General features: G+C 64.3%; 59 protein-coding genes (1 of these 59 cut by a window edge). 35 read left to right on the top strand and 24 right to left on the bottom strand.

All coding sequences use genetic code 11. The features are described from left to right. From PSV33_RS15460 to PSV33_RS15450, 3 genes are all read left to right on the top strand, one after another. Positions 1-691, top strand: the end of a protein-coding gene (locus PSV33_RS15460; RefSeq protein WP_300563143.1) for a restriction endonuclease subunit S. The gene continues 995 nt to the left of window position 1, outside the view; the window shows 691 of its 1,686 coding nt (coding positions 996-1,686); the start codon falls outside the window, past its left edge; the stop codon is at positions 689-691. Between the two features lie 5 nt (positions 692-696). Then, a complete protein-coding gene (locus tag PSV33_RS15455) occupies positions 697-1,575 on the top strand; it encodes a hypothetical protein (RefSeq protein ID WP_300563141.1) in 879 nt (292 codons plus the stop codon). 261 nt (positions 1,576-1,836) lie between these two features. Continuing rightward, positions 1,837-2,607: a class II aldolase/adducin family protein gene (locus PSV33_RS15450; RefSeq protein ID WP_300563139.1), complete on the top strand. Its 771-nt coding sequence runs from the start codon at positions 1,837-1,839 to the stop codon at positions 2,605-2,607. A gap of 43 nt (positions 2,608-2,650) precedes the next feature. Here the strand turns inward: PSV33_RS15450 and PSV33_RS15445 are convergent, their stop codons facing one another. The 3 genes from PSV33_RS15445 to PSV33_RS15435 are packed head-to-tail and all read right to left on the bottom strand — an operon-like array spanning position 2,651 to position 3,995. Then, positions 2,651-3,493, bottom strand: a complete 843-nt coding sequence (locus tag PSV33_RS15445) for a transglutaminase family protein (RefSeq protein WP_300563137.1) — start codon at positions 3,491-3,493, stop codon at positions 2,651-2,653. Further along, on the bottom strand, positions 3,474-3,782 hold the full coding sequence (locus PSV33_RS15440; protein ID WP_300563135.1) for a hypothetical protein: 309 nt from the start codon (positions 3,780-3,782) through the stop codon (positions 3,474-3,476). The genes PSV33_RS15445 and PSV33_RS15440 overlap by 20 nt, the downstream gene beginning before the upstream one ends. Positions 3,783-3,809: 27 nt before the next feature. Further along, a complete protein-coding gene (locus tag PSV33_RS15435; RefSeq protein ID WP_300515204.1) occupies positions 3,810-3,995 on the bottom strand; it encodes a DUF1328 domain-containing protein in 186 nt (61 codons plus the stop codon). Positions 3,996-4,388: 393 nt separating this feature from the next. Between PSV33_RS15435 and gstA the strand changes: the two genes are divergently transcribed. The 3 genes from gstA to PSV33_RS15420 all read left to right on the top strand — a co-directional run bounded on the left by gstA (position 4,389) and on the right by PSV33_RS15420 (position 7,047). Beyond that, positions 4,389-4,997: a glutathione transferase GstA gene (gene gstA / locus PSV33_RS15430; protein WP_300563133.1), complete on the top strand. Its 609-nt coding sequence runs from the start codon at positions 4,389-4,391 to the stop codon at positions 4,995-4,997. Between the two features lie 256 nt (positions 4,998-5,253). Continuing rightward, entirely contained in the window at positions 5,254-6,357 is a 1,104-nt protein-coding gene (locus PSV33_RS15425) for an alkene reductase (protein WP_300563131.1), read from the top strand. A gap of 30 nt (positions 6,358-6,387) precedes the next feature. Beyond that, positions 6,388-7,047: a hypothetical protein gene (locus PSV33_RS15420; RefSeq protein ID WP_300563129.1), complete on the top strand. Its 660-nt coding sequence runs from the start codon at positions 6,388-6,390 to the stop codon at positions 7,045-7,047. A 92-nt stretch (positions 7,048-7,139) separates the two neighbouring features. Here PSV33_RS15420 and PSV33_RS15415 read toward each other — a convergent pair whose 3' ends face one another. Beyond that, the gene (locus tag PSV33_RS15415) at positions 7,140-7,721 is read right to left on the bottom strand and encodes a hemerythrin domain-containing protein (RefSeq protein WP_300563127.1); all 582 of its coding nucleotides are present in this window, start codon (positions 7,719-7,721) and stop codon (positions 7,140-7,142) included. A 44-nt stretch (positions 7,722-7,765) separates the two neighbouring features. Beyond that, the gene (locus tag PSV33_RS15410; protein ID WP_300563125.1) at positions 7,766-9,997 is read right to left on the bottom strand and encodes a cation-translocating P-type ATPase; all 2,232 of its coding nucleotides are present in this window, start codon (positions 9,995-9,997) and stop codon (positions 7,766-7,768) included. Between the two features lie 155 nt (positions 9,998-10,152). Between PSV33_RS15410 and PSV33_RS15405 the strand changes: the two genes are divergently transcribed. The 4 genes from PSV33_RS15405 to PSV33_RS15390 all read left to right on the top strand — a co-directional run bounded on the left by PSV33_RS15405 (position 10,153) and on the right by PSV33_RS15390 (position 12,786). Next, positions 10,153-10,347, top strand: a complete 195-nt coding sequence (locus PSV33_RS15405; RefSeq protein WP_300563123.1) for a cation transporter — start codon at positions 10,153-10,155, stop codon at positions 10,345-10,347. Beyond that, positions 10,344-10,784 (top strand): Cu(I)-responsive transcriptional regulator, encoded by a 441-nt coding sequence (cueR, locus tag PSV33_RS15400; protein WP_300563121.1) that lies wholly within the window; start codon positions 10,344-10,346, stop codon positions 10,782-10,784. Before PSV33_RS15405 ends, cueR begins: the two co-directional genes overlap by 4 nt. A gap of 99 nt (positions 10,785-10,883) precedes the next feature. After that, positions 10,884-11,450, top strand: a complete 567-nt coding sequence (locus PSV33_RS15395; RefSeq protein WP_300563120.1) for a Spy/CpxP family protein refolding chaperone — start codon at positions 10,884-10,886, stop codon at positions 11,448-11,450. 265 nt (positions 11,451-11,715) lie between these two features. Beyond that, positions 11,716-12,786, top strand: coding sequence for an NAD(P)H-dependent oxidoreductase (locus tag PSV33_RS15390; RefSeq protein WP_300563118.1), 1,071 nt, complete (start codon positions 11,716-11,718; stop codon positions 12,784-12,786). A gap of 157 nt (positions 12,787-12,943) precedes the next feature. Here PSV33_RS15390 and PSV33_RS15385 read toward each other — a convergent pair whose 3' ends face one another. Further along, entirely contained in the window at positions 12,944-13,312 is a 369-nt protein-coding gene (locus tag PSV33_RS15385; protein WP_300563116.1) for a glutaredoxin domain-containing protein, read from the bottom strand. Between the two features lie 175 nt (positions 13,313-13,487). Then, entirely contained in the window at positions 13,488-13,964 is a 477-nt protein-coding gene (locus PSV33_RS15380) for a hypothetical protein (RefSeq protein ID WP_300563115.1), read from the bottom strand. A 305-nt stretch (positions 13,965-14,269) separates the two neighbouring features. On the opposite strand from PSV33_RS15380, the gene PSV33_RS15375 reads away from it, so the two are divergent. The 5 genes from PSV33_RS15375 (at position 14,270) to PSV33_RS15355 (ending at position 20,688) form a co-directional block, all read left to right on the top strand. Next, entirely contained in the window at positions 14,270-15,145 is an 876-nt protein-coding gene (locus PSV33_RS15375) for an endonuclease/exonuclease/phosphatase family protein (RefSeq protein ID WP_300563114.1), read from the top strand. Between the two features lie 150 nt (positions 15,146-15,295). Next, the gene (clsB, locus tag PSV33_RS15370) at positions 15,296-16,570 is read left to right on the top strand and encodes a cardiolipin synthase ClsB (RefSeq protein ID WP_300563113.1); all 1,275 of its coding nucleotides are present in this window, start codon (positions 15,296-15,298) and stop codon (positions 16,568-16,570) included. Continuing rightward, positions 16,567-17,574 carry a lysylphosphatidylglycerol synthase domain-containing protein gene (locus PSV33_RS15365; protein WP_300563112.1) on the top strand — a complete coding sequence of 336 codons (1,008 nt, stop codon included), beginning with the start codon at positions 16,567-16,569 and terminating at the stop codon, positions 17,572-17,574. The genes clsB and PSV33_RS15365 overlap by 4 nt, the downstream gene beginning before the upstream one ends. Before the next feature lie 169 nt (positions 17,575-17,743). Further along, entirely contained in the window at positions 17,744-19,162 is a 1,419-nt protein-coding gene (locus PSV33_RS15360) for a putative DNA modification/repair radical SAM protein (RefSeq protein ID WP_300563229.1), read from the top strand. After that, positions 19,153-20,688, top strand: coding sequence for a UdgX family uracil-DNA binding protein (locus tag PSV33_RS15355; protein WP_300563110.1), 1,536 nt, complete (start codon positions 19,153-19,155; stop codon positions 20,686-20,688). The genes PSV33_RS15360 and PSV33_RS15355 overlap by 10 nt, the downstream gene beginning before the upstream one ends. Here PSV33_RS15355 and PSV33_RS15350 read toward each other — a convergent pair. Then, positions 20,685-20,999: a hypothetical protein gene (locus PSV33_RS15350; RefSeq protein WP_300563108.1), complete on the bottom strand. Its 315-nt coding sequence runs from the start codon at positions 20,997-20,999 to the stop codon at positions 20,685-20,687. The two genes, PSV33_RS15355 and PSV33_RS15350, sit on opposite strands and share 4 nt — an antisense overlap. A gap of 9 nt (positions 21,000-21,008) precedes the next feature. After that, positions 21,009-21,350 carry a hypothetical protein gene (locus tag PSV33_RS15345; protein WP_300563107.1) on the bottom strand — a complete coding sequence of 114 codons (342 nt, stop codon included), beginning with the start codon at positions 21,348-21,350 and terminating at the stop codon, positions 21,009-21,011. A 183-nt stretch (positions 21,351-21,533) separates the two neighbouring features. On the opposite strand from PSV33_RS15345, the gene PSV33_RS15340 reads away from it, so the two are divergent. From PSV33_RS15340 to minE, 5 genes are all read left to right on the top strand, one after another. Further along, the gene (locus PSV33_RS15340) at positions 21,534-21,974 is read left to right on the top strand and encodes a MerR family DNA-binding transcriptional regulator (protein WP_300563106.1); all 441 of its coding nucleotides are present in this window, start codon (positions 21,534-21,536) and stop codon (positions 21,972-21,974) included. Further along, the gene (locus PSV33_RS15335) at positions 21,971-22,402 is read left to right on the top strand and encodes a PaaI family thioesterase (protein WP_300563104.1); all 432 of its coding nucleotides are present in this window, start codon (positions 21,971-21,973) and stop codon (positions 22,400-22,402) included. The genes PSV33_RS15340 and PSV33_RS15335 overlap by 4 nt, the downstream gene beginning before the upstream one ends. Before the next feature lie 259 nt (positions 22,403-22,661). Beyond that, entirely contained in the window at positions 22,662-23,423 is a 762-nt protein-coding gene (gene minC, locus PSV33_RS15330) for a septum site-determining protein MinC (RefSeq protein ID WP_300563102.1), read from the top strand. A 161-nt stretch (positions 23,424-23,584) separates the two neighbouring features. After that, complete coding sequence (gene minD / locus PSV33_RS15325) at positions 23,585-24,400, top strand: septum site-determining protein MinD (RefSeq protein WP_300563100.1); 816 nt, start codon at positions 23,585-23,587, stop codon at positions 24,398-24,400. Positions 24,401-24,406: 6 nt separating this feature from the next. After that, positions 24,407-24,670, top strand: coding sequence for a cell division topological specificity factor MinE (minE, locus tag PSV33_RS15320; protein WP_300563098.1), 264 nt, complete (start codon positions 24,407-24,409; stop codon positions 24,668-24,670). A 114-nt stretch (positions 24,671-24,784) separates the two neighbouring features. Here the strand turns inward: minE and PSV33_RS15315 are convergent, their stop codons facing one another. Continuing rightward, positions 24,785-25,741 carry an alpha/beta hydrolase gene (locus PSV33_RS15315; RefSeq protein ID WP_300563096.1) on the bottom strand — a complete coding sequence of 319 codons (957 nt, stop codon included), beginning with the start codon at positions 25,739-25,741 and terminating at the stop codon, positions 24,785-24,787. Positions 25,742-26,047: 306 nt separating this feature from the next. On the opposite strand from PSV33_RS15315, the gene PSV33_RS15310 reads away from it, so the two are divergent. After that, entirely contained in the window at positions 26,048-26,410 is a 363-nt protein-coding gene (locus tag PSV33_RS15310; RefSeq protein ID WP_300563094.1) for a DUF4148 domain-containing protein, read from the top strand. An 87-nt stretch (positions 26,411-26,497) separates the two neighbouring features. Here the strand turns inward: PSV33_RS15310 and PSV33_RS15305 are convergent, their stop codons facing one another. Next, positions 26,498-26,956 carry an SH3 domain-containing protein gene (locus tag PSV33_RS15305; RefSeq protein WP_300563093.1) on the bottom strand — a complete coding sequence of 153 codons (459 nt, stop codon included), beginning with the start codon at positions 26,954-26,956 and terminating at the stop codon, positions 26,498-26,500. A 268-nt stretch (positions 26,957-27,224) separates the two neighbouring features. Here PSV33_RS15305 and PSV33_RS15300 point away from each other — a divergent pair, with 268 nt between their 5' ends. Together PSV33_RS15300 and PSV33_RS15295 are read left to right on the top strand one after the other, a co-directional pair. Further along, entirely contained in the window at positions 27,225-28,922 is a 1,698-nt protein-coding gene (locus PSV33_RS15300) for an AarF/UbiB family protein (RefSeq protein ID WP_300563092.1), read from the top strand. A 165-nt stretch (positions 28,923-29,087) separates the two neighbouring features. Next, on the top strand, positions 29,088-29,930 hold the full coding sequence (locus tag PSV33_RS15295; protein WP_300563091.1) for an alpha/beta fold hydrolase: 843 nt from the start codon (positions 29,088-29,090) through the stop codon (positions 29,928-29,930). A gap of 110 nt (positions 29,931-30,040) precedes the next feature. On the opposite strand, the gene PSV33_RS15290 is transcribed toward PSV33_RS15295, so the two are convergent. The 3 genes from PSV33_RS15290 to PSV33_RS15280 form a co-directional block, all read right to left on the bottom strand. Next, positions 30,041-30,619: an NnrU family protein gene (locus tag PSV33_RS15290; protein ID WP_300563090.1), complete on the bottom strand. Its 579-nt coding sequence runs from the start codon at positions 30,617-30,619 to the stop codon at positions 30,041-30,043. Positions 30,620-30,847: 228 nt separating this feature from the next. Next, positions 30,848-32,074, bottom strand: a complete 1,227-nt coding sequence (locus tag PSV33_RS15285) for a Fic family protein (RefSeq protein WP_300563089.1) — start codon at positions 32,072-32,074, stop codon at positions 30,848-30,850. 128 nt (positions 32,075-32,202) lie between these two features. Then, a complete protein-coding gene (locus PSV33_RS15280; RefSeq protein WP_300563087.1) occupies positions 32,203-32,406 on the bottom strand; it encodes a hypothetical protein in 204 nt (67 codons plus the stop codon). A gap of 304 nt (positions 32,407-32,710) precedes the next feature. On the opposite strand from PSV33_RS15280, the gene PSV33_RS15275 reads away from it, so the two are divergent. Beyond that, positions 32,711-33,103, top strand: a complete 393-nt coding sequence (locus PSV33_RS15275; protein ID WP_300563086.1) for a response regulator transcription factor — start codon at positions 32,711-32,713, stop codon at positions 33,101-33,103. 180 nt (positions 33,104-33,283) lie between these two features. Here the strand turns inward: PSV33_RS15275 and PSV33_RS15270 are convergent, their stop codons facing one another. Then, positions 33,284-33,697 carry a VOC family protein gene (locus PSV33_RS15270; RefSeq protein ID WP_300563085.1) on the bottom strand — a complete coding sequence of 138 codons (414 nt, stop codon included), beginning with the start codon at positions 33,695-33,697 and terminating at the stop codon, positions 33,284-33,286. A gap of 200 nt (positions 33,698-33,897) precedes the next feature. On the opposite strand from PSV33_RS15270, the gene PSV33_RS15265 reads away from it, so the two are divergent. Beyond that, positions 33,898-34,260, top strand: coding sequence for a hypothetical protein (locus PSV33_RS15265; RefSeq protein ID WP_300563084.1), 363 nt, complete (start codon positions 33,898-33,900; stop codon positions 34,258-34,260). A 452-nt stretch (positions 34,261-34,712) separates the two neighbouring features. Further along, positions 34,713-35,522, top strand: a complete 810-nt coding sequence (locus PSV33_RS15260) for an HNH endonuclease (protein ID WP_300563083.1) — start codon at positions 34,713-34,715, stop codon at positions 35,520-35,522. A 51-nt stretch (positions 35,523-35,573) separates the two neighbouring features. On the opposite strand, the gene PSV33_RS15255 is transcribed toward PSV33_RS15260, so the two are convergent. The 6 genes from PSV33_RS15255 to dnaA all read right to left on the bottom strand — a co-directional run bounded on the left by PSV33_RS15255 (position 35,574) and on the right by dnaA (position 43,286). Continuing rightward, on the bottom strand, positions 35,574-36,686 hold the full coding sequence (locus PSV33_RS15255; RefSeq protein ID WP_300563082.1) for a 3-deoxy-7-phosphoheptulonate synthase: 1,113 nt from the start codon (positions 36,684-36,686) through the stop codon (positions 35,574-35,576). An 84-nt stretch (positions 36,687-36,770) separates the two neighbouring features. Further along, entirely contained in the window at positions 36,771-37,382 is a 612-nt protein-coding gene (locus PSV33_RS15250; protein ID WP_300563080.1) for a 3'-5' exonuclease, read from the bottom strand. A gap of 68 nt (positions 37,383-37,450) precedes the next feature. After that, the gene (locus PSV33_RS15245) at positions 37,451-37,750 is read right to left on the bottom strand and encodes a nucleotidyltransferase domain-containing protein (protein WP_300563079.1); all 300 of its coding nucleotides are present in this window, start codon (positions 37,748-37,750) and stop codon (positions 37,451-37,453) included. Positions 37,751-37,774: 24 nt separating this feature from the next. Next, positions 37,775-40,348 (bottom strand): DNA topoisomerase (ATP-hydrolyzing) subunit B, encoded by a 2,574-nt coding sequence (gene gyrB, locus PSV33_RS15240; protein ID WP_300563228.1) that lies wholly within the window; start codon positions 40,346-40,348, stop codon positions 37,775-37,777. Between the two features lie 167 nt (positions 40,349-40,515). Next, positions 40,516-41,622: a DNA polymerase III subunit beta gene (gene dnaN, locus PSV33_RS15235; protein ID WP_096670883.1), complete on the bottom strand. Its 1,107-nt coding sequence runs from the start codon at positions 41,620-41,622 to the stop codon at positions 40,516-40,518. Positions 41,623-41,891: 269 nt separating this feature from the next. Further along, positions 41,892-43,286: a chromosomal replication initiator protein DnaA gene (gene dnaA, locus PSV33_RS15230; RefSeq protein ID WP_300563227.1), complete on the bottom strand. Its 1,395-nt coding sequence runs from the start codon at positions 43,284-43,286 to the stop codon at positions 41,892-41,894. Between the two features lie 427 nt (positions 43,287-43,713). On the opposite strand from dnaA, the gene rpmH reads away from it, so the two are divergent. From rpmH to PSV33_RS15195, 7 genes are all read left to right on the top strand, one after another. Then, entirely contained in the window at positions 43,714-43,848 is a 135-nt protein-coding gene (gene rpmH, locus PSV33_RS15225) for a 50S ribosomal protein L34 (RefSeq protein WP_007862708.1), read from the top strand. A gap of 45 nt (positions 43,849-43,893) precedes the next feature. Then, a complete protein-coding gene (locus PSV33_RS15220) occupies positions 43,894-44,304 on the top strand; it encodes a ribonuclease P protein component (protein ID WP_300563226.1) in 411 nt (136 codons plus the stop codon). A 103-nt stretch (positions 44,305-44,407) separates the two neighbouring features. Further along, on the top strand, positions 44,408-44,698 hold the full coding sequence (yidD, locus tag PSV33_RS15215) for a membrane protein insertion efficiency factor YidD (RefSeq protein ID WP_300563225.1): 291 nt from the start codon (positions 44,408-44,410) through the stop codon (positions 44,696-44,698). Then, positions 44,695-46,422, top strand: coding sequence for a membrane protein insertase YidC (gene yidC / locus PSV33_RS15210; protein WP_300563078.1), 1,728 nt, complete (start codon positions 44,695-44,697; stop codon positions 46,420-46,422). Before yidD ends, yidC begins: the two co-directional genes overlap by 4 nt. Positions 46,423-46,467: 45 nt before the next feature. Continuing rightward, entirely contained in the window at positions 46,468-47,916 is a 1,449-nt protein-coding gene (mnmE, locus tag PSV33_RS15205; RefSeq protein ID WP_300563077.1) for a tRNA uridine-5-carboxymethylaminomethyl(34) synthesis GTPase MnmE, read from the top strand. Positions 47,917-48,053: 137 nt separating this feature from the next. Then, positions 48,054-48,545 carry a Crp/Fnr family transcriptional regulator gene (locus PSV33_RS15200; protein ID WP_300563076.1) on the top strand — a complete coding sequence of 164 codons (492 nt, stop codon included), beginning with the start codon at positions 48,054-48,056 and terminating at the stop codon, positions 48,543-48,545. Between the two features lie 256 nt (positions 48,546-48,801). Beyond that, positions 48,802-49,593 carry a hypothetical protein gene (locus PSV33_RS15195; RefSeq protein ID WP_300563075.1) on the top strand — a complete coding sequence of 264 codons (792 nt, stop codon included), beginning with the start codon at positions 48,802-48,804 and terminating at the stop codon, positions 49,591-49,593. 79 nt (positions 49,594-49,672) lie between these two features. Here the strand turns inward: PSV33_RS15195 and PSV33_RS15190 are convergent, their stop codons facing one another. From PSV33_RS15190 to PSV33_RS15180, 3 genes are read right to left on the bottom strand one after another with little or no spacing between them, the layout of a single operon-like run. Then, complete coding sequence (locus PSV33_RS15190) at positions 49,673-50,239, bottom strand: adenine phosphoribosyltransferase (protein WP_300563074.1); 567 nt, start codon at positions 50,237-50,239, stop codon at positions 49,673-49,675. Between the two features lie 4 nt (positions 50,240-50,243). Further along, positions 50,244-50,786, bottom strand: coding sequence for a histidine phosphatase family protein (locus tag PSV33_RS15185; RefSeq protein WP_300563073.1), 543 nt, complete (start codon positions 50,784-50,786; stop codon positions 50,244-50,246). A 14-nt stretch (positions 50,787-50,800) separates the two neighbouring features. Further along, a complete protein-coding gene (locus tag PSV33_RS15180) occupies positions 50,801-52,786 on the bottom strand; it encodes a monovalent cation:proton antiporter family protein (protein ID WP_300563071.1) in 1,986 nt (661 codons plus the stop codon). Between the two features lie 90 nt (positions 52,787-52,876). Between PSV33_RS15180 and PSV33_RS15175 the strand changes: the two genes are divergently transcribed. Then, entirely contained in the window at positions 52,877-53,869 is a 993-nt protein-coding gene (locus tag PSV33_RS15175) for a KpsF/GutQ family sugar-phosphate isomerase (RefSeq protein WP_300563070.1), read from the top strand. Next, a partial coding sequence (locus tag PSV33_RS15170) for a 3-deoxy-D-manno-octulosonate 8-phosphate phosphatase (protein ID WP_300563069.1) occupies positions 53,869-54,340 on the top strand: 472 nt, incomplete at its 3' end. The genes PSV33_RS15175 and PSV33_RS15170, both read left to right, overlap by 1 nt.

Below are 54,340 nucleotides of genomic sequence, written 5' to 3'. Positions count from 1 at the left end.
CCGCCTTGAGAAAGACCGCCTCATCCTTGAGGGCAAGGTCAAACGCGACAAACCCCTGCCACCGATTGCGGAGGGTGACAAGCCGTTTGACTTGCCGCAGGGTTGGGAGTGGACTCAGCTTGTTGAAGTAGCGCTGCGTGGCCCAACAAATGGGCTCTCACCAAAACCTCAAGAGTTACCGACTGACGTACGTTGTTTGTCCCTAAGCGCTACGACACAGGGATTTTTCAAGCCTAACTGTTTCAAATATGTTGATGTCACCTCTAAAGCCGCTGAGCAATTCTTCTTGAAAACCGAAGATTTACTTATCCAGCGGGGCAACTCGCTCGACTATGTGGGAATTGCAGCTATCTATGACTGCCGAGATGACGCATTTATTTATCCTGACCTGATGATGCGGTTGCAGCTAAGCCGGTCAGTCAATACCGCGTTCATCCACATGGCATTGATTTGTGCAGAAGGTCGAAGCTACTTTCAACGCAATGCAACAGGCACTCAAGGGACGATGCCTAAAGTCAATCAAGCGACGGTTGCAGGTGCGCCAATTCCGTTCCCCCCACTCGCCGAACAATCCCGCATCGTCGCCCGCGTAGCCTCCCTGCGCGCCCTGTGCGCCGACCTGCGCCAGCGCCTCACCACCGCCCGCAGCCAGCAGACGCTGCTGGCAGAGGCTTTGGTCGAAAACGTGTAAAGACCATGCTCGATCAGGTGGACGCATTTTTTTCACTGCTGGACCGTTTCAAGCGGTACTGGACGAAGCGCGCGCAGCCGCCGGTCGAGGGGTCCATCGCCAGCCGATTCTTGCGCCTGTTTGCGGCCCACGGGGTCCATCGCAACCAGATCCCGCGCTTCTTCGGCCATGGCTTGCGGCTGAGCGACGTGCTAGACGAGGCGGCCTTGCTACCCTGCCTGACCGAAACGCATCTGGCCGACGCTTGTAATCTCTTTGGTGTGGAGCGCCAGTGGCTGGAACGCGGTGACGGCAATGCGCACAAGCGCCATCACTTCTACTTGCAGCCCGTCGCTTTTGGAAAGTTTCTCGAGAGGGTACTGGCCAATAAAACTCCGAGCGAAGTCGAAATGAGCGCAACGTTGTTCGGCGTGTTGGACTCAAGGAACGTAGAAAGCTCGCTGATCCTGTCAGAGCCGGTCGGATTGCTGAACGAGGAAGTGATCTACCGCTATCACCTTGTGGACTGCGGCCCCCTCGGATACTGGAAGGCAAGAGTAAGCGCCGCCGCGCTCGTGGCGCAGGCCATCAACCGCGACCTCTGGGTGACCGGACGTCTTTGTGATGCCAAGCTTTTGCGTGAGCTGACTTACGGCGAGGACCTTTTGGGTACTAATGCGCGCGAGCGGTTGATGGCAAGCTCGCGTCGCCTGGAAGCCGAAGATTGGCTCCTGGAGCCCCATGCTTTGCTTGAGGGCGTCGATCCGGAAAGAGACAACTTCGGAATCACCTCAGCTTTGGAGCTTTGGTTGAAGCTCAACGCAGATGGCTCGATGAAAATTCCATATAGCGAGCCCGATACCTCGGCACGGTTTGCTGCTGCCCTTAGAAAGGCCATCAAATAGGCTTGCGGCGTAGAGCCCGCCGGCCCGGGCCGCTCCAAAATCAGAACGGGTAATGCCGAGGCGCCTGTACGGCAACGCTCAAACACTAAAAATTAAGCATCAAATCGGCCTCCAGCCCTTATCCCACGGGCGCATACAGCTCCCCTTTTTATAGCGCCATAAAGTCGGCCCGAAAACCATCAGGGGATTGTCAAACGGGTGACCCGCGCCGCCACGGGACAGGCGTATCGTGCAGCATCACCCCCATTCAGGAGACCCCTCATGCATATTCCCTCCCTCAAGGAAGTTGTCAGTGCCGAAGAATGGCAATTGCGCTGCGATCTGGCCGCCTGTTACCGGCTGGTGGCGCTGTACGGCTGGAGCGACCTGGTCTTCACGCACATCAGCGCCAAGCTGCCCGAATCGGTCAGCGGCGCCGGCGCGCACCATTTCCTGATCAACCCCTACGGTCTGATGTTTGACGAGATCACCGCGTCCAGCCTGGTCAAGGTCGACGAGCAGTGCAACAAGGTCATCGACTCGGCCTTCCCGGTGAACCCGGCCGGTTTTGTGATCCACAGCGCGGTGCATGAAGCCCGGCCGGACGCCGGTTGCGTGCTGCACACCCACACCCGCGCCGGCGTCGCCGTCAGTGCGCAGAAATGCGGTGTGTTGCCGATCAGCCAGCAGTCCACTTTTGTGCTGGGTTCGCTGGCCTACCATGCGTATGAGGGCGTGGCTTTTCGCGACGACGAAAAGCCGCGCCTGCAGGCGGACCTGGGCGCGGCCAACTTCCTCATGCTGCGCAACCACGGCCTGCTGGTGGTCGGCAAGACGATCGCCGACGCCTTTCTCTCCATGTACACGTTTGAAAACACCTGCCGCATCCAGCTCGATGCGCAGGCCGGGGGCGAGCTGATTGAGGTCAATCCCCTGATCGTCAAGGGTGTGGCCGAAGCCATGCGGGTGCAGACCGGCGGCCTGGGTGGCGCCTTTGCCTGGCCTTCACTGATCCGCAAGCTCGACCGGATCGACGAGGGTTACAAGTCCTGAACCCCTGACGCCTGAAGCGCTGACGTACTGAACAGCCAGCCGTTCAGGCGGCCATGGGCAGAGGCGATGGCAAGGTATCGGCCGCCTGGTCCGCAGGCCGGTCACCCTGGTCCACCACCAGATCCTTGCGCAGCATCTGCACGTTGCCAAAAATCGTGGCAAAGGCCACATCCTTGGCATCACGCCCGGTGCCGACGCGCACCAGGCGGTCGTTCGGTGCCATGCGGGTTGCATCAAACAGCACCCAGCGGCCATCAAGCCAGGCCTCGAACACCGCGTGAAAGTCCTGGGGCGGTTCGTCAAAATAAACATAGCCGACCACCAGCCGCGCCGGAATGTTCAGCGCGCGGCACAAGGTGATGCCCAGGTGCGCAAAGTCGCGGCAGACACCGGCGCGCTGCACAAACACTTCCTGGGCCGTGGTGGTGGAAGTGCTGAAGCCCGGCAGGTAATGGATGGAATCGTGGATCCAGCTTTCAATCGCCCGCACCCGTGACAGGCCCGGCGAAAGGTGGCCAAACAGCTGCTGCGCCGCGCGGCTCATGATGTCGGACTCGCAGTAGCGGCTGGGCATCAGGTAACGCATGACGTCGTCGGGCACCGCCGTCACCGCCGCCTCTTCCAGATGCAGGGGCACCGGCGCATGGTGCAGCTCCACCTGGGCGTGGTAGTTCACCGACAGCTGGCCGCGCGAGGCGTCCAGCCGGAAAAAGCGGTTGCCGCTGCGCTCGTCACAGAAATGGCGCACCTTGACGCTGGGCGTCACGGTCAGCCGCTCCTCCACCACACGGTGCGCGTCGTGAAAAGCCGCCTCGATGCTGAAGCAGAAATGGGAGGGACTGGCGACGTCGTAGTCCAGCAGGCAGTCAATCGTGGCGGTGTGCATCAGGGTCCTTTTTCTTGTTGTCGTCAGATGGCGGCGAGACCGGTGCGCCGGTAGCCGCTGGCGGTGCCTGCCCGTCGCGGTCTGGCGCCGGCACAAACCAGTTCTTGCAGGTCACGAAAATCACGTGGGCGGCGCGTTCCAGCAAATCCACCGCCAGGTCGCGCCGGTTGCGGGCACGCAGGCGCGTCACCAGCAGCAGCTGCGCCAGGCTGGCCCGCAGGCGGTCCACCCGCCGGACTTCCACGTCGCGGCCCCTGGCGGCAGGGTCGTTCGGAGGCACCCGTGACATGAGGCCAACATGCACTGACAGCGGCATTTACTTGAGCGCCTTCCTGGCCGCGCCCACGCCCAGTGCTGCCAGGACGATGAACACCACGGCCAGGATCAGGAACAGGCCGAACAGGATCTTGGCAATGCCTGCCGAGCCGGCCGCGATGCCGCCAAAGCCCAGCGCTCCGGCAATCAGCGAAATAAGGGCAAAAACAATGGCGAATTTCAACATGGTGTCTCTCCAGGAAGGCTGACAAGGCGCCCGGCAAGTGCCCGTGCGTCGCAGCCATGGGGGAAATGGTAGGAGCCGGGCCGCGCGCGCCGAATCAGCAGCCGGCGCACGCCGTTGTAGGACAAACCAGACAGCCCGCGCACTCCTGTTTTCATAGCTGCGGGCGCAAGTGGCAAAAGGGCTGCCGGGCTCAAGCAGGCACCAGACATGACCACCGTGCCGCAGGCCGCTCACGAAGGTGCAGCGCCCGCAGCCGCGCTTTTGTGAAAACTCCTGCGATGACCCCATTGCGCCGAGTCCCTGCACGAAAACCCGCCACCGGCTAGCATGGAAGCTCCCGTGAGCTCTTGCCTGCGCTCGCTGCGCCTCTGCCCCACCCCCTGAAGGAAACCCATGAAACTCTATTACTCCCCCGGCGCCTGTTCGCTGGCACCCCACATCGTCCTGCACGAATCCGGTCTGAGCTTCGACCATGTGCTGGCGCCCACCAAGACCCATCAGCTTGAAGACGGCACCGACTACTACACCATCAACCCGCTCGGTTATGTACCCCTGCTCGAACTCGACGACGGCACCCGCCTGACCGAAGGCCCGGCCATCGTGCAGTACATCGCTGACCAGGTGCCGGCCAAAAACCTGGCGCCGGCCAACGGCACCGTGGCGCGCGCCCAGCTGCAGTCCTGGCTCAATTTCATCAGTACCGAGCTGCACAAGGGTTTCAGCCCGCTGTTCAACCCGGCTACACCGGCCGACTACAAACCCCTGGTGATTGACCGGCTGATGTCGCGCCTGACCTGGGTGGACGACCAGCTCAAGGGCAAACAGTATCTGATGGGCGATACCTTCAGCGTGGCCGACCCCTACCTGTTCACCGTGACCAACTGGGCACCACGGGTTGGCGTGGACATCACCGCCCTGACCCACATCACCGCCTTCCGGGGCCGCATGGCGGCGCGTCCCGCGGTGCAAACGGCGATGCAACACGAAGGCCTGCTGAAATAAGCCACGGCATGGCAGGCGTGCGCCCGCGGTGGCTCGCCTCCGGAGGCAAGGGCCGGGGCCTGTGGCGCAGCCTGCTTCTCCAGGCGGGCCGAATGACCATCTCCTTGGGCCAGATCAAGAGACGCACCCCCAGGCTGCGGTAACTTGCCACCCACCCCAGGAGTTGTTATCACGAAACCAGCAGCCCGTGTTGCACACGCCAATCGATATCGGCTCACACTGAGGGCTGTTTTCAACTTTTCATTGAGAGTTTTTCATGTCCACTTTGTTCGACCCCGTCCAGGCCGGTGACCTGCACCTTGCCAACCGCATCGTCATGGCGCCGCTCACGCGCAACCGCGCGCCCGACGCCATTCCCACCCCCCTGATGGCCGAGTACTACACCCAGCGCGCCAGCGCCGGCCTGCTGGTCACCGAAGCCACCGCCATCAGCCACGAGGGCCAGGGTTACTCGGACGTTCCGGGCCTGTACGGCACCGAGCAACTCGACGGCTGGAAAAAAGTCACCGCCGCCGTGCACCAGGCCGGCGGCAAGATCGTGGTCCAGCTCTGGCACGTGGGCCGCGTCTCGCACACCGATCTGCAGCCGCATGGCGGCAAGCCGGTCGCGCCCTCGGCCATCACCGCCAAGACGAAAACCGTGCTGATCAGAGACGGCGTGCCGACGTTTGTCGAGACCTCCGAGCCGCGCGCCCTGGACGCCGGCGAGTTGCCCGGCATCGTGCACACCTACCAGGCGGCGGCGCGCAACGCGGTCGAAACCGCAGGCTTCGACGGCGTGGAGATCCACGGCGCCAACGGTTACCTGCTGGACCAGTTCCTCAAGAGCGGCTCCAACCAGCGCACCGACGACTACGGCGGCAGCATCGAAAACCGCGCCCGCCTGCTGCTGGAGGTCACCCGCGCCATTGCAGGCGCCATCGGGGGCGGCCGCACCGGCATTCGCCTGTCGCCGGTGACCCCGGCCAATGACGCGTTCGACACCGACCCGCAGCCATTGTTCGACCACGTGGTCAAGCAACTGGCCACGCTGAACCTGGCCTACATCCACATCATCGAAGGCGCCACCGGCGGCCCGCGCGACCTGCCCGAGCGTCCGTTTGACTACGCCGCACTCAAGGCGGCCTACCGCACAGCGGGTGGCAAGGGCGCGTGGATGGTCAACAACGGCTACGACCTGGCCCTGGCCGGGCAGGCGGTGCAGGACGGTGCCGACCTGGTCGCCTTCGGCAGGCCCTACATCGCCAACCCCGACCTGGTGCGCCGCCTTCGCGAAGGCGCGCCGCTCAACACCCCCGACAAAACCACCTTCTACGGCGGCGGCGCCAAGGGCTACACCGACTACCCCGCGCTGGCCTGATTCCCGCGGCTTTCCCCTAAACTCGGCGGCATGGTTTTCATGCCGCCGTTTTTTCTGTTTCGCCCACTGCTGGTCATCGCCGGCCTGCTGGCCTGTCTGTCGGCCCAGGCCGGGCGCCCGCTGACGGTGGACGACGCCAACACCGACGACGCGGGCACCGGTCACGTCGAAGGCTGGTACGCGCGCCAGCCGGGCCATGCCCACACCTGGACGGGGGCACCGGCCTACGCACCGGTCGATGGCCTGGAACTGGGCGCCTCGGTCACGCGCGACCGCAGCGCCGCCACCACCAGCCAGGCGCTGCAGGCCAAATGGCGCATCACGCCGTCGCAAGAGGCCGGTTGCAATGCAGCGGCCGTGCTGGGCGCGACGCAAACCCGCGGACAAAGTGGCACCACGCCCTACCTCAACGGCCTGCTGAGCTGCAACAGCGCCTGGGGTGCCACGCATGTCAACCTGGGTGGACAGCGGCCTTCAGGCGGGCCCGGCGTCGCGACCTGGGGGCTGGCCCATGAACGGGCGTTTGGCGCGGCCACCGTGCATGTGGAGGCTTTCGGCCAGCGGCTGGCCAAACCCACCTTCCAGGTCGGAGCACGCACCAACCTGACACACCGGCTCCAGCTCGATGCAACCGTGGGCCGCAGCAACCGCGAGACCCTTCTGAGCGTCGGACTCAAGCAGTCGTTTTAAGGCCTGGCCCGGGCGTTCTGTTTATTTCGCTACAAAATCAATAGCTGGCTGCACCCATTCCATGCCGGCCAGGGGCAGTTTTTACTTGACTGTCAGGCAGCGCCCACACCAATCGGCGCAGGCGCCGTCAGCACGATGCGCGTGAACAGCCGGTCGTAACAGGGGTCGCGCAGGCCGCCAGCGAGCGGGTCGCGATCCTGCTGGAAAGCGGCGTCCAGCTGCACCCAGTCCTCGGCCGTCAGGGCCTTCTGGGCGGCCGGCAGAATCTGGGATTCCTCGGTGCGCATGTGCTCGAGGTAAAAACCCACATAGGCCTGCGCCGCCTCGGTGAAAGCGGCGCGCCGCGTCTCGCCAATCAGCTCCCAGGCCAGCAGCAGGTGCTGCAGTTCGCGCACCTTGCCTTCGCCGTTCATGTGGTCGGATTCAAGCCGGCGTATCACCGGCATCAGCTCGGGCGCAACCCGCGCCAGCCGGGGAAACAGCAGGTCCGACTCCTTGGGGTGATGGCGCCGCTCGGGAAACTCGTCGATGTAAAACAGCATCGCGCGCACCACGTCAAAAAAGCGCTCCGGTTCGTCGCCCGGACCCCGCTCGATCATCATGACAAGGGAGCGCAGCACGGCGGCCACGGCAGCGTGCTCGTCGCGGATGATTTGCAGTGAGGAATGAGTCATGGCGGCAGCTTGTCACAGGCCCATGCGCCAATCCTTGATCCAGGTCAATCCCTGCGCAGCCGCCAGCGCTTGAGCAGCAGCGCGTTCGAGATCACACTGACGCTGGACAGCGCCATGGCTGCCCCGGCCACCACCGGGCTCAGGAAGCCCAGCGCCGCCAGCGGGATGCCGGCCACGTTGTAGGCAAAGGCCCAGAACAGGTTCTGCCGGATCTTCATCACCGTGCGGTGCGAGATGTCCAGCGCACCGGCCACCAGCGCCACGTCGCCGCGCATCAGCGTGATGCCGGCCGCGTGCATGGCCACATCGGTGCCCGTGCCCATGGCCATGCCGACGTCGGCCGCCGCCAGCGCCGGCGCGTCGTTGACGCCGTCGCCGACCATGACCACAGTGTGGCCCCCGGCCTTCAACGCGGCCACCTTCGCGGCCTTGTCGCCGGGCAGCACCTCGGCCATGACCTCGTCGGCGCTCAGCCCCAGGCGCGCACCCATGGCCAGCGCCGCGCCCTGGTTGTCACCCGAGATCATCACGATGCGGATGCCGCGCGCCCGCAGCGCCGCCAGCGCCTCCTTGGCCCCGGCCTTGGGTTCGTCGGCAAAGGCCATCAGTGCACGCGGGCTGAGACCTTGTGTGGTGCGCTCAACCAGCAGCGCCAGCGTCGCGCCGTCGCCTTGCAGTCGCTGCGCCTGAGGCGCCAGTGCACCGAGGTCCACACCCAGCTCGTCCATCCAGCGCAGGCTGCCGATCAGGTAGCTGCGCACGCCGACCTCGCCTTCGCTGCCGCGGCCCGGCACGGCACGCAGGCCGTCGGGCTGCGCGACCGTCATGCCGCGCTCCTGCGCAGCGGCCACCACCGCACGCGCCAGCGGGTGTTCGCTGCCGCTTTGGAGGCTGGCGGCCACCGCCAGCTGTTCTGCCTCGTCGGCACCAGTAGCCGCCATGAACGCGACCAAACGCGGCCGGCCGACGGTCAGCGTGCCGGTCTTGTCAAACGCGACGGTGTCCACCTTGTGCGCCAGTTCGAGCGCCTGCGCGTCCTTGATCAGAATGCCGTTCTTTGCCGCCACGCCGGTGCCTGCCATGATGGCCGCAGGTGTGGCCAGGCCCAGCGCACAGGGACAGGCAATCACCAGCACCGCCACCGCGTGAATCAGCGCCGCCTCCACCCCGGCACCCACAAAGAGCCAGCCCAGCAGGGTGGCCAGCGCAATCACCAGCACCACCGGAACAAACACCGCAGACACCTGGTCCACCAGGCGCTGGATAGGCGCCTTGGCGGCCTGCGCGTCTTCCACCAGCCGGATGATCTGCGCCAGCACACTTTCGCTGCCCACCGCACTCACCTGCAGCACCACACGCCCGTCGCCGTTGATGCTGCCGCCAGTGAGCTTGTCGCCGGGCTGCTTGGTCACCGGCAGCGGCTCGCCGGTGAGCATGGATTCGTCCACCTGCGTCTGGCCTTCCTGCAGCAGGCCGTCCATCGGAATGCGCTCGCCGGGCCGCACCACCAGGCGGTCGCCCAGCAACACCTCGGCCACCGGCAGGTCGGCCTCCTCGCCGCCGGCCTGCAGCACATGGGCGATCTCGGGCCGCAAGGCATGCAGCGCGCGTATGGCCGCCGTGGTCTGGCGCTTGGCGCGCGCCTCCAGCCACTTGCCCAGCAGCACCAGCGTCACCACCACCGCCGAGGCTTCGAAATAAAGATGCGGCATGGTGTCGGGCTCGGCGCTGAGCCACAGCCACATCGACAGGCCCCAGCCCGCGCTGGTACCAATGGCCACCAGCAGGTCCATGTTACCGGTCAGCGCCTTCAGCGCATGCCAGCCCGCCTTGTAAAAACGTGCGCCCAGAATGAACTGCACAGGCGTGGCCAGCAAGAACTGCTGCCAGGCCGGCAGCATCCAGTGTTTGCCCAGCAAGTCGCCCAGCATGGGCACCACCAGCGGTGCCGACAGCAAGAGGCCAATGGCCACCGGCGCAAAGCCGGCCCAGGGCGAGAGGTCTTCGGGCATCGCCTCTTCCATCGCAAGCGGCTCGTAACCGGCGTTGCGTACCGCACGGCGGATCTGGGCGTCCATCTGCGCCGAAGCCGCGTAGACCACACGCGCCGATTCGGTGGCCAGGTTCACGGTCGCTTCCTGCACACCCGGGACTTTTTTCAGGGCCTTTTCGACACGCGACACACAGGACGCGCAGGTCATGCCGCCGACGCCAAGGTCCAGGGTGGCGGAGGCAGAGGCAGAGGCAGCGGTAGAGGGGATGGTGGAAGTAGTCATGGGATGGATCATCAACCTTGCCATGATGGCAAGGTCAAGCCTTGATCCAGATCAACCCCACGCACCGTATGGGTTTTCAATGGCCTCTGCTTGACCTTACCATGGTGGCAAGGTTCAAACTGCAGACATCTACAACCCATCCAGAAGGAAACACCATGAACCAGAGCTTCAACGTACAGGGCATGACCTGCGGCCATTGCGAACGCGCTGTGAGCCAGGCCGTCAAGACGCTCGATCCGCAGGCCGAAGTCAGGATAGATCGCGCAGCAGGCAAGGTGGAGGTGCAGTCGGACCAGCCTCGCGAGGCCATCATTGCGGCGATATCCGAAGAAGGATATGCCACCGCATGAGCGCACCCATGAACATCGGCGAAGCCGCACGCCAGTCCGGTGTGTCGGCCAAGATGGTGCGGCACTACGAATCGCTGGGGCTGCTGCCGCATGTGCACCGCAGCGACAGCGGCTACCGTCAGTACAGCGCGGCCGAAGTCCACACGCTGCGCTTCATCAAGCGTTCGCGAGAGCTTGGGTTTTCCATGCCTGAAATCGCCGAACTGGTCAGCCTGTGGCAAAACCGCCGCCGAGCCAGCGAAAACGTGCGGCGTATTGCAAAAAAACACGCCGACGAACTGGCCCAGCGCATCGCCGCCATGCAGGCCATGCAGAAAACGCTGGGTCACCTGATCCACTGCTGCCAGGGCAACGACCGGCCCGACTGCCCCATCCTCGACGACCTCGCCGGCGCAGCTCCCGGCGCGGTTGCGCAAAAAAACTTTACGAAATCCTGACCTGCGGCTCATGGCGCCCTTACACAGGCGGCGCAAACTTCCCTTCAACCTGACGCCACTCCCGGTAACAGGCTTGTCTTCTACCGAAAGGAAGCTTTCATGACCTCCACGTTCAAACCCCTGAAATCCGTCCAGAGCCTGGTTCTTGCCGGCATCATGGCCACCGCGGCCCTGGCCGCCACGGCACAAACCGTCGCGCCTGCGGCGCCCGCCACAGCAGGCGCTCCCGCCAAAGCCGGTGGCTACCATGGCGACCGCATGGGCCGTCACGACCCGGCCAAAATGCAGGCGCGTATCGCCAAACACCAGGCCGACCTCAAGGCCAAACTCAAGCTCACGCCGACCCAGGAAGGCGCGTGGACAACCTTCACCGCGTCCATGCAGCCGCCGGTTCGCGGCGCCCGCCCCGACCGTGCGGCCATGAAGGCCGAGTTCGACAAGCTGAGCACGCCCGAACGCATCGACAAGATGCGTGCCCTGCGCGCCCAGCGCATGACCGAGATGAATGCCGCCATGGACAAACGTGGCGACGCCACCAAAACCTTTTATGCCGCGCTCACTCCCGAGCAGCAAAAAGTCTTTGACAGCCAGCGCATGGGCCGCGGCGGCAAAGGCCAGGGCGGCATGGGCCATGATGGACACCACGGCCAGCATCACAAGGGTTGAGCCTTTCCGGTTCAGGGCGGCCTGCGCCGCCTGACCGCCAGCCGACCCCGGCCTGCGCTGCGTCCCTCACGGGCGTGGCGCAGGCTTTTTTCATGGCGGTCGGCGTTTGAGATGCTATGTTTTCAGGAGCTGCTTGCGTACGCTGGTATTGGGCTGAAGGCACTTTTTAATCATCATTTCCGCCGCGACAGACGCAGTCGCCAGCGCGCGTAGGACGAGGTGCATGCTGCGTTTTTCCACCCGGCTGCTTGCCTAAACTGGCGGCATGACCCCCATCCGCAAGGGCCAGGCGCCGGCCCCTCTCACGCGCAACGTGTTTCATGAACGCTTCATGGAATCTTTCATGGACCCGGCTTTCCACGCTGAAGCCGAGGCCATCTCCCGCGTGGAGGCGATTGCCTGGGACGCTTACCAGGAAGGCCGCAAGGCGCCCCGCACCCGCAAGGCCGGCCCCGGTTACGCCGATCCGGACTACGACCTCTCCGTCGAGTGGCTGGCGACAAAAGAACGCATTGAGCACGCCCAGGCGGCGTGGGCCGACCCGCTCACCCCTTCGCGCGTGCTGCTGGTGTGCGGCTCGGCACGCAACGACGGCACCTGCCCCGGCGAAATCTCGAAAACCTTTCGCATGGTGCAATGGGCCGAAGAAACCCTCGCGCAGGCTCAGATCCAGACCGATGTGCTCGACCTCAGCCTGCTGACCTCCAGCTACCACCTGAACATCCACCCCTGCAAAGGTTGCGTGTCCACCGCCATGCCGCTGTGCCACTGGCCCTGCAGCTGTTACCCCAACCACGCGCAAGGTCAGACCAGCGACTGGATGAACGAGATCTACGAGCGCTGGACGGCGGCACATGCGGTCATCATCGTGACGCCGGTCTACTGGTACCAGTCACCCAGCCCGCTCAAACTCATGATCGACCGGCTGGTCTGTGCCGATGGCGGCAACCCCGACCCCACCACCACCCACGGCAAGAAAGCCCTTGAGGCCAAGGCGCTGGAGTTGCGGGGCTGGGACTACCCCCAGCACCTGGCCGGCCGCGCGTACGGCCTGGTCGTGCACGGCGATGTTGCAGGCATCGAGGGCGTGCGACGCGGCCTGTCGGACTGGCTCGACTGGATGGGCCTGATCGACGCCGGCAGCCAGGCACGGCTGGACCGGTTTGTCGGCTACTACGCACCTTATGCCACCAGCCACGATGCCCTGGACGCCGACGCACCCATGCAGGCCGAGGTGCGCAATGTCGCCAGCGCCGTGGCCAAGGCCGTCAAGGCCCTGCGCGCCGGAACCCTGTCGCAGCCCGACAAGGGGCTTTCACGGCCGAGGCAGAAATAGGGCCCCCGACGTAGAGCCCCCACGTTCGCTCGCTACGCGTAGCTCTCTGCCCCCCGAGGGGGCGCTGCGCCTGCGGTTGGCAAAGCCAGACCCGCGGCCCCTGCTTGAAGGGGAAACCTCACGCTTGTCGGTACCGTTGCCCCGCCCGAGGCTGACCTCAGCTGCCCAGCAGGGCCTTGAGCTCGCCGCTGGCGATCAGCTTGTCCAGGTCGGTCGCGCCGCCTATCAACGTGCCGCGCACAAACACCATGGGGAAGGTGGGCCAGCCGGTCCACATTTTCAGTGCGTTGCGCTCGCGCCAGGTGTTGAGGTAGTTGCCGTATTCGAGGTAGTGGTGCGCCACCCCGGCCGCATCCAGCGCGCGGCGCGCCTTGCGCGGAAACGGGTTCATGGCCATGCCGACCACCACCACGGCATGGGTGGCGACGGCGGACTGCACCTCCTGCACGATGGCCTGCTCATGGCGGGCAATCTTGCCCTGGATGGCCGGATGGATGCGGGACTCATCAAGTATGGCGCGGGGCATGGCGGAATCCTTTCAATGGGTAGGCGGCACGGGTTGGAGGCCGGGACCACAACCAGACGCAGCATACGGCACGGCGCAGCCAATCGCCTTTTGCGCAAACAAAAAAATGGGGCCAGTCTGCCGGGGACGTGCCCCGGGAGACCGGCCCCCGCAGGAGCGTCGCTTCAGTGCAGGCTTACTTGGCCTCTAACGCGCCCGAGCCCTGCACGTTCACCTGGCCATTGCCACGCGCACTGGCTGGCAGCGCGTTCTGGATGCTGTTGCCGGCACGGCGGGCGGTGTTGCCCACCGCGTTGCCGGCGCGCGCACCGACCCGGGCCGTCGCATTGGCGCCGCGTTCCACCGCGTTTTCAGCGCGGTTGGCCGTCCGGCTGACCGTGCCCTTGACGCCGCTGCCCGAGACCCGCGCGCCGGCACGTGTGTCGGTGTTGGCGCCCATCGAGCTGTCGCTGCGCGTGGCCGTGCCGTACGAAGAAGCGTTGGCGTTCACGCCAACGCCGGCGTTGGCACGCACGTCGCTGCTGATGTTGTTGTTGACACCGGTGCGCACACCGACGTCAGCGCCGACGCTCACCTGGGCATGGGCGGCAAAAGCCAGCGTGGCGGTCAGGGCCGCGGCGGCAGAAAGGGAACGCATGGAAAACTTGTTCATTTCAAACTCCTTGTGATGAAACAGGCAGGTCAGGACAGGTCGTGACCTTCTGAATTAGCTGCCAGCCTGCAGGCGCCCGAAAGGCCCCAGCAGACGCCGGCTCCTTGCGGGAACCGGGTAACCTGAATCTACCGGCTGCGCCGGGCCGGACCTGCCGGAAAGCCCCTCTGACGAGCGTAGGACACCAACCTTTACCGCCCCTTCACATGCCGCGGAAAGACCCGCCACACGGCAAATAAGCTTGCTGTCCTACAGGCTTTGAACGCCGCCGCGCGACAATAGCACTTTGCCCCTTCTGCCGCGCCATGCCCTCTTCTGAAACACCTCTCCAGCCCAGCGACCCCATCGCGCCCGCCGTCCCGGTGGCAAAACCCCCGCCTGACGAGGCCGATGCACTGGCGCAGACCCAGCAGGCGATCGCCACCGCCGCCCTGAGTTTTTCCATCAAGGTCCTGACGGTCAACATCCACAAGGGCTTCACCTTCTTCAACCGCAAGTTCATCCTGCATGAGCTGCGCGAAGCGGTGCGCACGGTCGGCGCCGATGTGGTGTTCCTGCAGGAAGTCACCGGCACCCACGCCGGGCATGAAAGCCGCGTCGCCAACTACCCGGCCACGCCGCACTACGAATTCCTGGCCGACTCCATCTGGCCGCAGTTTGCCTACGGCCGCAACGCCGTCTACACCAATGGCCACCACGGCAATGCCGTGCTGTCGAAGTTTCCCATTGTCCATTTCGAAAACCGTGACGTATCCATCAGCGGCCCTGAGCGCCGCGGCCTGCTGCACTGTGTGCTTGAAGTCCCCGGGCGCGACACGCATGTCCACGCCATCTGCGTGCACCTGGGCCTGGCCGAATCGCACCGGCTCAAGCAGTTGCACATGCTCTGCGACATGGTGCACAAGGACATCCCGGCCAGCGCGCCGGTGATCGCGGCCGGCGACTTCAACGACTGGCGCCGCCGCGCCCACGCGGTGCTCGAAAAGGGCGCCGCCATGCATGAAGTCTTCGTCAATGCGAACGGCAAGGCGGCGCGCACCTTCCCCGCGCGCTTTCCGGTGTTGTCGCTGGACCGCATCTACGTGCGCAACGCGATCGGCCATTCGCCCGTCGTGCTGCCGCCCAAACCCTGGTCGCACCTGTCGGACCACGCGCCCCTGGCCGCCGAGATCGAGTTCTGAACAAGAGATGGCTCCCACGCTTGTCACTGCGTGTACCTTCGGCGGTGCGCTGCCCCTTGCACGGGGAAGTGGGGCCGCTGCGCCTGCGGACTGGCCAAGCCAGATCCGCGGCCCCTGCTTGAACAGGGCAGGCTCCGCTGGGGGAAACGCATGAGCAAATGGGTGGCGGGCAACAAATTTCTGCTGCTGGAAAACGGCGAGGCTTTTTTCCCGCGGGTGTTCGAGTGCATCGCGGCGGCCGAACAGGAGGTGCTGCTGGAGACCTTCATCCTGTTTGAAGACAAGGTCGGCCTGGCCCTGCAGCAGGCCCTGCTCACCGCCGCGCGGCGCGGCGTGCAGATCGACATCACCATCGACGGCTACGGCTCCCCGGACCTCTCGCCGGCCTTCATCCTGGCGCTGACGCAGGCCGGCGTGCGGGTGCATGTGTTTGACCCCAGCCCGCGGCTGTGGGGCTTGCGCACCAACCTGTTTCGCCGCATGCACCGCAAGATCGTGGTGATCGACGGCCATCGCGCCTTTGTCGGCGGCATCAATTATTCGGCCGACCATCTGGCCGACTTCGGGCCCGAGGCCAAGCAGGACTATGCGGTTGAAATGGAAGGGCCGCTGGTCGCCGAGGTACACCAGTTCGTGCGGGCCCAGCTGCTGCTCGGCCAGCAGCCGCCAGCGCCGGGCAACCGGTTGACGCGGCTTCTCAAACGCCGGCCGGGTGCGGCCAGCAGCCCCGCCGCCCCCGCGCCGGCCGCTGCTGGCCCTTCCGATGCCCTCTTCGTGACACGCGACAACGTGGACCACCGGAGCGACATCGAGCGCCACTACCGCATCGCCATCCGCGGCGCGCGCCGCCGCATCATCATTGCCAATGCCTATTTCTTCCCGGGCTACCGCCTGCTCAGGCAGCTGCGCAAGGCGGCGCGGCGCGGGGTCGACGTGCGTCTCATCCTGCAAGGAGAGCCGGACATGCCGATTGTCAAGATCGCCGCCGGCCTGCTGTACCACCACCTGCTGGGCGCCGGCGTCAAGGTCTACGAATACCACGAGCGCCCCTTACACGGCAAGGTCGCCCTGACCGACGACGAATGGTCCACCGTCGGCTCCAGCAACCTCGACCCGCTGAGCCTGTCGCTGAACCTGGAGGCCAACGTGCTCATCAAGGACAGCGCCTTCAACCAGCATCTGGGTGAGCGTCTGGAACAGCTGATGCAAAACAGCTGCACACAGATCCGGGCCAGCGACGTGGCCGAAACCGGCCTCTGGGCCAACCTGCGCAGCTTTTTCGTTTTTCATCTGCTGCGTCGCTACCCGGCCTGGTTCGGCTGGCTGCCGGCCCATACGCCGCGTCTGACGCTGGCCGAAAAGCTGCTGGGCCAGACCGAGGTGGACACAAAAGTCAGCCATGTCAACGAAGGCCGGGTCTCATGAACCCCCCGCCCGCCTTGCCGGGCCGGCGCGGGCCCCAAAAAACCGGCATCACCGGCAAGGTCTGGTGGCCCTGGTTCAAACGCACGGCAACGCTGGTGTTTTTTGCCCTGGTGGCCTGGCTGCTGGTCGAGCAGGCACGGGCCATCGAGTGGCATGAGGTACTTGCTTCGCTGGCCGACTACCCCTTGCCCGCGCTGCTGGGTGCTGCCGCCCTTGCGGCACTCAGCCTGGCGCTGTACAGCTGCTTTGACCTGCTGGGACGCCGCTACACCGGCCACACCTTGCCCATACCCACCGTGATGCTGGTCACCTTCATCAGTTATGTGCTCAATCTCAACCTGGGCTCGCTGGTCGGCGGGGTCGCGCTGCGCTACCGGTTGTATTCAAGGCTGGGCCTGGCCGTGGGAGTCATCACCCGCGTCATGTCGCTGAGCATGCTGACCAACTGGATGGGCTACCTGCTGCTGGCGGGGGTCCTGTTCTCATTTCACACGCCGGTGCTTCCACCGGGCTGGAAAGTCGGCACCGGCGGGCTGCAGATCGCGGGCTTTGTGCTGATGGCCGTGAGCCTGGCCTACCTGCTTCTGTGCGCCTTCTCGCGCCGGCGCAGCTTCACCCTGCGCGATCAGGAGTTGGTGCTGCCTTCGCCGCGCATGGCGCTGTTGCAGCTGTGCATGGGCGCCGCCAACTGGATGATCATGGGCGGCGTGATCTTTCTGCTGCTGCAGCAGAAAATTGACTACCCCACCGTGGTCAGCGTGCTGCTGGTCGGCGCGGTGGCGGGTGTCATCACCCACGTCCCGGCCGGTCTGGGCGTGCTCGAAGCAGTGTTTGTCGCCCTGCTTTCGCACCAGATACCGCGCCACGAGCTGCTTGCCGCCCTGGTGGTCTACCGCGGCCTGTACTACCTGGCGCCGCTGGCCGTGGCCACCGCAGCCTTTCTTGTTGTGGAAGCCCGCGCCCGGTCGCCGGCTACGGCCGGGGCGCCGCTCCCGCAAGGCTGACCAGGCTCGTTTCAGCGATGGACAGCGTCCATTTTGGCCACCAGCCCTTGTCAGACGGGCGCAACGAGCTATCAATAAGATAGCGTTGATGACCTTTCCGGGGACAGGGGTTCACTGTAAATAAATACAGTTTTTGGCGGCATTGCTGTATATTAATACAGTGTCTTTCATCCCCACCCAGCGCAAGCTCGCGATCCTGGCGGACGCGGCCAAATACGACGCCTCCTGTGCGTCCAGCGGCAGCACGAGCCGCAACTCGGTGGGCGGCAAGGGCATCGGTTCGACCGAAGGTTCCGGCATCTGCCACAGCTATGCGCCCGACGGCCGCTGTATCTCGCTGCTGAAAATCCTCTTCACCAATTTCTGCACCTACGACTGCGTGTACTGCGTCAACCGCGTCAGCAGCAATGTGCCCCGCGCCCGCTTTTCGGTGGACGAGGTGGTGCAGCTCACGCTCGACTTCTACCGACGCAACTGCATCGAGGGCCTGTTCCTGTCCTCGGGCATCATCCAGAGCCCCGACTACACCATGGAGCGCGTGGTCGAGGTCGCGCGCGTGCTGCGCGAAGAGCATGACTTTCGCGGCTACATCCACCTCAAGACCATCCCCGATGCCTCGCCCGAGCTTCTCGCCCGCGCCGGGCTGTACGCCGACCGCCTGAGCATCAACGTCGAGCTGCCCACGGTGCAGGGCCTGCAGGCGCTCGCGCCCGAAAAAGACAGCGCCGCCATCAAGCGCTCCATGGCCCGCATGCGCGTGCACATCGACGAAGCGCGCGGCGCCGCCCACGACGACGCACGCACCAGCGTGATCTCGCTGCCGCGTTCACTCAAGGCCGGCCGCACCGTCGCGCCGCGTTTTGCGCCGGCCGGCCAGAGCACGCAGATGATCGTCGGCGCCGACGCCACCAGCGACAGCACCATCCTGCAGGCCAGTGCCACGCTGTACGGCGCCTACCGGCTGCGGCGCGTGTATTACTCGGCCTTCAGCCCCATCCCCGACGCTTCGCTGCGCCTGCCCCTGCACCAGCCGCCGCTGATCCGCGAACACCGGCTCTACCAGGCCGACTGGCTGATGCGGTTTTACGGCTTTGCGCATGACGAGATCGTGCCGGTCGGTACCGGTGCTGCGGGCAGCGGCATGTTGTCGCTGGACATGGACCCCAAACTCGCCTGGGCCCTGGCCCACCGCGGCCAGTTCCCGGTGGACCTCAATCGCGCCCCGCGCGAGATGCTGCTGCGCGTGCCCGGCCTCGGCGTCAAGGCGGTGACGCGCATCCTGCAGACGCGCCGCGTGCGGCGGCTGCGTGCCGATGACTTGCTGCGCCTGCATGTGCCGCTCAAAAAAGTGCTGCCTTTTGTGCTGCTGGCCGATCACCAGCCCGGCGCCAGCCTCGACGCCGCAGGCCTGGCCGCCCGGCTCGCGCCGCGCGCCGTGCAATGCGACCTGTTTGACGACCCCATCGGCGCGGCGGCGGCGCCCACGCTGTCGGCACCTTTGCCTACACGCCCGCTCGCGCCATCGGGCGCACCATCACTCTCAGGCGCCGAGGCGCCCCGCAAAGAAAGGACTCTGGCATGGGCGTGATGAATGACCCGCTGACAAACGATCTTTTCCCGCAGGCCCTGTTGCCGGTGACCCTGCAGGGCCCGGCCGACCTTGAAGGTTTCCGGCGTGCGGCGCGTGCACTGCTGGCGCAGCAGATGCTGCCCGAGCAGGTCAGCTGGCACAGCAGCGATGCCCCCGTGCAGGACCTGTTCGCCTCGCCCCTTGCCGGCGCCGTCGCAGCCACCACCGCCATCCACCAGGCCGCGTTCACCAACGCACCGCCGGTCAGCGTGCCGCCCGAATACGTCACTCTCTGCGAAACCGCCATCCTGCACAGCGACCCGAACCGCTTCGGCCTGCTCTACCGCATCCTCTGGCGCCTGGTGCATGAACCCGGCCTGCGGCATGACCCGCTGGACCCCGACATGGGCAAAGCCCGGCAACTGGCGCAGGCGGTGCGCCGCGACATGCACAAGATGAAAGCCTTTGTGCGCTTTCGCACCGTGCAGGACGAGACCTTTCGCAGCCACCCCGAGGGCGGCCCGCTGCACGTGGCGTGGTTCGAGCCGGAGCACCACATCGTCGAGGCGATTGCGCCCTTTTTTGCGCGGCGCTTCACGCAGATGCGCTGGGCCGTGCTGACGCCCGAGCGCAGCATCCAGTGGGATGGCGCTCAGTTGACTTTCGGCCCCGGCGCCAGCAAGAACGACGCACCGCCGCCTGACGCCGGCGAGAAACTCTGGCTCACCTATTACGAAAACATCTTCAACCCGGCGCGCCTGAAGATGAAGATGATGCAAAAGGAAATGCCGCGCAAGTACTGGCACAACCTGCCCGAGGCCGCACTGATCGCGCCGCTGGCGGCCGGCGCACACGCGCGCAGTGCACGCATGGTCGACGAAGTGGCCACCGGCCCGAAGCGTCGCCTGCCGGCCATCAAGGTGTTGCCCGTCACCATGGCGGCCGATGAGGACTCGCCCGTGCGTTCGCTGGCGCAATTGCGTGAAGCCACCCACCACTGCCGCGAGTGCCCGATAGGCGCCTGCGCCACCCAGTCCGTCTGCGGCGAAGGGCCGCTGCAGGCCAGGCTGATGTTTGTCGGCGAACAACCCGGCGATCAGGAGGACCTGCAAGGCCGGCCGTTTGTCGGCCCGGCCGGCCAGTTGCTGGACCGCGCCTTCGACGAGCTCGGCATCCAGCGCGAGCAGGTCTTTGTCTCCAACGCAGTGAAACATTTCAAGTACGAGCTGCGCGGCAAGCGTCGCATCCACAAGACACCAAGCCAGCGTGAAGCCGCTGCCTGCCAGCACTGGCTGGACGACGAAATCGCCATGGTGCAGCCCGGCCTGCTGGTGGCACTGGGCGCGACCGCAGCGCGGTCCCTGCTGGGCCGCGCTGTGCCCGTGATGGCCCACCGCGGCCAGATTCTCGAGCGCGATGACGGCCGCAAGGTGCTGGTCACCCTGCACCCCTCGGCCCTGCTGCGTTTGCCTGCCGAAGAACGCGAAGCGGCCTATGCCGCCTGGCTGGCCGACCTGTCGGTGCTCAGCGGCGAAACCGTTTAAGGCCGGGTACTCCCTGGCGCGGGTGTGACAGGGTTGGCGGGCCCGGTGCTGGCAGACCCCGGAATGACTGTTTCCCGGCCGTCGGTCACAGCCGGCGGCGACACCGGGCGCGTGTCCGAGTCGCGCGGGTCACCGGGGCCCGGGTTGGGCACCACCGTGTCACGCGCGTCGGGCGGGGGCACCGGATTCGGCGGCAATTGTTCGCGGTAGGCCGGGTTGCGGTTGATGCCGGGCGTGGGGGGCTGATTTTGCGCGGCCGCCAGGCCACTGCCCAGCAGCAGGGCGAGCAGCAACGAAGAGTTCTTGATCATGTCGTCCCCTCAATTGGCCGGACTGCCGCTGCGTTTGGTGTTGGCGTCCGTCCGCAGTGGTTTCTGGCTGTTCGGCTGCATGCCCGGGCTCATCTCCGGCCGCTGCTCGGAGCGCATTTCAGGAATGAGTTCGTCAGATTTCATGCGCGGTTTCAGTTCCGGCCGCATGCGCGGCTTGAGATCGGCGGGTTTGGCCGCACTGGCGCCGCGCAGGGGCGGCTTCACTCCCATTTCGGGCGGTACCTTGGTGGCGTTGTCGGGCATGGTGCTGGGTTGCGCCCGCACCAAGCCAGCACCGAGCAAGAGTGCCGTGCACAACAGCGCGGCGACTGAAGATGGCTTGATCGTCATAAGTACTCCTTGGGGTCAGATACACCAACCCACCCTTTCAATATAGGCCGCACTGCGGGCCGGAACTTGAGGGTTGTCAAGCCGCATGGATGTAGGACCCGTCTGTGAGGGTAGACGCCGAGGCGACAGCCGGCGCCGCCGGCCCAAGCTTCGCGCAGGACGAGGCTTGCTAAGCTGCCTTTCATGCAGATCTCCGAATTGGCCGCCCGGACCGGCGTTTCCGTCCATGCCCTGCGCCACTACGAAAAGCTGGGCCTGCTGCTGCCCGCGCGCCGGCCCAGCGGCTACCGCGACTACACCGAGGCCATGCGGCGCGAGGTCGTCTTTATCGCGATGTCGCGGCGCATCGGCTTTTCGCTCAAGGCGATCGCCGCACAACTGCCGGCCTACCGCAGCGGCCGGCTGACCTTTGACGACATGCTGCAAGCCATGCAGGACCGCGTGGCCGACATCGATGTACAGATGGTCAAGCTCAAGGACCAGCGCCGCGCAGTGGTCGAACACATCACGTGGATGAAAAAACGCCAGCGCGACCATCTGGCCAAAAAAGCACAGGCAAGCACCAAGTCGGCCAAGCCGCCCTGGCCGGTCATCACCCCCTCACGCAAAAGGACAGCCACATGAACACTTCCCCCGACTTCACCCCGCTAGCGCGCGCCGTGCTCGCCATGCCCATGGCGCAAACCCTGGGCTTGGTCTTCAAACACATTTCGCCGGGCGAGGTCGAGCTCGAGATGCCGGTGCTCGACAGCTTCTGCTTTCGCCCCGGCCAGCTGCAGGCCACCGCCGTGTTCGCCGCGGCCGACTTCGCCGCCGTGGCCGCCGCCGGCACGCTGCTGGCGCCGGGCTGGATCAACGCCACGGTGGACGCCACGCTGAAACTGGTCGCCCCTGCGCAGGGCGTGCTGCTGCGCGCACGCGGCCGCGTCGTCAGCGCAGGCAAGCTGCTGACGATCTGCGCCGCCGACGTTTACGCGGTCAACGCCGCAGGCGACGAGGCCTTGTGCGCTACCCTGCTGGGCAGCGCGCGCAACCTCCAGCCCAGCGCCTGACAGGCTGCTTTTGCTCCTGCATTCATAGCTGCCTGCGCTTGCCTGACATCGGCTGGCGGCCGATTGGGCCTCAAACTCGTGGTCCGGCCCGGTCGCTGCGCGATGCGCCACATGGAACCAGCCCCTGAACGCCGCATACGTTTCATTCCCTCACAACTGAGACATCCGGCACTGTTAAGATTCGTGCCTTTTCGGGCTACGCTTCCCAGACGCGACCGATTCTTCATTTATCCCGCGGCAACGCGGCGTCCACGCATCCATGACCGTTGCCCTCCCGGCCAGCTCCCCCGCCACCTTCGAAATCAAAAGCGCCAACCTGCCCCTGGTCGCGCTGCTGCTCAAGTCACCCGACCTGGACGCACTCACGCGCGATCTGGCGCTGCGCTTCGGAGACATTCCCGACTTCTTCGACAACGACCCGCTGGTGGTCGAGCTGTCGGCACTGGCGGCCGACGAGCGTGCCATCGATTTCACGACCCTGATGACATTGCTGCGCAGCTACCGCGTGGCACCGGTCGCGGTGCGCGGCGGCAACCCGGCGCAGATGGACGCAGCGCAAGCGGCCGGCCTGCTCGCCGCGCCCGATGCACGCATCACCGCCGCCCGCACGCAGGAGCCCCAGATCACCCGCGTGCAGGCAGCGCCGCCCGTCGAGGCACCGGTCACGGCCGCGCCACCGCTGGGCGCCCTGGTCATCGACAAGCCGCTGCGCTCGGGCCAGCAGGTCTATGCGCGCGGGCGCGACCTGGTGGTGCTGGCCATGGTCAACGCCGGCGCCGAAGTGATTGCCGACGGCCACATCCACGTTTACGCGCCGCTGCGCGGCAAGGCCATGGCCGGCGCGCGCGGCAATGCCGATGCCCGCATCTTCGCGCTGAGCCTGGAGCCCGAGCTGCTGTCGATTGCCGGCATCTACCGCACCAGCGAAACCCCGCTGCCCGAAGGCGTGTGGGGCCAGCCCACGCAGGTGCGGCTGGTGGCAGGACCCGACGGCGACAAGCTCGTCATGGAAAGACTGTGAGCCCCCACGTTCGTGCACTGCGTGTCGCTCTCTGCCCCCCGGGGGGGCGCTGCGCCTGCGGACTGGCAGAGCCAGATCCGCGGCCCCTGCTGAAAAAAACGGGCGCCATCCAGGCTTTCCGAACTCTCCTCTAATTCGACATCCACAAGGACATTCACCTCATGGCAAAAATCATCGTTGTCACCTCCGGCAAGGGCGGCGTGGGCAAAACCACCACCAGTGCCAGCTTTGCCACCGGCCTGGCCCTGCGCGGCCACAAGACCGCCGTCATCGACTTCGACGTGGGCCTGCGCAACCTCGACCTGATCATGGGCTGCGAGCGCCGCGTGGTGTACGACCTGATCAACGTGATCCAGGGCGAGGCCAACCTGAACCAGGCGCTGATCAAGGACAAGCAGTGCGACAACCTGTTCGTGCTGGCCGCCTCGCAAACGCGCGACAAGGAAGCGCTGAGCAAGGAAGGTGTCGAGAAGGTGCTCAATGACCTGGCCGACATGGACTTCGAATACATCGTCTGCGACTCGCCGGCCGGCATCGAGACCGGTGCGCTGATGGCCATGCATTTTGCCGACGAGGCGCTGGTGGTCACCAACCCCGAAGTGTCTTCGGTGCGCGACTCCGACCGCATCCTCGGCATATTGTCGTCCAAGACCAAACGCGGCATGGAAGGTGGCGACCCGATCAAGGAGCACCTCCTGATCACCCGCTACAACCCCAGCCGCGTGGACCAGGGCCAGATGCTCTCGCTTGAAGACATCAAGGACATCCTGCGCATCAAGCTGATCGGCGTGATTCCCGAGTCCGAGTCGGTGCTGCAGGCCTCCAACCAGGGCGTGCCCGCCGTCCACATGGAAGGCAGCGATGTCTCCGAAGCCTACAAGGACGTGATCGCGCGCTTCCTGGGCGAAGACAAGCCGCTGCGCTTCATCGACGCGCCCAAGGTCGGTTTCTTCAAACGCGTGTTCGGAGGAAAGTAAACCGCCATGGCCTCCTTCCTCTCCTTCCTGCTCGGTGAAAAGAAAAAAACCGCCAGCGTCGCCAAAGAGCGGCTGCAGATCATCCTGGCGCACGAACGCTCAGGCCGCCAGGGCCACGAGCCCGACTACCTGCCGGCACTGCAGCGAGATTTGATCGCGGTGATCTCCAAGTACATCAAGATCGACCCGAACGACATCAAGGTCAACCTCGAGCGTCAGGACAACCTGGACGTGCTCGAAGTGAAGATCGAGTTGCCCGACGGCAAGTAGCCGTTTTGTCATTGCGGCCCTGATCCGCCATCCATGGTGCATCAACCACCGGCTTGAGTTCATGCCGCATGGATGCCGGATCAAGTCCGGCATGACAGACAAAAGCGCGGCGGCCTACAAGCCCAGAAACGGCTTCACCACCGCCACCGTGCGCGCCGGGTCTTCCTCGTGCGGCACGTGGCCCAGGTCGTCAAACACCACCAACCGGCTGCCGGCGATGTCGCGCGCAAAACGCTGGCCGAACTCCAGGGGAATCAGGCGGTCCCGCCCGCCCCAGAGAATCAGCGTGGGCACGGCCAACGCCTTCAATCCGGCCACATTGCCGCTGTAGCCCTGGTCCAGGCGCCGGCCCAGCGCCTGGCGGTTGCCTGCGCGCAAGGTCATGTCCCGGTACAGGTCCACCAGTTCCGGCGTCACTTTCGACGGGTCGCCATACACATTGCGCACGCTTTTCTCCACAACGCTGCGCGGCAGCGTGTACTGCGTCAGCACCCGCAGTCCGGGTGTGCGCGCAATGCGAAAGCCCAGCGGCAGCGTAGGCGGCACGCTGGCCGACTCCGGCGGGTAACCGCTGGCATCGACCAGCACCAGCCGCGCCACACGCTGCGGCAACGCCACCGCCGTCGCCCAGGCCACCTGCCCGCCCAGCGAATTGCCGGCCAGCACAAACCGCTGAACACGCAGCTGGTCCATCACGGCGGTGACAAAACGTACATAGGCATCGACGGAATAGTCGTTCTGCCGGTTCGGCCCGGTCAGCGCAAAACCCGGCAGGTCAAAACGGATCACGCGCCGCTGCCCGCGCAAGGCGGTGGCCCAGCCCTCCCAGGTGTGCAGGCTGGCCGAGGTGCCGTGGATCAGCACGATCGGCAGCGGGTCGTCCTTCGGCCCCTCGTCGCGCAGGTGCACCTGCATGCCGTCGATGGTGATGAACTGCGAAGGCGGCTGCGCCCACCGCGGCTTGAGCGCCTCTACCGGTTGGTCCGGCGCCCAGGTGGCCACCAGTGCCACCGCGACGAGAACCAGCAAGCCGGCCGTCAAAAAAAGAATGCTTCGTAAAAACAGTTTCATGGAGACGCTCCCGCCGCTGGATGCTGGCGCACTGACAATTTGTTCAAGGCCCCCGGCAGCCTATCACGCGCACCGCCAGCCCAGCGGCAAGCTCAAGCCGGCAAGGCCAGGCACCGCCCGTATTGTTGCCAGAACAGAAATAGAGCATCGACGAAGCGGCAACTTGTTGCTGGCGGGTTGCCACCCATCTGCTTTTCATCGATGAGCCACCACTTTCAAACAAGGACTCACCGAGGCTGGAAACAGACGGGCCACCAGGGCCCGCCATGCCCGGATTTGTCATCCACTTTTCAAGGAACCCTGATCATGAACCGCAACATTGCCTCCGCCCTCGTCATCGCCGCCGCTGCTGTAGCCGGCAACGCTTTCGCCGACGACATCACCATCGACACCACGCCTTTCAACAGCACCAAGAGCCGCACGGAAGTGCGCGCCGAACTCGACCAGTTCAAAAAGTCGGGCACCAGCCCCTGGTCCACCCAGTACAACCCGCTGGCCAAGTTCCAGAGCACGGCCTCGCGCGCCCAGGTGGTTGCCGAGTACATTGCTTCCCGCAACGAAGTCGCCGCCTTTGGTGGTGAAGACAGCGGCTCGCGTTACCTCGCGCAGCGTCAGGTGGTGAACAACGGCGTGCGGGTGGCCGGCCAGCCTTTCAACGCCGCCCAATAAGAGGCTCCGGGGCCTGCCACGGCCCCCGCCCCTTTGTCGCCAAGCCCGCAGCGCCTACCCGTTGCGGGCTTGCGCGTTTCAGCCGCCTCACCAGCCCCAGAGCAGACGGCGCGCCACCCAGCCCTTGCGGCCACTCTCCGGCTCGACCTTGACCCAGCTGCCCTGGCGCCCTAACGTGCGCAGCACCTCGCCGCGCCCGGCCTTGCCCACAATGGCGCTGCCCGTGCTGGGCGCGCTGCGGATGTTGGCCACCGGCGCCTTCACCACGTGGTGCGGTGTCTTGCCGACCAGCGGGCGAAAGACCCAGCCGGCGTCGTTTTCAAAATCACGCACCTTCAGCCACTGCCCCTTGCGGCCGGTCACTTCCAGCGGGTAGCCCTTGTTCAGTGCCCAGCGCGCGGCGTAGCCGGTGCCCGCGCCGGCGCGCATGTTGATCTCCGGCCGGTTCACGCTGACCATCTCGCGCGCCTCAACAGCAGGGGTGAACACCAAAGTGCCCAGACTCAGGGAAACCAGCCATCCGGCCAAACGGGTCAAGCGTGACATGCCACTCCAGTTCAAGAAATAAACACAGCGGCCCAACGGGCCCAGGCCACATTCTTTCACCCTGAGCCTGTGTGTCAAAACCTGCGGTTTGTCGCACCCGGGTGCATGGGTTTAGCGGCCGGCGCGGCGCGCCGGCAGCGGTTTCATGTTAGCCCGAGGGGCCCGCGCCCCTTGCAAACACTCCCATTTTCATAGCTGCTTGCGCAAGCGCAACAAGGGCTGCAGGCACATTGGGCATAAAACCACGGCGCACGGCTATCATCGGCCCATGCTGATAGAGACTCTGGGCGCCGCGCGCGACATGGGGCGCCTCAACGAAATCGCCGCGGTGCTGATCCGCCACGGCTTCGGCGACAGCGTGCGCCGCCTCGGCCTGGCCGACCGGCTGGAACGCGCCGGCCAGGCCCTGCACTGGGACCACGCCGCCGACCTGGCCCGCATCGAACCGCCGGTGCAGGTGCGGCTGGCCCTGGAAGAGCTGGGCCCGGCCTTCGTCAAGCTCGGCCAGATCCTGGCCGGCCGTGCCGACCTGTTCGGCCCCGAGTGGATTGCCGAGTTTGAAAAACTCCACAACCACGTGCCCGCCGTGCCGTTTGAGCAGCTGCGCCCGCAGCTGCGCGACGACCTGGGCGGCGAGCCTGAACAGGTGTTTGCCCGCTTCGACTCCGAGCCGCTGGCCGCCGCGTCCATCGCCCAGGTGCACCGCGCGCAACTGAAAGACGGCACCGAGGTCATCGTCAAGATACGCCGCCCCGGCATCGGCGCGGTGATCGAGGCCGACCTGCGACTGCTTGGCCACCTGGCCGCGCTGGTGGAAGCGGAAATGCCCGCCCTCAAGCCCTACCGGCCGCAGCAGCTGGTGCGCGAACTGGTCAAGTCCCTGCGCCGCGAGCTGGACCTGGCCGCCGAGTGCCGCCACGCCGAACGTATTGCCGCCAACATGGCGCCGCTGCCGTGGATCGTCATTCCGCGCGTGCACTGGGCGTACACCGGCGAGCGCGTGAACGTGCAGGACTTCGTGGGCGGCATTCCCGGCGACCGGCTCGACCAGCTCACCCCCGAGGCCGGCTTTGACCGCCCCCTGCTGGCCCAGCGCGGCGCGCGCGCGGTGCTCAAGATGATTGTGGAAGACGGCTTTTTCCACGCCGACCCGCACCCCGGCAACGTGTTTTACCTGCCAGGCAACGGCATTGCCTTCATCGACTTCGGCATGGTCGGGCGCCTGTCCGAGCGCCGGCGCGAAGAGCTGCTGCAGCTGCTGCTGGGCCTGGTCGAGCGGCAGGCGCATGCCGTGGCCGACGTGCTGATGGACTGGACCGGTGACAGCCAGGGTACCCACCTCGGGCAGCTCGAAACCGAGATCGAGGCCTTTGTCGACCAGTACCACGGCACGCCGCTGGCCGAGCTCAGCCTGGGCCAGATGCTGGGCGACGTCACCACCCTGCTGCGCGAGCACCACCTGGGCCTGCCGCCCGACCTGGCGCTGCTGATCAAGGCCTTCATCTCGCTCGAGGGCATGGGCCGCGGCCTGGACCCGGGCTTTCACATGGCCACCGAGGCCACACCCATGCTGCGCCAGGTGCTGCGCGCCCGCTACCAGCCCGAGGTGCTGGCCGGCCGCGCCTGGAAAACCCTGCGCCGCGCCCTGACCGTGGCCGAGCAGCTGCCGCACGACGTCTCGCGCCTGCTGCGCAACGCGCGCCGCGGCCACCTGAGCGTCGGCATCGAGCTGGCCCACCTCAAACGCGTGGGCGACCAGCTGGACCGCGCCGCCAACCGGCTGGCCATGGCACTGGTGATTGCCGCGCTCATCATCGGCTCGTCCATCGTCATGACGGTGCAGGGCGGTCCCACCCTGATGGGCCTGCCGGTGTTCGGCTTTCTCGGCTTCACCGGCGCCGTGCTGGGCGGCCTGTGGCTGGTGCGCGCCATCTGGCGCAGCAGCCGGCACGACGCAGACGAATAAGCAAGCCGGCGAAAGCACCCCGCCCGCCTCCCTCGTTCATGGGAGACAAGGGCATTTCCCTCTTCCCGGGGGCTGCACTTTGTACCTAAACTTCAGGCGCAGATCCGACCCGGGCAGGCTTGGCACCCCGCCCCCACCCCGCCCCCACCCCGCAGAAAGAGCCCCATGCAACGCCGCTACTTCTCCACCGCTTCCATCGCATCCATCGCTTCCTTCCTTGCCATCAGCTGCATCACACTTGCCGCGGCTGTGGCGCCGCTCACCGCTGCCGCGCAGGAGCGCATTGGCGTACTCATGCTGCACGGCAAAAATCCGGGCAACAACCAGGACCCGAACTTCAGCCCGCTCAAGGCCACTTTCGAGCGCCAGGGCTGGCTCGCCACCGTGCCCGACATGCCCTGGTCGCGTAGCCGTTACCTCGACGGCGGCCTCGACAAGGCGATGGCCGAGATCGCCGGCCACATCAAGGGCCTGCGTGACCAGGGCGCGACAAAAATCGTGATCATCGGCCACAGCATGGGGGTGCCCGCCGGCATGGCGTATGCCGCGCGCGGCGGCGATGTGGATGCGCTGGTGGGTCTTGCACCCGGCCACGCGCCCGTGGGCTACTACACCCAGCCCTGGGGCAAACCGGTGCACGACAGCATCAACGAGGCGCGCGCGCTGGTGGCGGCCGGCAAGGGGGACTCGCGTGAACGCTTCAGCGACATCAACCAGGGCCGGCAGCAAGCCGTGGTCACCACGGCCAAAGACTTTTTGTCCTACTTCGACCCGACCTCCGATGCCGAAATGTCGGTGACCGCCCCGCGCATCCCGGCCAAAGTTGCCGTGATGACGGTGATCGGCGAGAAAGACCCGCTGTTCAAGTGGATTCGCGGGTACTACGTCGACAAACTGCCCGCCAACCCGAAAAACAAATACCTGGAAGTCTCCGGCGGCCACCTGGACACCCCGCGCGTGGCCAGCGACGAAATCGTGGCCTGGATCAAGACCGCCGTGGCGCCTTGAGGCGTCGCCTTGGCACGCAAGCCCTCTGCGGGGGGCGCGTCAACGCTATCAATTAAATAGCTGCTCGCGCCCGTTGCACAAGGGCTACAGCCCGATTTGGCTTGTAAAACTCAGCCAATGGGCCGGATGCCGATCAGGTAGCCGTGCGCCCAGAAGGCAAACACCGCCCAGGCCGCCGCGCCCACCACCACCGTGATACCCGTGCCCGCCACCGTACCGGCCGGGTACACCGTGCCGGCCGCCCGGTCACGCGCGCGGGCTGCGCGAAAGCTCAGCACCGCCCACACCAGAAAGGCGCCGAACAGCACCATGTGCGCCAGGTTGCCATTGGCCAGCAGGTGCGCCAGCGCCCACACCTTCACGCTCAGCACCATGGGGTGGTGCAGCCGCGCCTTGATCGCGTTGCGCGGCACATAGGTGGCGGCCAGCAGGATGAAAGCTATCAGCGTCAGCAGCGAGGCCAGGTGCCGCATGCCGCGTGGCGGCATCCACAGCTGCACCGGCTGCTGCCGCGCCAGGCCAAAGCCCCACACGATCAGCACAAAACCGACGATGGACAGCAAGGCATACACAGCCTTCCAGGGCAGCTCCCCCACGCGGCCAATCGTCGCCGTGCGCCAGCCGTCCGCAACAATGCGTATCGAATGCACGCCCAGAAAAAGCACCAGACCCAGAATCAGAATTGCCACCGCCATCTCCTAGAAGTATGGAAGCGATTATGAGCGAGCGCGGCCCGCGCCGCCACGCGGTTCGGCTTGACCTGACAGACGCCATGCTGCTATTGAATTCATAGCTGTTGGCGCTTGATTTATAAGGGCTACCGGCCTTTTTGCCATCGTATTTTCCTGCTGCAGCCCCTGTCGGCAACCACCGTGGCATCCACAGCAAGCAGCACAGGCGGGGCAAAAACGGCGGCACTATCGGGTCGCGGCGCGCCCCGCTTCGGCTTCCGCCTCAGGCCACAGATGGGGAAAATAAAAACGCAGGGCATGCTGCGGCACGCCGAAGCGAAGCTTGCCGTGCGGCGAGTCGGTGGCCAGCAGGCCGCGCTTGAGCAGCGCCGTCACCTGCGCCGTGGCAAGGCGCTCGCCCAGCCCCAGCAAAGCCTTGAACTCGCTGCGCTCCAGCTCCGACTGGGTGAGCAGCAGGTAATGCAACGCCCTTAGCGACTCACTGCGCACGCCGCGCTTGACCACGCCTTCCTCAAAGGCCAGGCAGGCCGCGATGCGGTCCTTCATTGCGGCCATGTCAAGCAGGCCGGCCATGAAGCGCACCTGGTCAATGCACAGGGCCAGCACGTAGCCCATCCATGTGATCAGCGCCCGCTCAGACAGATTGCCGCGCCCGTCCAGGTCACCGGCACGCGGCTCGTCAGCGGCGGCCAGATGCGCATAGTAGGCCTCGCGGCTGCGCGCAAAACCGCGCAACGGCGACCACAAACCATTGGTCAGCCCCAGCGAACCCAGCGCAAGGTGCGTGTGCAGACGTGCCACGCGGCCATTGCCGTCACGAAACGGGTGAATCCACGCCAGCCTGTGGTGGGAGGCGGCAACGGCCAGAATTTGCAGCTCCCCGCGTCGCACACCACCATAAAAAGCCCCCCAGCGGTCCAGCATGGCGCCAATGGCCGCGTGGGCCGGCGCTGCATGCACACCCACGCTGACCCCACGGTCACGCAGCGCGCCCGGCAGCAGCACATCGCCTTCGGGCAACACCCGGTCCGCATCCGGCAGGCGGGCAAACAGGTCCTGGTGAATATCGCGCACCATTTGCGCCGACCACACCTGCCCGCTGGTCCAGCCCTTCCAGCCGGCCTCTAGCGCGCGCTCGGTCTCCATGTGCGCCAGCGCCAGCCGTTGACGCCGCGCCTTGTCCTGGTCTTGCGAATAGTCGCTGCGCAGCGCGTTCTCAATCTCAAACGGCAGCGTGTGCTGCCCCTCGATCTTGTTGCTGTAATAAGAATTCATCGCCCGCAGCAGCTGGCGAAGGTCAGCCGGTGCACCCGCACCCGACAAGCTCTGCGCCGCACGCTGCAGATCGTGTGCCTGCTCCAGCAAGGGCTCAAGGTGGTGCTCGCCCGGCAGCAGGGGCTCCATCTGCGAAGGATGATCGTAGAGCGCGAATTTTTGCGACTTGGCAGCCATGCCTAAGTCTATGTCACATAACGATTTTCTGCAACTAATGCAGAAACTTTTGCGACTTCATATGCGACTTGGTAGACGACTTGGCAGACGACTTGGCTCTCGTCCCAAGCCGCCCCCAACCCGCCGCCTCAGTGCCCGGTGGTTTTCCCGCGCCGCGCCTGCGACTGGTTGCTGCCGCCCACATGCGCCTCGCGGTCGCTGCGGCTGTCGGGCGTGCGTTTGCCCTGGTTCAGCTGGGTGGCGTCCTGCTCGCCCATCTTGTTGGCGTCGTTCTCCACCTTGCCGGTGTGGCCGGTCTGCTTGTCACGCGGGTTCTGTTTGCTGCTGGGCATGGTGCGCTCCTTGGAATGAAGGGGGAAAGGCCCCAACCGGCCCTGCTGCCGGGCGGGGGCTTGACACCAAGTTACGCCTTTTTCAGCGGCGGGTTCTTGTCTTATGTCATGCCGGCCCGCTTGAAAAGACGCGGCCCGCCCGGCCCCGCCCGCACACCCGCTGACCGCCGGCGCCGCCGGCCTGCAGCGGCGCCGGCCAACGGTTACAGAGGCGGGTCGCATCCTTGTGTAGACTCCTTTGAAGAATTTTCTGTACCCATCCGCCCCTTGCCCGGGCGGCGTCATTTTTTAAACCGGTCCCCTGATGCGCCTGAGAATCTTTCTGGTCGAAGACAGCCCCGTCATCCGCGCCAACCTGTCCGAGTCCCTTGAAGAGCTGGTGGGCGCCCGCGTGGTGGGCGGCGCCAGCACAGAAGACGAGGCCCGGCAATGGCTCATCGACCACCCCAGCGCCTGGGACCTGGCCGTGGTTGACCTGTTTCTGCTGCAAGGCAACGGCCTGAATGTGGTCAAAAGCTGCGGCAACCGCGCCCTGCGGCAAAAAGTGGTGGTACTGACCGGCTACGCCACCCCAGCCATGCGCCAGCGCTGCCTGGCCGCAGGCGCCGACGCCGTCTTCGACAAAGCCACCGAAATCGACGAGTTCACCACCTACGCCATCAACGAGGTGGAAAGGGTGAGCGGCGAAACACGCTGACAGGGCCGGCAACGCTGGCAGCGCGGCCCGCACGCCATGTTGCGGGCGCTGAAGCGGCCCTGGCGCACGGCGGGCCCGCCACCCATTTGCTATGTATTTAATAGCTGCTTGCGCCCGTGGAACAAGGGCTGGCGGCCAATTTGACTATATAAAATGCCGAAACCGCCACAACCCGGGCCCTCAGCCCGCCGCCCCGGCAAAACACATGGCCTCGATCTTGTGGCCGTCCAGGTCGCGCACAAAGGCCGCGTAATACGTGGGCGTGTAATGCGGCCGCAAGCCCGGCGGCCCGTCACACAGCGCACCCAGCGCCAACGCCTGCGCATGAAAGGCATCCACCTCCGCCGGCAAGTTGGCCAGAAAGCAGACGTGTGTGCCATTGCCCGCCGCCGCCCGCCCGCCATCCAGCGGCCGCCCCACCCAGAACTCCGGAAACGCCCGGCCATAAGCCACCGACTCGCCATGCGTCATCACCTGCCTGATCTGCAGCGTGGCCAGCACGGCGTCATAAAACGCCCTGGCGCGCGGGTAGTCGTTGGTACCTATGGAGATGTGGGAGAGGATGCTGGGGGGGAGGTCGGAGGGGCTGGACATGACGCAATCCTGGCGATGAAGATGGCCGAAAAGTTTAACGGTGCGAAAGACCCCTGGCAAGAAAGCCATCTGAATTAGGCCGCTATCTTGCGCGTCGGCGCCTCATTATTCGGCTGCGTACGGGTTGCGTCACCCCAGGCTATGCCCTGGGTTGCAGAACTAACTTGAAGGCCTAAGCTGTATGCACATCGGAGGTGCCCTTGGGAGACTTCAGCCTGTTTGAATACTGTTACCGGGACGCTTCCAATTACAAGTCTTGGGGGACTCTCTTGTTACAAGGGCATGCCTCGAACCTTGATATTGAAGACTTGCAGCGCCACTTCGATTCGGGCTGCTATTTCATTGCAGAACAGTTGCGCATCCCTCCGCTGTATGCCGAGCTATGGGCCTTCAGCGGCGGGCCTTCGATTGATGACCATGTCTGGCACACCTTCCATACATTGCGGCCAGCTACTGCGCAAGATATGGCCGCGCCCCTTTTTGACAGCTTTGAAAACTTACTGCAAAAAGTTAAGGCAGTTCAAGCGTGGGACGAAACTCTATCGCCGCATTGGGGAATCTGAATGCTTCCGCTCACCGTCTTTCACGAAGATGTCTATTACGCGTACTTTCGACCCTTTCGGCATCCGTTGTCGCGCTTCAATATTTGGGGTGGACATGGGCTCGAAACCTTTGGCGGAGATTTGCAAATAGCCATATCCTTCGATCAAAACTTCGTGTGGACCGTGATTGATAGCGGCGAGGGCTCCGATCAATGGATCACACCCGGCCTGCACTATGTAAACCGTGTTTGCTATTTGTTGACAGAAGTGGCCCACGACGGGGCCTCAATAGAATTTCGCACGGAGGGAAGGCCCCGTCCGATGACGCCGAGAGGTCTCACCCGCCGGATGACGACGCTTCGTCGAATCATGCACAGCAATCAAGCCACTCCATAGCAGGCGTATCGAAAATACTTCCTTTGGCTCGGTTCTTTGCTCCTGGCATACTGAACCTTCAAACCGGAGGGAGCACTATGGCCACAGAAGCCACCGCACGCGTGAACTGGACTCGGCCGCAGACATTGGCGGCGCTTCACATCTACTTGCAGCTCCCGTTTGGTCAGTTGCACCAGCGCAATCCCAAAATAAAACAGCTGGCGCAGTGGATTGGCCGCACCCCGGGGTCCATCGCACTCAAATTGGTGAACTTGGCGAGCCTTGATCCGGTCATTGTGGCCAGCGGTCGCAGCGGCATGGGCAACGCGTCGGCCCTCGACAAACAAATCTGGAACGAGTTGCAAGCCAACTGGGATGCTGTAGCGCTCGATGCGGCAGCTGAATACGAGCGCCTCGCCCTGCGCAACGGAGTGCAAGCCGACCAAGAGCTGTTGGAAGAAGCCCCGCCTAGTGAAGAACTCCTGGCACTGGAAGAAGGTAAAACCCGAAGCGCCCTTGTGCAGGTTCGAGTGAACCAAGCGCGCTTTCGCAAAGCCGTGCTTGCCAGCTACAACGCTACGTGCTGCATCAGCGGTCTGCAGCATGAGAAGTTGGTAATCGCAAGCCATATCGTTCCATGGAGCGAAGACACCAAGAACCGCCTCAACCCGCAAAACGGCCTGTGCCTGTCGGCGTTGCACGACCGTGCGTACGACCAAGGTTTGATCACGGTTATGCCCGACTTCAAGGTGCGCGTATCGCCAAAAGTCAAAGCCACCCAAGGCGACAGCTTCATCACCGAAAGTTTGCTGCGATTCGACCAGCAGCCCATCCGTTTCCCAGACCGGTTTGGACCCGCACCCGCGTTTCTGGAATGGCACGCACGCCGTTTCGGCTTCATGGCTTGAACTCTGCCACCTTCAAGTGAAAATCAGATGTACGATTTTCGAGAATGCTCATCAAGATAGATGAAGCTCCCTTGCACGCCGCTCCCTCACCGCCCCCGCCAACCCCTCCAGCACCGGCACCGTCTGCGCCATGCTGATGCAGGCATCGGTCACCGACACGCCAGGCCGTAGCGGCGTGCCGGGCACGATGTCTTGCCGCCCTTCCTGCAGGTGGCTTTCAATCATGAGGCCGGTGATGCGATGGTCGCCGGCGGCCATCTGCTGGGCCACCTCGGCCGCCACGGTGATCTGGCGCTGGTGCTGCTTGCTGCTGTTGGCGTGGCTCACATCAATCATCACCTGCTCGCGCAGGCCGGCGCTTTTAAGCAGCGCGCAGGCAGCGTCTACATCGGCCTTTGAATAGTTGGGTTGTTTGCCGCCGCGCAGGATCACGTGGCAATCCTTGTTGCCGCGGGTTTCAAAAATCGCGGCCTGTCCCATCTTGGTCATGCCCATGAAGGCGTGGTTTGCCTGTGCGGCCTGGATGGCGTCGGTGGCCACCTTGACGCCGCCGTCGGTGCCGTTCTTGAAGCCAACCGGGCAGCTCAGACCCGAGGCCAGCTGGCGGTGGCTGGGGCTTTCGGTGGTGCGCGCGCCAATGGCGCCCCAGCTCACCAGGTCGCTGAGAAACTGGGGGCTCAGCAGGTCCAGAAACTCGGTGCCCACCGGCAGGCCCAGGGCCAGCACGTCCAGCAGCAGGCGCCGCGCCATTTCCAGCCCTTCGTTGATGGCAAAGCTGCCATCCAGGTGCGGGTCGTTGATGTAACCTTTCCAGCCCACGGTGGTGCGCGGCTTTTCAAAGTACACGCGCATCACCACCAGCAGCTCACCGGCCAGCGCATCGGCCTGCACCTTCAGCTGGCGGGCGTAGTCCATGGCCTGGTCATGGTCGTGAATGGAGCAGGGGCCCACCACCACAATCAACCGGTCGTCAGCGCCATGCAGCACGCGCGAAATCGCCGCGCGGCTGCGCTCCACCAGGCTCAGGCTGGCATCGGGCACCGGCAGCCACTCCTGCAGCAAGGCGGGCGTGATCAGCGGGCGCACCGCGCCTATGCGGGTGTCGTCAATGCGGGTGGTGTCGTGGGTAGACAGTGGCGTGGCGGGGTGGGTGTGGGTGGTCATAGGGCAGATTATGGGTGTTTTATGGCGCCAGCCCTTGGTGGACGGGCGCAAGCAGCTAGCTTTTTAATAGCAAACCAGAGGCTCTCAGCCCGTGGCGTACTTCGCCATCAACGCAGCAACGGCGGGCTTCGCGCAGCGCTGCAGGGTCATCAGCAAGGCGTGGTCGGGCCTGCCAACGCGGTGGCGGGTGCGCAGGTCGTGCTGAATCTGGCCCAGCAACGATGCTGCCATTTCTGCATCAGCCAGCGCCCGGTGGGCCCGCCCGGCGCGGGGCAGGTGGTGGTAGTCCACCAGCACGCCAAGCTTGTGGCTGGGGGCCTGGGGGTACAGCCGGCGCGCAACCAGCAGGGTGCAGGCAAAGGGCTGCGCCGCGGCCGCGCCGGCCCGTGCCAGCTCGGCCTGCCAGAACTTGCGGTCAAACGCCGCGTTGTGCGCCACCATGGGCGCGTTGCCCACAAATCGGCTGGCCTCGCGCATGACGCTGGCGGCATCGGGCGCAGCGGCCACCATGGCGTTGCTGATGCCGGTCAGGCTGGTGATGAAGGCGGGAATGTGCACACCCGCATTCATCAGGCTCTGGAAGCGGTCCACCACGCAGCCGTTTTCAAGCAACACGATGGCCACCTCGGTGGCACGGTCGCCCATGGCGGGCGACAGGCCGGTGGTTTCAAAGTCGATGACGGCGATGCGCGTCATGAGAATGCAGTATCGAAAGCCACGAACCTAAAGCATATCGACCAGATGTGCCGGCGTGCGATCAATCGTCATTCAAAAACGGGTCGCAATTGCGGCTCAATGGCCATGCGCCGGTAGGCATTGCGGAGAATGGACGGGAAAGCCAGATCAATTTTTCGCCCGTCAAACGCGGCAGACAGCTCATCTTGCATGTCCACCAAGGCAAAGCCGCTGGGGGCCTCTCCCGGAATAAACTCCACCAGCAAATCCACATCACTCTCCGCGCGCTCCTGGTCCATTGCTGCTGACCCAAACATGCTCATCTTCCGGACGTGATAACGCCTGCAGATCTCGGCAATCTGTGAGCGTTGGGCTGGAGCGATGTTCATGCTGCAAATTATGCGCTGAGCACTCTAGACGTCAATATTCGCAGCCCGCAGCGCATTCGTTTCAATGAACTCGCGGCGCGGCTCCACGTCGTCGCCCATCAGCATGGTGAACACGTGATCGGCTTCAATCGCGTCGTCGATCTGCACACGCAGCAGGCGGCGCACAGTCGGGTCCATGGTGGTTTCCCACAGCTGGGCCGGGTTCATCTCGCCCAGGCCCTTGTAGCGCTGGCGCGCGGTGGCGCCTTCGGCCTGCAAGATCAGCCAGGCCATGGCGTCGCGGAAGGTCTCGACTTTTTCTTCCTTCTGGCGTTCACCCTCGCCGCGCGTCACCTTGGCGCCTTCTCCCATCAGGCCTTTGAAGGTGACGGCAGCTTCCACCAGTGCGGCGTAGTCGGCGCCGTGCACAAAGTCCTGCGTCAGCACGCTGCTCTTGACGTTGCCATGGTGTCGGCGGCTGATGCGCAAAATGGGTTTGTCGCTGCGGGTGTCAAACTCGCCGGCCACTTCAGCAGTGGGCAACTGGGCCTGCAGCTCGGCGGCTGAACGCTCGGCGTCTTCCACCGTGTCCAGGTTCAGGGCCACTCCGTCGGCGATGGCTTTCAGCGCTTCGGCGTCCATGTAGCCGCGCAGGCGGGCAATGACGGACTCGGCCAGCTGGTGCTTGCGCGCCAGTTCGGCCAGCGTGTCGCCGGTCAGCAGTGTGCCCTGACCGTTGGCGGGGTCGGCGCCGGTCAGCACAGCGGCGTCTTTCAGCGCAATTTTCAGCAGAAAACTGTCGAGGGCCGGGCCGTCTTTCAGGTACTGCTCTTCCTTGCCCGACTTGACCTTGTACAGCGGTGGCTGCGCAATGTAGATGTGGCCGCGCTCAACCAGCTCGGGCATCTGGCGGTAAAAGAAGGTCAGCAGCAAGGTGCGGATGTGCGCGCCGTCAACGTCGGCGTCGGTCATGATGATGATGCGGTGATAACGCAGCTTGGCAACGTTGAAGTCGTCATTGCCGGTGGTACCGCCAGCCTTGCCGATGCCGGTGCCCAGCGCGGTGATGAGCGTCAAAATCTCATTGCTGGTCAACAACTTTTCATAACGCGCTTTTTCCACGTTCAGGATCTTGCCGCGCAGCGGCAGGATTGCCTGAAACTTGCGGTCACGGCCCTGCTTGGCAGAGCCACCGGCGGAGTCACCCTCGACGATGTAGATTTCGCACAGCGCCGGGTCTTTCTCCTGGCAATCAGCCAGCTTGCCGGGCAGGCCCATGCCGTCAAGCACGCCCTTGCGGCGCGTCATGTCGCGCGCCTTGCGCGCGGCCTCGCGAGCGCGGGCGGCTTCAATGATCTTGCCGACGATGATCTTGGCGTCGTTGGGCCGCTCCTGCAGGTAGTCGTGCAGCAGTTTGCTGACGATGTCTTCCACCGGACCGCGCACCTCGGAGCTGACCAGCTTGTCCTTGGTCTGGCTGGAGAACTTGGGCTCGGGCACCTTGACACTCAGCACACAGGTCAGGCCTTCGCGCATGTCATCGCCAGTGACTTCAACCTTGGCCTTTTTTGCGATTTCGCTGTCGTCGATGTATTTGTTGATCACGCGTGTCATCGCGGCGCGCAGGCCGGTCAGGTGGGTGCCGCCGTCACGCTGGGGGATGTTGTTGGTGAAACACAGCACCTGCTCGTTGTAGCCGCTGTTCCACTGCATGGCGACTTCAACACCGATGTTGGTGTTCTGGTCGCTCTGGCGGTCACCCATGGCGTGGAACACGTTGGGGTGCAGGACGGTCTTGCCCTTGTTGATGAAGTTCACAAAACCCGTCACGCCGCCGGCGCCGGCAAAGTCGTCTTCCTTGCCGCTGCGCTCGTCTTTCAGGCGGATCTTCACGCCGTTGTTCAGAAAGCTCAGTTCGCGCAGGCGCTTGCTCAGAATTTCGTAATGAAAGTCGTTGTTCTGCTGGAAGATGTCGGTGTCGGGCAAAAAGTGCACCTCGGTCCCGCGCTTGTCGGTGTCACCCAGCACCTGCATCGGCGACACGTCCACACCGCCGACCTGCTCAATGATGCGGTTCTGCACAAAGCCCTTGGAAAACTCCATCACATGGACTTTGCCTTCGCGGCGAATCGTCAGGCGCAGCATCTTGGACAACGCGTTCACGCAGCTCACGCCCACGCCGTGCAGGCCGCCCGAGACCTTGTAGCTGTTCTGGTTGAACTTGCCGCCGGCATGCAGCTCGGTCAGCGCGATCTCGGCCGCCGAGCGCTTGGGCTCGTGCTTGTCGTCCATCTTGATGCCGGTCGGAATGCCGCGGCCGTTGTCCACCACGCTGATGGAGTTGTCCAGGTGGATGGTGACCATGATGTCGTCGCAATGGCCGGCCAGCGATTCGTCGATGGAGTTGTCAACCACCTCGAACACCAGGTGGTGCAGGCCGGTGCCGTCAGACGTGTCGCCAATGTACATGCCGGGCCGCTTGCGCACGGCCTCCAGGCCTTCCAGGATCTGGATCGAGCCTTCGCCATACCCCTCAGACGCACCGGCCTGGTTGGAGTCGATCTTGGGCTGAAAATTGGAGCTTCCCTCACCGCCTTCACCGGAATGAACGCCCTCCATCTCTCGGCCTGCATGGTCAGGAGTGGCTTCGTTGGGTTTGTTTTCTTCGGTCATAACTAACTTTTACCTTCGGTGAAACGACGTTTTCACAATCTCTTGAATGACCAAACCCGCTTTGGCTAGCGGGTTCGGTGGGGCGGCGGTTTGTTTTTTTCTGCTGGTGCAGCTCAAATTCGCATCGGCATCACAACGTACTTGAAGGCCGCGTTGTCGGGAATGGTCAACAGCGCCGAGCTGTTCGAATCAGCCAGCTCGATCTTCACCATGTCCTGGTCCATGTTGGCCAGCGCGTCGATCAGGTAGGTCACGTTGAAGCCGATCTCGATGGCGTCGCCGCCGTAGTCGATGTCGAGCTCGTCCACCGCTTCTTCCTGCTCGGCATTGTTGGACGCCACACGCAGGGTGCCGGGCTCGATGTTCAGGCGCACGCCCTTGAACTTCTCGCTGGTCAAAATGGCGGTGCGCTGCAGCGAGGCCAGCAGCGGCACACGGCCCAGGGTGATGATGTTCTTGTGGTTCTTGGGGATCACGCGGTTGTAGTCGGGGAACTTGCCCTCAACCAGCTTGGTGACGAACTCCATGCCTTCGAAAGAGAACTTGGCCTGGTTTCCGGCAAACTGCATCTCGATCGCGCCTTCCTTGTCGCTGAGCAGGCGCTGCATCTCGAGCACCGTTTTGCGCGGCAGGATCACTTCCTGGCGCGGCACTTCGACGTCCAGCGTGGCCGACGAAAACGCCAGACGGTGGCCGTCGGTGGCCACCAGGCTGAGTTGCTTGCCCTCGGCCACGAACAGGATGCCGTTGAGGTAATAACGGATGTCATGGACCGCCATGGCAAACGAGACCTGGTTCAGCAGCTCTTTCAGCACCTTTTGCGGTACCGAAAAACTCGGGCCGAAGTTGGCGGCTTCCTGCACCAGCGGGAAGTCTTCAGCAGGCAGGGTCTGCAACGTGAAGCGGCTCTTGCCACCCTTGAGGATCAGCTTGTTCTGCGCCGACTCCAGCGACACGGTCTGGTCGCTCGGCATGGAGCGCAGGATGTCGATGAGCTTGCGTGCACCCACCGTGGTCGTGAAGTTGCCCGTGTCGCCGTCCAGCTCGGCCGTCGTGCGGATCTGGATTTCCAGGTCGCTGGTCGTCAGCTGCAGCTGTGAACCTGTCTTGCGGATCAGCACGTTGGCCAGAATCGGCAGCGTATGCCGACGCTCGACAATGCCCGCGACCGATTGCAGAACCGACAAAACTTTATCCTGGGTGGCTTTGAGAACGATCACTGTCTTAACCTCTTATTTCTTTAATTCAAATTAGTAGTAGTAGATAAGGGAAGCCGGTTTCTGTGGACAGCCCTATTTTCTTCTTTTTGATCAACTACTTGGCGCTTGTTTAACCTTGTGGTCAGCCCACTCCCTGCCCTGCTGCTTGATATGAACAACTTCCGGAAATCCACTTCTCCTGTGGATAAGTCATCAGTTGTTCAAAAGTTGTCCCCACGGTTGTCAGGCAAGCCTGAAACCGGTGGGAAATGGCTGAAAAAGTATTCAATTCAGCCTTTCAGGGTTTGTTCCAGCACATGTAATTGCTGGTTGAGTTCGGTCATCTGCTGGCGCTCGGCAGCCATCTTGCGCACGGCGTGCAGCACGGTGGTGTGGTCGCGCCCGCCAAACAGCTCGCCGATCTCGGGCAGGCTCTTCTGGGTCAGTTCCTTGGCCAGGTACATGGCAATCTGGCGCGGCCGGGCAATGCTGGCCGGCCGCTTCTTTGAATACATGTCGGCGACCTTGATCTTGTAATAGTCGGCCACGGTTTTCTGGATGTTCTCGACCGAGATCTGGCGGTTCTGGATCGATAACAGGTCGCGCAGCGCTTCCCGCGCCAGCTGGATCGAGATTTCCTTGAGGTTGAAGCGCGAGTAGGCAAGGATCTTGCGCAGCGCGCCTTCCAGCTCGCGCACGTTGGAGCGCACGTTCTTGGCCACAAAAAACGCAACTTCCTCGGGCATGACCGTGCCTTCGGCCTCGGCCTTGCGGATCAGGATGGCCACGCGCATCTCAAGCTCGGGCGGCTCGATGGCGACCGTCAGCCCGGAGTCAAAACGGGAGATCAGGCGCTCATGGATGTCAGTCAGGCCCTTGGGATAGGTGTCGCTGGTCATCACGATGTGCGACTTCTTGGTCAGCAGCGCCTCAAAGGCGTTGAAGAACTCCTCCTGGGTGCGGTCCTTGTTGGCGAGGAACTGCACGTCGTCGATCAGCAGCAGATCCAGCGAGTGGTAACGCTCCTTGAACTCGTCAAAAGTCTTGCGCTGGTAGGCTTTAACCACATCCGAGACAAACTGCTCGGCATGGATGTAGAGAACTTTGGCCGCGGGGTTGTCGACCATCAGCTTGTTGCCGATGGCGTGCATCAGGTGGGTCTTGCCCAGACCAACCCCGCCATAAATGAACAGCGGGTTGTAAAGCTGGCCCAGACTGCTTGCCACATGCATGGCGGCGGCCCGGCCCATGCGGTTGGCGGTTCCTTCGATCAGGGTGTCGAAGGTCAGCGCGGTGTTGAGCCGGCTTTTGAACGGCGCGCCGGCAACGTCTTCGGCAACGCCCAGCCCCACGGGTTCGGTAACCCCATTGCCTTCAAAGCTGCGTGTCAGAGGTGCAGATCGGACGCCCGGTTCACGCTGAGCGAGCGCTAACTCCAGATGAATGCTGTGACCGGAAACTTTTTCAAGAAGCGCAGAAATACGGCCCGCGTATTGCGCCCGTATCCAGTCCAGCTTGAAGCGGTTGGCAACTTGAATCGTGACTTTGGAAAGGTCGCCGGCGACCTCGGCGACCAGCGGGCGGATCCAGGTGTTGAACTGCTGCTCGGGCAGTTCCTGGGCCAGATGGTCCACGCAACTTTGCCACAAGTCCTGGCTCGAACTGTGAACGGCTCCCTCACGCATGGCGTCCGGGGGCTGGGGAGTCGCATTGGCCAGCATGCTCTTGCTTGTGGATATTATTAATTTTTGGCACCCGTTATTGTAGTCGGATGGCCAAGTTATCCACATAAAAAGGACTTCGGGTTTTAACCTAGTCCACGCCGGCCGGGCGCGGTGGGGTGCTGCTGCCAGCGCCGTCAGGGGCATCTCAGCATTTACCGGCAATGCGGCCCCTAACTTGTTGCCAGCGCTGGGAAATCTGCGATAATCGCGGGTTTCCCTGATTCATAGCGGGTCGGCGCGCCGTGGCGAGGCTTGTTTTCAAGCGATCTTCATGCATTGCGGACCCTGCTGACTTGCAGAGTTGGTTGTGTTGTACAGCCGCCAGGATCGAATCGCAGAATTTTCAGATTCTGCACAAGGGAGCTTTTTGTAGCTTGTAGGACCCATCATGAAACGCACATACCAACCTTCCAAAGTCAAGCGCGCCCGTACGCACGGTTTCCTGACCCGCATGAAAACCCGTGGCGGCCGCGCAGTGATTGCCGCCCGTCGCGCCAAAGGCCGCAAGCGCTTGGCTGTATAAGCTCCGGGTCCAGCAGGCCGATTGCTTCGCGGACGCTTGGCGCTAGTGCAGCGGCTTAAAACCCGACCCCAGTTCCAGGCAGTCCTTGCTGGCGCCATTGTTGCAAGAACAACGCATTTCGCATTGCACCGCAATGCGCTCGATGCCATGAACGCGCAGACCGTGCCCAGCAAGACCCATGACACGCCGGACCTGTTTCCTGTTCAGGATGTCTGGGTTGGGGCGATGGTGCCTAAACGCTGGGCCAAACGGGCCGTCACCCGCAACGCCATCAAAAGACAGATCTACACCGTGAGTGCTGATTTCTCACCTCGCCTGTCCCGTTCCGGGTGGGTGATCCGTTTGCGTCGTGACTTTTCCCGCAAGGAATTTGTCAGCGCCAGCTCGGAGGCGCTCAAGCAGGCCGTGCGCAGTGAAGTGCAGGCCTTGATGCAAACCGGGGCGGAAGCCGCATGAGCCGCCCGGCCGTTCCGAAGGCGAATACCGTAGCCCGCAGGGCGAAGGTTAGCCAATGAGCGCGCTGTACACGCTTGGCCGCGCGGCGGCAACGGTCAGCCGTTTGCCGCAGAAAACACTGGTGGCACTGGTCAAGGGCTATCGCCTCCTGCTCAGCCCCTGGCTGGGATCATCGTGCCGGTTTGAGCCCACCTGTTCAGCGTATTCCCTGCAGGCCTTGCAGCAGCAAGGCGCCGCACGCGGCAGTTATTTGACCCTTTACCGACTGGTGCGTTGCCACCCCTGGTGCAACGGCGGTTACGATCCGGTGCCGCCGCCTTCCGGCCGTCCTTCCCTTTTCACCCGTCTGGTCACGCCCGTGACTTCGATCCCCTCTAAAAAGAAGCCGTCATGAACGACATTCGCCGTACCATTTTGTGGGTGATATTTGGTTTTTCCATGGTCCTGCTGTGGGACCAGTGGCAGCTTTTCAATGGCCACAAGGCCACCTTTTTCCCGTCGCCCGCCCCCGCCGTGAGTACCACAGCACCGGCGGCCAAGCCGGCCAGCGCTGCCAGCGTGCCTGCCGGTCCGGTCGGCGGCAGCGCCGTCCCGGCCCCGGTGGCCGGTGCCACGGCGGCCGCGACACCTGGCGCGCTGCCTGCCACGACACCGTCGGCCACCAAGGAGCGCCTGGTTGTCAACACCGATGTCCTGAGCCTGACCTTCGACACCGAAGGCGGCACGCTGGTCCACTCCTCCTTCCTCAAGCACAAGGACATGGTGGACAAGTCCTCCGGCTTTGTGCTGCTTGATGAAAGTGCGGCGCGCGTGTACGTGGCGCAGTCCGGACTGATTGCCGGAGCCGAGGGCGGCAGTTTCCCGACCCACAAGACGCTGATGACCGCCGTCCCCGGCGAGCGCACGCTCAAGGACGGCCAGGACACGCTGGAAATCAAGTTCGAGTCGGCCGAGGTGGGTGGCGTCAAGCTGGTCAAGACCTACACGCTCAAGCGCGGTGTTTATGACATGACTGTTCGTCACGACGTGATCAACACGGGCAGCAGCGCGGCCTCGCCGCAGCTCTACCTGCAACTGGTGCGCGACGGCAACAAGCCGCCCGGAGAGTCCTCGTTTTATTCCACCTTCACCGGTCCGGCGCTGTATACCGAAGCCAAGAAATACCAGAAGGTCGAATTCAAGGACATCGAGAACAACAAGGTCGACGTTGAAAAACACGCCAGCAATGGATACGTGGCCATGGTGCAGCACTATTTTGCGTCGGCGTGGATGCTGGCTGACGGCGTCCAGCGCGACATTTTCCTGCGCAAGGTCGACACCAACCTGTATGCGGTCGGCATGATCACGCCGCTGGGCGCTGTGGCGCCCGGCACCACCAAAACGGTGGAGGCCCGGTTTTTTGTGGGCCCCCAGATTGAAAAGCAGCTCGAAGCCATCACGCCTGGCCTGGAGCTGGTCAAGGACTATGGCTGGCTGACGATTCTGGCCAAACCGCTGTACTGGCTGCTCGACAAGTTGCACAGCTTCCTGCAGAACTGGGGCTGGTCCATTGTGGCGCTGGTGCTGTTGCTGAAGATCGCGTTTTACTGGCTCAATGCCAAGGCCTACGCCAGCATGGCCAAGATGAAATCGGTCAATCCCAAGATCATGGAGATGCGTGAACGCCTGAAGGACAAGCCGCAGGAAATGCAGGTCGCCATGATGAAGATCTACAAGGAAGAAAAGGTCAACCCCATGGGTGGCTGCTTCCCGATCATGATCCAGATTCCGGTGTTCATTGCGCTGTACTGGGTGTTGCTCAGCTCGGTCGAGATGCGCAACGCCCCCTGGATCCTGTGGATCAAGGACTTGTCCTCGCCGGATCCCTACTTCATCCTGCCGATCGTGATGACCCTCACCACCATGTTGCAGACGGCCCTGAACCCGACGCCGCCCGATCCTATGCAGGCCAAGCTGATGTGGTTCATGCCGCTGATTTTCAGCGTGATGTTCTTCTTCTTCCCGGCCGGCCTGGTGCTCTACTGGATCACCAACAACGTGCTGTCGATCGCGCAGCAGTGGGTGATCAACACCCGCATGGGTGTGCCGCCGCAGTTCAATCTGCCGAAATTCAGATAAGCTGAAAAAAAGGGCCGCTTCGCGGCCCTTTAACATGGTGCCCCCATGCTTGCCCGTCACCACGATCCCATCGCAGCGATAGCCACCGCCCCCGGACGCGGGGCGGTGGGCATTGTGCGGCTCTCGGGCAAGAACCTTGCGCCTGTCCTCGCGGCCCTGTGCGGCCGCACTTTGCAGCCACGCCACGCGACTTACCTGCCTTTTCTGGATACACGTGGGCAGGTTATCGACCAAGGGCTGGCGATTTTTTTCCCGGCACCGCATTCCTACACCGGCGAAGATGTGCTCGAACTGCAGGCGCATGGCGGGCCGGTGGTGCTGCAGCTGCTGCTGGCACGTTGCCTGGAGGCGGCGGCAGAACATGATGCCGTCACGGGCCAGCCGCGGCTCGCCGGCCTGCGCCTGGCGGAGCCCGGCGAGTTCACCGAACGCGCCTTCCTGAACGACAAGATCGACCTGGCGCAGGCCGAGGCCATTGCCGACCTGATTGACGCCAGTACCGAGACCGCTGCCCGATCGGCGGCCCGCTCGCTGTCCGGGGAGTTTTCCAGAGAGGTGCGTGTGCTGCTCGACCAGCTGGTGCACCTGCGCATGCTGGTGGAGGCCACCCTCGATTTCCCCGAGGAAGACATTGATTTTCTGCAGAAGGCCGATGCCCAGGGGCAGCTGACCCGCCTGCAGCAGACGCTGGCCACGGTGCTGCAGCGTACGCAGCAGGGCGCCATCCTGCGGGAGGGGATCAAGGTCGTCATTGCCGGCCAGCCCAACGCCGGCAAGAGCTCGCTGCTCAATGCGCTGGCGGGTGCCGAGCTGGCCATCGTCACGCCGGTGGCCGGCACCACGCGGGACAAGGTCAGCGAGCTGATCCAGATCGACGGGGTGCCCCTGCATGTGGTGGATACCGCCGGCCTGCGCGACAGTTTGCTGCCCGAAGTCGACGAGGTCGAAAAAATCGGCATTGAGCGCGCCTGGACGGAAATCCAGAGCGCAGATGCGGTGCTGTTCCTGCACGACCTGACGCGCCAGCACACGCCAGAGGACCTCCGCATTGCCATGAACTACCTCGCGGCGGACGCAGAAATCGCGGCCGCCATTGCCGACCGGCTGCCTGCCAACACGCCGGTGATTGATGTCTGGAACAAGTCCGACATGGCCGGTGCCGACGTGCTGGCAGCAGTTTCTGGCGGCGTGCTCATTTCCGCCAAGACCGGCGCCGGCTTGCAGCAACTGCGCCAGCAGTTGCTGCAGGTGGTGGGCTGGCAGGCCGCGCCCGAAGGCGTGTTCATGGCCCGTGAGCGCCATGTGCGGGCGCTTCGCCGGGTCGAGACCCAACTCGCGCGGGCTGCCGCCCAACTGCACGCAACGGCGCCTGCGCTGGATCTGCTGGCGGAAGACCTGCGCCAGGCCCAGAACGCCCTGGGTGACATCACCGGACAGTTCACGACCGACGACCTGCTCGGCGAGATCTTCTCGAAATTCTGCATCGGCAAATAATTCACTGACGGCAGGTGCCTTGCCTTTGCTGCCCGTGGCGCCGCGAAGACAGGATGTGGCTTGCCGGTGTATCAGGTGTAAAGGGGCGTTAACGTCTCTTGCGGCAAGGCACCGGCGAAGGGTATCTTCCGTCCATCATGAACGCTCCACTCCCGACTTCAGTCCGCTTTGACATCCAGGGGCTGGTCAATGCCATGGCGCACAGCCATGCCAGCGACGCCTTGCGCTGCCAGCTCACCGCTCAGCAGTGGGAGGTTCTGGCCGGCTACATGCAGCCTTTCGCTTTGCAAGCGGGGCAGTCGCTGATCGAGCAGGGTTCTGCGGACCAGACCCTGTATTTTGTCGAGAGCGGAACGCTGAGCGTTCACTACCAGGACGAGAAGGGCCGCGTACGGCTGGCCATGGTGGCAGCGGGCTCGCTGGTGGGTGAAGGTGCTTTTTTCTCGCGCCTGCCGCGTAACGCCACCGTGCAGGCGTCCAACGCCTGCCAACTCTGGTGCCTCACGGCGATTCGTTTCAAGGAGCTGTCGAACCGGAACAGCCCGATCGCGCTGGAGTTGTGTCTGGGCATGGGCGGGGTGTTGGCCAAGCGGCTGTACAACCGTCCCAAGCGTGTAGCGGTCACCTGAGGGCGCTGGGTCGTGGCCAGTGGTGGCGCCACCACAAAAGCGGGCGCACAGAAGACCCCGGCGGTGCATTCAGGTGGCCATAGCGTGATTTATTGCAGGGATAGGCGCCAGGACGTATGAGCGGTACCTTCCGGCCGCCCGGCGCGGGCTGTCTTGACAAGAGGACTCAGTAAACTAGACCCATGAAAGTTGCAGGCCCCCTGCAACACCACCCCGATCGCTGCTTGCGCAGCCATCATTTTGCAGGCGCCAGGCGATGTCATTTTTCAGTTGGTTTTCCGGTACCTCCAGCAACGAACGGCATGTCTCCCGCAAGGCGCGGCCCGATGTCGACAGTTCGGGTCTGACGCGCGACGAGCGTACCCGACCGGTAGCGGGCGCGCGACCCAGGGCTTCGGTGCCCACACCCCTTAAAACCGGCGAACACGGGGGCGAGCAGAAATCCCAGCGGCACGCCAAGAGGGAGTTGCTGTATGCCGCCGTGCGCGAGGCCATGATCCGCGCCGGCGTCCTGTCGGCCAGCTACAAATTCAAGGTGTTGTCGCTGGACCCGCGCGGTGACCAGTTCATGGTCATGATGGACCTGGCGCAGGAGTTCGGCGGCCAGACCGATCGACTGGCGGAAATCGAGGTGATGATCGCCCAGAGCGCCAAGTCGCGTTACAACATCCGCGTGACGGCCGTCTACTGGCGCATGAACGAGCTGGTCGCAATCGGCCGCCCCCAGCCCAGCGCCCAGGGGGCCAGGTCCCACAGCGCGCCCGCCGCGGCGGCCGTTGCTGTTGTTGCCGCCGCCGAGACGGCGGTCGCGGCTCCGGTCGCTTCGCGTTATGAACCCATCCAGGCCGACGAAGTGGCCGCCTTCAAGCAGGCCCTGGCCGCCGCGTCCGCCAGCGGCGGAGCAGCGCCGGTGGCGGCAAAAGGCGTGACCACCCGCAGCGGCCCGCATTCCTACACCCTGCTCACCGGTTTTGAAGACACCGAGATGCCGGAGTCCCCCGCCTCGGTGCCGGCGCTCAGCGCCACGCAGTACGGCGATCTGCTGTAGGAAACATTCAATACTTTCGTGCTTCAGCCCTTGCTGGATAAGCGCGAACAGCTATTGAAATGATAGTATCCAGCCGGCCTCAGTGACCGGCGAAGTCCACCAGGGTGAACAGCGGCAGACCGGCCCCACGCAGTTTGGCGGAGCCGCCCAGCTCCGGCAGGTCCACAATGGCAGCGCCTTCGGTGACGCGGGCGCCCAGTTTCTCCAGCAGCTTTTTCCCGGCCATCATGGTGCCGCCGGTGGCGATGAGGTCGTCGATCAGCAGCACTTTGTCCCCTGTCTTGACCGCGTCAGTGTGCAGTTCGACAGTAGCGCTGCCGTACTCCAGTTCATAGGTTTCCTGCACGGTGGTGAAAGGCAGTTTGCCTTTTTTGCGGATCGGCACAAAACCGATGTTGAGCTCGTAAGCCACGACCGCGCCCAGAATGAAGCCGCGGGCATCCAGCCCGGCCACCACATCGGGGCGCAGTGCCGGATCCATGTAGCGGTGCACAAAGGCGTCAATCAGCACACGGAACACTTTCGGGTCCTGCAGCAGCGGCGTGATGTCGCGAAACTGGACACCGGGTGTCGGCCAGTCGGGCACGGTACGGATGTGGCTGCGGAGATAGGGGCCGAAATCGAATGCGTCGCGGTTGGAGGGCATGGGTCTAGCCAAAAGTGCTGCGGGCCACCATTTTGCCTCTTGCATCGACCACCAGGCCCTCTCCCATCGTCATGCCTTCACCGGTCAGCGCTGTCATGTTGACCTGGTGGGTGACCCAGACCTCGAATTGGCCCGCCGGGACGCGGCCCAGTGCAGCGCGCAATTGAGCGGTCTGGGTTTCCCTGCCGCCGGACCCGAAAAACGAATTGAGCGCCGGCCAGACCTGGTGGTTGCCGAATGCCAGGTCGGCCGTGTCCTTGCAGCGGCACCAGGCGCTGGACCGGACCGCGCGGGGTTGCAGGCTGCGGGACGTGAACCACTGGCCGATACGCCCAGCCTGCAGGCGCCCTTCATCGCTGAGGTTGCGCTGCGTGCTGCACTGGTCAAGGCGAAAGTCCGGCGGGTCGCCGATGCCGGGCACGGTCTGCGCATGGCGCAGCAACACCACGCAGGCGCCGGCGCGAAGGCGGGCGGCGAGCGGGTCGGTTTGCGCGCCCGCCATCCAGGGGGTGGCCAGCAGTACGCTGGTGAAAAGTCGTCGGTCCATCAACATGGGAGCGTTCAGCCGCGTAAAAGTTTCTGCTCGGCCAGCGCCAGGGCTTCGGAGTTGCCCGACAGAACCAGCGTGTCGCCGCCTTCGAGCAGTGTGTTGTCCAGCGCTTCCAGGGTCTTGCCGCCGCCCCGGCGCAGGCTGACCACGCGCACACCCGTCGCGTGCAGGGCAAACTCGCTCAATGGCCGACCGGCCGACTTGATGCCCAGCGGCAGCGTGACGGTGGCCAGGCGTTCCTGTTCCAGGTCGCCGGTCGTGTCGTCGTCAGCACCGCGGAAGTAGCCGCGTAGCAGGTTGTAGCGCGCATCGCGCTGGTCCTGCACCACGCGGATCACGCGGCGCATGGGCACGCCCACCAGTGCCAGGGCATGGCTGGCCAGCATCAGGCTGGCTTCGATGGCTTCGGGCACCACCTCGGTGGCGCCAGCGGCCTGCAGTTTTTCCAGGTCGCGGTCGTCCACCGTGCGCACAATCACGGGCACGGTGGGCGCATGGGCACGGATGTTGGCCAGCACCTTGAGCGCACTGGCGGTGTCCAGGTAAGTCACCACCACGGCGCTGGCGCGCGCCAGTCCGGCCGCCATCAGTGACTGCAGCCGCACGGCGTCGCCGAACACCACCGAATCGCCGGCGGCGGCCGCCTGGCGCACCCGGTCCGGGTCCAGGTCCAGCGCGATGTAGGGAATGCCTTCTCGCTCCAGCATGTGGCCCAGGTTCTGGCCGCAGCGACCGTAGCCGCAGACGATCACGTGCCGGTCGGTGTTGATGGACTTGCGCGCAATCGTGGTCATCTGCAGCGACTGCTGCAGCCATTCGCTGGAGACCAGCTTCATCACGATGCGGTTGCTGTACATGATGATGAAAGGCGTGGCCAGCATCGACAGCACCATGCTGGCCAGGATGGGGTTGAGCAGCGATGGGGGAACCAGGTTGTTGCCCTGCGCCAGCGTCAGCAGCACAAAGCCGAACTCGCCGGCCTGCGCCAGGTACAGGCCGGTGCGCAGCGAGACGCCGGTGGTGGCGCCCAGGGCGCGCGCCAGCGCCGTGATCATGACCAGCTTGAACAGCACCGGCACGGTCAGCAGCAGCAGCACCAGCGGCCAGCGCTCAAGCACCAGGCGCCAGTCCAGCATCATGCCGATGCTGATGAAAAACAACCCGAGCAGCACATCGTGGAAGGGCCGGATGTCGGTTTCCACCTGGTGCTTGAATTCGGTCTCCGAGATCAACATGCCCGCGATGAACGCGCCGAGTGCCAAGCTCAATCCGGCCAGCTCGGTGAGCCAGGCCAGCGCCAGCGTGACCAGCAGCAGGTTCAGCACAAAAAGCTCGTCGCTTTTGCGCCTGGCCACCAGCGTGAGCCACCAGCGCATGACGCGCTGCCCGCCAGTCAGCAGCAGGCCGACCAGCACCGTTGCCTTGAGCCCGGCAATGGCCAGCGCCATCAGCAGCTTGTCGGGGGAGGCGCCCAGCGCGGGGATCAGCACCAGCAGCGGCACCACGGCCAGATCCTGGAACAGCAGCACGCCCATCACGCGTTTGCCGTGTTCCGAGTCGAGCTCGAGCCGCTCGGACAGCAGTTTGACCACCACGGCGGTGCTGCTCATGGCCACGGCGCCGGAGAGCGCCAGCGCCGTCTGCCACGGCATCTTCCAGAGCGTGGGTGCCAGCGACGCCAGGAACAGGGAGCCGACCGTGGCCAGCACGATTGTTGACACGACCTGGAGCATGCCCAGGCCGAAGACGTGACGCCGCATGGAGCGCAGCTTGGGCAGATTGAACTCCAGCCCGATCACGAACATCAGGAAAACCACGCCGAATTCGCCGAGGTGACGCACGCCATCGGAGTTTTTCGCCAGCGCCAGCGCGTTCGGGCCAATCACCACCCCGACCGCCAGGTAGCCCAGCATGGGCGGCAACTTGAAGAAGCGGCAGGTGACCACGCCCAGCACAGCAGCCAGCAAGTACAGCAGTGTGAGTTCGAGCGCGGTCATGCTTTGATGGTAGCCGATGGGTGTTTTCTTACGCGGGTAGCCAGCGGACACGACAGGCCCCGATCCGGTGCGGCTCTATAGAATGCAGGCATGAGCTTTGACCCCGCGAAATTCGACCCTGCGCAAGCGCTGGCACTCGCCCACAGAACCTTTGATATTGAAGCCGCCGCCGTGCTCGGGCTGAAGACCCGGGTCGGCCCCGAGTTCGCACACGCTGTTCAGGTCATGCTGGCTTGCAAGGGCCGGGTCGTGGTGATGGGCATGGGCAAAAGTGGCCACATCGGCCGGAAAATTTCTGCCACCCTGGCCTCAACCGGCACGCCGGCGATGTTTGTGCATCCGGCCGAGGCCAGTCATGGTGACCTCGGCATGGTGGCACCGGGTGATGTGGTTCTGGCGATCTCCTACTCGGGAGAGGTGGATGAACTGGCGGCCATCCTGCCGGCCCTGAAGCGGATCGACGTCACGTTGCTGGCCATGACTGGCCGGGCGGACTCGACGCTCGCCCAGCATGCCGACATCGTCCTGAGCAGCGCGGTTGACCTGGAGGCCTGTCCGCTCAATCTTGCGCCCACAGCCAGCACCACGGCGCAGTTGGCGCTCGGTGATGCGTTGGCGGTGGCCCTGCTCGATGCGCGCGGTTTCAGGGAAGAAGATTTTGCCCGTTCCCATCCCGGCGGCGCGCTGGGGCGCAAGCTGCTGACGCATATCGACGATGTGATGCGAACCGGCGAGGCGGTGCCGGCGGTCGGCCTGCAGGCCGGTTTTACGGAACTGATGCGCGAGATGAGCAACAAGGGCCTGGGTGCTTCGGCCATCGTTGATGATGCGCGCCGGGTGCGCGGCATTTTCACCGACGGTGATTTGCGCCGGCTGATTGAAAAAGGGGTGGATTTGCGGACCAGCAAGGCCGCCGATGTCATGCATCCCGACCCGCGCACCCTGCGCGCCGGCGCCCTGGCTGTGGAAGCCGTGGCGCTGATGGAGCAGTACCGCATCACCAGCGTGCTGGTGGTGGACGACGCGGGTGTCTTGTGCGGCGCCCTCAACAGCAACGACTTGCTGCGTGCGAAGGTGATCTGATGGGGTCCGTGCCGGCCTTGAACTTCACGGCTGAACTGCTGCTGCGCGCGCAGACGATCAAGGTGGCGTTTTTCGATGTCGATGGCGTGCTGACCGACGGGGGGCTTTATTTCGGCGAATACCCGGAAGGCGACCCCCGGGCGACGCCGCAGGTCGGCTTCAATGCCGCGGGCGAGACCCTCAAGCGCTTCAATTCGCTCGACGGCCATGGCCTGAAATTGCTCCAGCGCGCCGGCATCACCCCGGCGGTGATCACCGGGCGCGACAGCGTGGTGCTGCGGACCCGCTTGCAGGCCCTCGGCATCGTACACGCCCATTTCGGAACCGAAAACAAGCGACCGGCCGCCGAGATCACCCTGAAAGAGCTGGGACTGGACTGGTCACAAGCCGCGTTCATGGGCGACGACTGGCCCGATCTGCCGGTGATGCGCCGCGTTGCCTTCAGCTGCGCACCCGCCAACGCGCATGTGG

The organism is Polaromonas sp. (genome assembly GCF_029945895.1).
Lineage (GTDB): Bacteria > Pseudomonadota > Gammaproteobacteria > Burkholderiales > Burkholderiaceae_C > Polaromonas.
This window is presented reverse-complemented; position numbering and strand designations above follow the sequence as displayed.

Bases quoted from the DNA above. Each gene is read 5' to 3' on its own strand.
- PSV33_RS15455 (WP_300563141.1), top strand. From the start codon at position 697: ATGCTCGATCAGGTGGACGCATTTTTTTCACTGCTGGACCGTTTCAAG.
- PSV33_RS15450 (WP_300563139.1), top strand. From the start codon at position 1,837: ATGCATATTCCCTCCCTCAAGGAAGTTGTCAGTGCCGAAGAATGGCAA.
- PSV33_RS15445 (WP_300563137.1), bottom strand. From the start codon at position 3,493: ATGCACACCGCCACGATTGACTGCCTGCTGGACTACGACGTCGCCAGT.
- PSV33_RS15440 (WP_300563135.1), bottom strand. From the start codon at position 3,782: ATGTCACGGGTGCCTCCGAACGACCCTGCCGCCAGGGGCCGCGACGTG.
- PSV33_RS15435 (WP_300515204.1), bottom strand. From the start codon at position 3,995: ATGTTGAAATTCGCCATTGTTTTTGCCCTTATTTCGCTGATTGCCGGA.
- gstA (WP_300563133.1), top strand. From the start codon at position 4,389: ATGAAACTCTATTACTCCCCCGGCGCCTGTTCGCTGGCACCCCACATC.
- PSV33_RS15425 (WP_300563131.1), top strand. From the start codon at position 5,254: ATGTCCACTTTGTTCGACCCCGTCCAGGCCGGTGACCTGCACCTTGCC.
- PSV33_RS15420 (WP_300563129.1), top strand. From the start codon at position 6,388: ATGGTTTTCATGCCGCCGTTTTTTCTGTTTCGCCCACTGCTGGTCATC.
- PSV33_RS15415 (WP_300563127.1), bottom strand. From the start codon at position 7,721: ATGACTCATTCCTCACTGCAAATCATCCGCGACGAGCACGCTGCCGTG.
- PSV33_RS15410 (WP_300563125.1), bottom strand. From the start codon at position 9,997: ATGACTACTTCCACCATCCCCTCTACCGCTGCCTCTGCCTCTGCCTCC.
- PSV33_RS15405 (WP_300563123.1), top strand. From the start codon at position 10,153: ATGAACCAGAGCTTCAACGTACAGGGCATGACCTGCGGCCATTGCGAA.
- cueR (WP_300563121.1), top strand. From the start codon at position 10,344: ATGAGCGCACCCATGAACATCGGCGAAGCCGCACGCCAGTCCGGTGTG.
- PSV33_RS15395 (WP_300563120.1), top strand. From the start codon at position 10,884: ATGACCTCCACGTTCAAACCCCTGAAATCCGTCCAGAGCCTGGTTCTT.
- PSV33_RS15390 (WP_300563118.1), top strand. From the start codon at position 11,716: ATGACCCCCATCCGCAAGGGCCAGGCGCCGGCCCCTCTCACGCGCAAC.
- PSV33_RS15385 (WP_300563116.1), bottom strand. From the start codon at position 13,312: ATGCCCCGCGCCATACTTGATGAGTCCCGCATCCATCCGGCCATCCAG.
- PSV33_RS15380 (WP_300563115.1), bottom strand. From the start codon at position 13,964: ATGAACAAGTTTTCCATGCGTTCCCTTTCTGCCGCCGCGGCCCTGACC.
- PSV33_RS15375 (WP_300563114.1), top strand. From the start codon at position 14,270: ATGCCCTCTTCTGAAACACCTCTCCAGCCCAGCGACCCCATCGCGCCC.
- clsB (WP_300563113.1), top strand. From the start codon at position 15,296: ATGAGCAAATGGGTGGCGGGCAACAAATTTCTGCTGCTGGAAAACGGC.
- PSV33_RS15365 (WP_300563112.1), top strand. From the start codon at position 16,567: ATGAACCCCCCGCCCGCCTTGCCGGGCCGGCGCGGGCCCCAAAAAACC.
- PSV33_RS15355 (WP_300563110.1), top strand. From the start codon at position 19,153: ATGGGCGTGATGAATGACCCGCTGACAAACGATCTTTTCCCGCAGGCC.
- PSV33_RS15350 (WP_300563108.1), bottom strand. From the start codon at position 20,999: ATGATCAAGAACTCTTCGTTGCTGCTCGCCCTGCTGCTGGGCAGTGGC.
- PSV33_RS15345 (WP_300563107.1), bottom strand. From the start codon at position 21,350: ATGACGATCAAGCCATCTTCAGTCGCCGCGCTGTTGTGCACGGCACTC.
- PSV33_RS15340 (WP_300563106.1), top strand. From the start codon at position 21,534: ATGCAGATCTCCGAATTGGCCGCCCGGACCGGCGTTTCCGTCCATGCC.
- PSV33_RS15335 (WP_300563104.1), top strand. From the start codon at position 21,971: ATGAACACTTCCCCCGACTTCACCCCGCTAGCGCGCGCCGTGCTCGCC.
- minC (WP_300563102.1), top strand. From the start codon at position 22,662: ATGACCGTTGCCCTCCCGGCCAGCTCCCCCGCCACCTTCGAAATCAAA.
- minD (WP_300563100.1), top strand. From the start codon at position 23,585: ATGGCAAAAATCATCGTTGTCACCTCCGGCAAGGGCGGCGTGGGCAAA.
- minE (WP_300563098.1), top strand. From the start codon at position 24,407: ATGGCCTCCTTCCTCTCCTTCCTGCTCGGTGAAAAGAAAAAAACCGCC.
- PSV33_RS15315 (WP_300563096.1), bottom strand. From the start codon at position 25,741: ATGAAACTGTTTTTACGAAGCATTCTTTTTTTGACGGCCGGCTTGCTG.
- PSV33_RS15310 (WP_300563094.1), top strand. From the start codon at position 26,048: ATGAACCGCAACATTGCCTCCGCCCTCGTCATCGCCGCCGCTGCTGTA.
- PSV33_RS15305 (WP_300563093.1), bottom strand. From the start codon at position 26,956: ATGTCACGCTTGACCCGTTTGGCCGGATGGCTGGTTTCCCTGAGTCTG.
- PSV33_RS15300 (WP_300563092.1), top strand. From the start codon at position 27,225: ATGCTGATAGAGACTCTGGGCGCCGCGCGCGACATGGGGCGCCTCAAC.
- PSV33_RS15295 (WP_300563091.1), top strand. From the start codon at position 29,088: ATGCAACGCCGCTACTTCTCCACCGCTTCCATCGCATCCATCGCTTCC.
- PSV33_RS15285 (WP_300563089.1), bottom strand. From the start codon at position 32,074: ATGGCTGCCAAGTCGCAAAAATTCGCGCTCTACGATCATCCTTCGCAG.
- PSV33_RS15280 (WP_300563087.1), bottom strand. From the start codon at position 32,406: ATGCCCAGCAGCAAACAGAACCCGCGTGACAAGCAGACCGGCCACACC.
- PSV33_RS15275 (WP_300563086.1), top strand. From the start codon at position 32,711: ATGCGCCTGAGAATCTTTCTGGTCGAAGACAGCCCCGTCATCCGCGCC.
- PSV33_RS15270 (WP_300563085.1), bottom strand. From the start codon at position 33,697: ATGTCCAGCCCCTCCGACCTCCCCCCCAGCATCCTCTCCCACATCTCC.
- PSV33_RS15260 (WP_300563083.1), top strand. From the start codon at position 34,713: ATGGCCACAGAAGCCACCGCACGCGTGAACTGGACTCGGCCGCAGACA.
- PSV33_RS15255 (WP_300563082.1), bottom strand. From the start codon at position 36,686: ATGACCACCCACACCCACCCCGCCACGCCACTGTCTACCCACGACACC.
- PSV33_RS15250 (WP_300563080.1), bottom strand. From the start codon at position 37,382: ATGACGCGCATCGCCGTCATCGACTTTGAAACCACCGGCCTGTCGCCC.
- PSV33_RS15245 (WP_300563079.1), bottom strand. From the start codon at position 37,750: ATGAACATCGCTCCAGCCCAACGCTCACAGATTGCCGAGATCTGCAGG.
- gyrB (WP_300563228.1), bottom strand. From the start codon at position 40,348: ATGGAGGGCGTTCATTCCGGTGAAGGCGGTGAGGGAAGCTCCAATTTT.
- dnaA (WP_300563227.1), bottom strand. From the start codon at position 43,286: ATGCGTGAGGGAGCCGTTCACAGTTCGAGCCAGGACTTGTGGCAAAGT.
- rpmH (WP_007862708.1), top strand. From the start codon at position 43,714: ATGAAACGCACATACCAACCTTCCAAAGTCAAGCGCGCCCGTACGCAC.
- yidC (WP_300563078.1), top strand. From the start codon at position 44,695: ATGAACGACATTCGCCGTACCATTTTGTGGGTGATATTTGGTTTTTCC.
- mnmE (WP_300563077.1), top strand. From the start codon at position 46,468: ATGCTTGCCCGTCACCACGATCCCATCGCAGCGATAGCCACCGCCCCC.
- PSV33_RS15200 (WP_300563076.1), top strand. From the start codon at position 48,054: ATGAACGCTCCACTCCCGACTTCAGTCCGCTTTGACATCCAGGGGCTG.
- PSV33_RS15195 (WP_300563075.1), top strand. From the start codon at position 48,802: ATGTCATTTTTCAGTTGGTTTTCCGGTACCTCCAGCAACGAACGGCAT.
- PSV33_RS15190 (WP_300563074.1), bottom strand. From the start codon at position 50,239: ATGCCCTCCAACCGCGACGCATTCGATTTCGGCCCCTATCTCCGCAGC.
- PSV33_RS15185 (WP_300563073.1), bottom strand. From the start codon at position 50,786: ATGGACCGACGACTTTTCACCAGCGTACTGCTGGCCACCCCCTGGATG.
- PSV33_RS15180 (WP_300563071.1), bottom strand. From the start codon at position 52,786: ATGACCGCGCTCGAACTCACACTGCTGTACTTGCTGGCTGCTGTGCTG.
- PSV33_RS15175 (WP_300563070.1), top strand. From the start codon at position 52,877: ATGAGCTTTGACCCCGCGAAATTCGACCCTGCGCAAGCGCTGGCACTC.